This window comes from Streptomyces sp. NPDC006552, from assembly GCF_040611655.1.
GTDB lineage: Bacteria > Actinomycetota > Actinomycetes > Streptomycetales > Streptomycetaceae > Streptomyces.
In genome coordinates, this window is sequence record NZ_JBEXOS010000039.1 from 1 (window position 1) to 56,399 (window position 56,399).

Here is a 56,399-nt window from a genome sequence, read left to right on the forward strand (position 1 = left end):
GCCCCACCCATCGGGAGCAGTTCTTGCCGGTCAGCGCAGGAAGGGGTCCACCGCGACGGCGACGAAGAGCAGCGACACGTAGGTGATGGACCAGTGGAACAGCCGCATCTCCTTGAGCTTGCCGCCCGTGACCTCGGCCTTGGCGCGGTTTTGCAGTCCGTGCGCCTCCCACAGCCAGAAGCCGCCGGCGACCAGGGCGACCACCGTGTAGAACCAGCCGGTGTAGCCGAGCGGCGTCAGCAGCAGCGACACCAGGACCATCACCCAGCTGTAGATGACGATCTGCTTCGCCACCACCTTGTTCGAGGCGATGACCGGAAGCATCGGCACGCCCACGCGCGCGTAGTCGTCCTTCACCTTCATGGACAGCGGCCAGTAGTGCGGCGGCGTCCAGAAGAACATCACGAGGAAGAGGACGACCGGCGCCCACGACATCGAGTCGGTCACCGACGACCAGCCGATGAGGACCGGCAGGCAGCCCGCGATGCCGCCCCAGACGATGTTCTGCGACGTGCGGCGCTTGAGGATCATCGTGTAGACGATCACGTAGAACAGGAGGGCGCCGAGCGAGAGCCAGGCCGACAGCCAGTTGACCGCGAAGCCGAAGAGCAGGGTCGAGATCACCGCGAGCGCGATGCCGAAGACCAGGCACTCGGCCGGGCTGACCATGCCGGTGACCAGTGGCCGCTGCGACGTCCGGTCCATGAGGGCGTCGATGTCGCGGTCGTACCACATGTTCAGCGCGTTGGCGCCGCCCGCCGACAGGTAGCCGCCGAGGCAGGTGATCAGCACCAGCTTCAGGTCGGGCACGCCCTGCTCGGCGAGGAACATCACCGGAACCGTGGTGATGAGCAGCAGTTCGATGATCCGCGGCTTGGTCAGCGCCACGAACGCCTTGACACGGGCCCCGAACGGCCGCTGACCCTGGTTGCTGCTGCTCGTCAGCGCTCCCGCTGGACGGGATTCGACGGCCGTCACGCACACCCCTGACAAAGACTCCAGCGAGCCCCAGGCAGTTCACTTGATGTGTGAGGTCCCGGTAAAGACTCGCGCGTACCACGCCACTGTAGACGTTGCCTATACCTCGCTCTTCGCGGGGGTGGGGTCGTGTTGAGCGGGTACTCCGGATGAGCCCCGCACCCCCCTTTTGAGCCCCCGTTTGAGCAGCCCCGTATTCACGTGATGACCCGCGTCATTCCCTGTCAGGAGGCGGATTCCGAAGACTCCCGGCAGTCTGGAACGACCCGAAAGAATGGTTGTTCCAGCAGGGGTAGGCTCGACAACGGCCGGTGAGACCGACGTCACCGGTACTAGCCATGTGGAAAGGAGCCCTGACTCAGGGTGAGCACCAAGCCGACCACCACTGACCTCGAGTGGACCGATGTGGACCAGCGGGCCGTAGACACCGCGCGCGTCCTGGCCGCCGACGCCGTACAGAAGGTCGGCAACGGCCATCCCGGTACGGCGATGAGCCTGGCCCCCGCCGCGTACACCCTCTTCCAGAAGGTGATGCGACACGACCCGGCGGACGCCGACTGGGTCGGCCGCGACCGCTTCGTCCTGTCCGCGGGCCACTCGTCCCTGACCCTCTACATCCAGCTCTACCTGGCCGGGTTCGGCCTGGAGCTGGACGACCTGAAGGCGTTCCGGACCTGGGGTTCCAAGACCCCCGGCCACCCGGAGTACGGCCACACGACCGGCGTCGAGACGACCACGGGCCCGCTGGGCCAGGGTGTCGCCAACGCCGTGGGCATGGCGATGGCCGCCCGCTACGAGCGCGGCCTGTTCGACCCGGAGGCGGCCCCCGGCACCTCCCCGTTCGACCACTTCGTCTACGCCATCGCCGGTGACGGCTGCCTCCAGGAGGGCATCTCCTCCGAGGCGTCCTCGCTCGCGGGCCACCAGAAGCTCGGCAACCTGGTCCTGCTCTGGGACGACAACCACATCTCGATCGAGGGCGACACCGAGACCGCGGTCTCCGAGGACACCTGCAAGCGCTACGAGGCCTACGGCTGGCACGTCCAGCGCGTCGCCGCGAAGCCGGACGGCGACCTCGACCACGAGGCGATCTACAACGCCATCGAGGCGGCGAAGAAGGTCACGGACAAGCCGTCCTTCATCGCGATGCGCTCGATCATCGCCTGGCCCGCCCCGAACGCGCAGAACACCGAGGCCGCGCACGGCTCGGCGCTCGGCGACGACGAGGTGGCGGCCACCAAGCGCGTGCTGGGCTTCGACCCGGAGAAGAGCTTCGACGTCTCCGACGAGGTCATCGCGCACACCCGCAAGGCCCGCGACCGCGGCGCCGAGGCCAAGGCCGCGTGGGAGAAGTCGTTCCAGGAGTGGCGTTCGGCCAACCCGGAGCGCGCCGCCGAGTTCGACCGGATCAACGCGGGCGAGCTGCCCGAGGGCTGGGAGGAGAAGCTCCCGGCGTTCGAGACCGGCAAGGCCGTCGCCACCCGCGCCGCGTCCGGCAAGGTGCTCCAGGCGCTCGGCCCGGTCATCCCGGAGCTGTGGGGCGGCTCGGCCGACCTCGCGGGGTCGAACAACACGACGATCGACAAGACGTCGTCCTTCCTCCCCGAGGGCAACACGCTGCCCGAGGCGGACCCGTACGGGCGCACGATCCACTTCGGTATCCGCGAGCACTCCATGGCCGCGGAGATGAACGGGATCGCGCTGCACGGTCACACCCGGATCTACGGCGGCACGTTCCTGACGTTCTCCGACTACATGCGCAACGCCGTGCGCCTGTCGGCCCTGATGCACCTGCCGGTGACGTACGTGTGGACGCACGACTCCATCGGTCTCGGTGAGGACGGTCCGACGCACCAGCCGGTCGAGCACATCGCGTCGCTGCGTGCCATCCCGGGTCTCAACGTGGTCCGCCCGGCCGACGCGAACGAGACGGCCATCGCCTGGCGCGAGGTCCTCAGGCGCGGCAAGAAGGACTACGGCAAGAGCGCTCCGCACGGCCTCGTCCTGACCCGTCAGGGCGTGCCGACGTACGACGCGAACGAGTCCGCCGTCAAGGGTGGCTACGTGCTCGTCGAGGCGTCGAAGGAGACGCCGGAGCTGATCCTGATCGCCACCGGTTCCGAGGTGCAGCTCGCCGTCGAGGCGCGCGAGACCCTGGAGGCGGAGGGCGTCGCCACGCGTGTCGTGTCGATGCCTTGCGTGGAGTGGTTCGAGGAGCAGGACCAGGGGTACCGGGAGAGCGTCCTGCCGTCCGCGGTCAGGGCCCGTGTCGCCGTCGAGGCCGGGATCGGTCTGACGTGGCACAAGTACGTCGGCGACGCCGGCCGCATCGTCTCGCTGGAGCACTACGGTGCCTCGGCCGACGGCAAGGTGCTCTTCAAGGAGTTCGGTTTCACCGCCGAGAACGTGGCGGCCACGGCACGGGAATCCCTCGCCGCGGCCCAGCGCTGACGCTCGTACACGACACGTAGGAGATGCAATTTCCATGACAGACGCACTGAAGCGCCTCTCCGAGGAGGGCGTCGCGATCTGGCTGGACGACCTGTCGCGCAAGCGGATCACCTCCGGCAACCTCGCCGAGCTGATCGACCAGCAGCACGTCGTGGGCGTCACGACCAATCCGTCGATCTTCCAGAAGGCCATCTCGCAGGGCGACGGTTACGACCAGCAGCTCTCCGACCTCGCCGCCCGCCGGGTGACCGTCGAGGAAGCCATCCGCATGATCACGACGGCGGACGTCCGCGACGCCGCCGACATCCTGCGCCCCGTCTTCGACTCGACGGGCGGCCAGGACGGCCGCGTGTCGATCGAGGTCGACCCGCGCCTGGCGCACGACACGCACGCCACCGTCGCCGAGGCCAAGCAGCTGGCCTGGCTGGTGGACCGGCCGAACGCACTCATCAAGATCCCGGCCACCGAGGCGGGCATCCCGGCGATCACCGAGGTCATCGGCCTCGGCATCAGCGTCAACGTGACGCTGATCTTCTCGCTGGAGCGCTACCGCAAGGTCATGGACGCCTACCTCGCCGGCCTGGAGAAGGCCAAGGAGCGCGGCCTGGACCTGTCGCAGATCCACTCCGTGGCGTCCTTCTTCGTCTCCCGCGTGGACACGGAGATCGACAAGCGCCTGGACGGGATCGGCACGGACGAGGCCAAGTCCCTCAAGGGCAAGGCCGCTCTCGCCAACGCCCGGCTCGCCTACGAGGCGTACGAGGAGGTCTTCTCCTCCGACCGCTGGGCCGCGCTCGACAAGGCGCAGGCCAACAAGCAGCGTCCGCTGTGGGCCTCGACCGGCGTCAAGGACCCGGCCTACAAGGACACCCTGTACGTCGACGAGCTGGTGGCGCCGAACACGGTGAACACCATGCCGGAGGCGACCCTGGAGGCCACGGGCGACCACGGGCAGATCACCGGCAACACCATCAAGGGCACGTACGACCAGGCCCGCTCCGAGATCGCCGCGGTGGAGAAGCTCGGCATCTCGTACGACGAGGTCGTGCTGCTGCTCGAGAACGAGGGCGTCGAGAAGTTCGAGGCGTCCTGGACCGACCTGCTCAAGTCGACCGAGGCCGAGCTCAAGCGCCTCGCCCCCTCGGAGGGCTGAAACCTTGACCGCACACGGAGCCAACCCGCTCCGTGACACCGCGGACCGACGGCTCCCGCGTATCGCGGGGCCGTCGGGTCTGGTGATCTTCGGTGTCACGGGCGATCTGTCGCGTAAAAAGCTGATGCCCGCCGTGTACGACCTCGCCAACCGGGGTCTGCTCCCCCCGGGCTTCTCGCTGATCGGTTTCGCGCGCCGTGACTGGGAGGACGAGGACTTCGCCCAGGTCGTCCACGACGCGGTCAAGCAGCACTCCCGTACGCCCTTCCGCGAAGAGGTCTGGCAGCAGCTCATCCAGGGCATGCGCTTCGTCCAGGGCAACTTCGACGACGACGAGGCCTTCGAGACCCTGAAGGCGACGATCCAGGATCTCGACAAGTCCCAGGGCACGGGCGGGAACTTCGCGTTCTACCTCTCCGTGCCGCCCAAGTTCTTCCCCCTGGTCGTGCAGCAGCTCAAGGAGCACGGTCTCGCGGACGCCCCCGAGGGCTCCTGGCGGCGCGCCGTCATCGAGAAGCCCTTCGGCCACGACCTCGCCTCGGCCAAGGACCTGAACGCGATCGTGCACGAGGTCTTCGACCCGGACCAGGTGTTCCGGATCGACCACTACCTCGGCAAGGAGACCGTCCAGAACATCCTGGCGCTGCGCTTCGCCAACCAGATGTTCGAGCCGATCTGGAACCGGTCCTACGTCGACCACGTGCAGATCACCATGGCCGAGGACATCGGTATCGGCGGCCGGGCCGGCTACTACGACGGCATCGGCGCCGCCCGCGACGTCATCCAGAACCACCTGCTCCAGCTGATGGCGCTCACCGCGATGGAGGAGCCCGCCTCCTTCGACGCGGACGCGCTCGTCGCCGAGAAGGCCAAGGTGCTCGGCGCCATCCGGCTGCCGAAGGACCTCGGCAAGAACACGGTGCGGGGGCAGTACGCGGCCGGGTGGCAGGGCGGCGAGAAGGCCGTCGGCTACCTCCAGGAAGAGGGCATCGACCCCAAGTCGAAGACCGACACCTACGCAGCCGTCAAGCTGGAGGTCGACAACCGCCGCTGGGCGGGCGTCCCCTTCTACCTGCGCACCGGCAAGCGCCTGGGCCGCCGCGTCACCGAGATCGCGGTCGTCTTCCAGCGTGCCCCGCACTCCCCCTTCGACCACACGGCGACGGAGGAGCTGGGCCAGAACGCCATCGTGATCCGCGTCCAGCCCGACGAGGGCATCACGGTCCGCTTCGGCTCGAAGGTGCCCGGCACGTCGATGGAGATCAGGGACGTGTCGATGGACTTCGCCTACGGCGAGTCCTTCACCGAGTCCAGCCCGGAGGCGTACGAGCGACTCATCCTCGACGTCCTGCTCGGCGACTCCAACCTCTTCCCGCGCACGGAGGAGGTCGAGCTGTCCTGGAACATCCTCGACCCGATCGAGAAGTACTGGGACACGCACGGCAAGCCGGCGCAGTACCCGTCCGGCACGTGGGGGCCCGCGGAAGCGGACGAGATGCTCGCACGAGACGGACGGAGCTGGCGGCGGCCATGAAGATCGACCTGACGGACACCACCTCCAGCAAGATCAACAAGGCGCTCGTGAAGGGCCGCCGCGCCATCGGCACCCCCGCCGTCGGCATGGTCCTGACCCTCGTCATCGTCACCGACGAGGAGAACGCCTACGACGCGCTGCGGGCGGCCAACGAGGCGTCGCGCGAGCACCCCTCGCGCACCCTCGTCGTCATCAAGCGCGTCTCCCGCTCCCCGCGTGACCGCACGAAGTCGCGGCTCGACGCGGAGGTGCGGGTCGGCGTCGAGGCCGGTACCGGCGAGACGGTCGTGCTGCGCCTGTACGGCGAGGTCGTCAACCACGCCCAGTCGGTCGTCCTGCCGCTGCTGCTCCCCGACGCCCCCACGGTCGTGTGGTGGCCCGTGGACGCGCCGCTCGACCCCGCCCAGGACCCGCTGGGCGCCCTGGGGCAGCGCCGCGTCACGGACACGTACGCGGCCGAGCAGCCGATGCACGAGCTGGAGGCCCGCGCGGCGTCGTACGCGCCCGGTGACACGGACCTGTCCTGGACCCGGATCACCCCGTGGCGCTCGATGCTGGCCGCCGCCCTGGACCAGGTGGCCTGCGAGGTCACCTCCGTGGAGGTCGAGGGCGAGGAGTTCAACCCGAGCTGCGAGCTGCTGGCGATGTGGCTCGCGGACCGGCTCGACGTACCGGTGCGGCGCCTGCTCTCGCCGGGCCCCGGCCTGACCGGTGTCCGCATGGAGTCCACCTGCGGCCCGATCGTCCTGGACCGGGCCGACGGCATTCTGGCCACGCTCTCCATCGAAGGGCAGCCGGACCGCGCGGTCGCGCTCAAGCGCCGTGAGACCTCCGAGCTGATCGCGGAGGAGCTGCGGCGCCTGGACCCGGACGACACGTACGCGGCGGCGCTGCGTTACGGCGTGGACCGGCTCGGTGAGCCGGTCGATCAGACCCGGCCGCTGTCCGAGGCCTCCTCGGAGGCTGCCCCGGAGGCTGCCGAGGCGCCGGCTCCCGCGAAGCAGGCGTCCGCGTCCCAGCCGGCCGCCAAGAAGGCACCGGCGAAGAAGGCTCCGGCGAAGAAGGCCGCTGCCAAGAAGACCGCCGCGAAGAAGACGGCGGCGAAGAAGGCCCCGGCCAAGAAGGCGGCGGCGAAATGAGCGCGGCACCCCAGCTTGTCGTCCACCGCGACAAGGAGCTGATGGCGCAGGCCGCCGCGGCCCGGCTGATCACCAAGATCGTCGACGCCCAGGCGGCGCGGGGCCACGCCTCCGTCGTCCTGACGGGCGGCCGCAACGGGAACGGTCTGCTGGCCGCGCTCGCGGCGGCGCCCGCGCGGGACGCGGTCGACTGGCGCCGTCTCGACCTGTGGTGGGGCGACGAGCGGTTCCTGCCGGACGGCGATCCCGAGCGCAACTACACGCAGGCGCGCGAGGCACTGCTCGACTCGGTGCCGCTCGACCCCGACCGTGTGCACCCCATGCCCGCCTCGGACGGCGCGTACGAGCCGGACGCGGCGGCCGAGGTGTACGCGGCCGAACTCGCCACGGCCGCGGGGCCCGAGGACCACGGCCCGGTGCCGGCCTTCGACGTCCTGATGCTGGGCGTCGGTCCGGACACGCACGTCGCGTCGCTCTTCCCGGAGCTGCCGGCGGTCCATGAGACGGAGCGCACGGTGATCGCCGTGCGGGGCGCTCCCAAGCCGCCGCCCAACCGGATCACGCTCACGCTCCCGGCGATCCGGGCCGCGCGCGAGGTGTGGCTGCTCGCCGCGGGTGAGGACAAGGCGAAGGCCGCGGCGATCGCCCTGTCCGGCGCGGGCGAGGTCCAGGCCCCGGCCGCGGGCGCCTACGGCCGCTCCCGCACCCTGTGGCTGCTGGACGCGGCCGCGGCGTCGCAGCTCCCGCCGGAGCTGTACCCGCCGGCCGTCTCGTAGGCCCGCTGTGCGTAAGGCCCCGCTTCATGAAGAAGCGGGGCCTTACGCGTGCTGCGGGACCCGGTAGTCGCTGCCGTCCTTCTCCCGGACGAGCAGGCCGTCGATGACGCAGTACCGGCGCAGGGCCGCGGTGTCGTCGTGGACCGTGTGCAGCGCCGCGTTGACCTCGCGCTCGCTGTAGGTCCGGTCGGTGTCGAAGAGCGTGTCCGTGAGGTGGACGAGCAGTTCGTGCCGGACCGCGGGGCGGACCGGGATCGCGGTCAGCCGGCCGCGGGCGAAGAAGCCGGTGAGGTGGCGCGGGACCCCCGTGCCGGGCTCGGGGGTGCGGGCCCGGCGGAACACCTCGGGCCCGGCACGCAGCGACCCGTCGTCGAGCCGCTCGACGAGCCCGGCGGCGACCAGCTTGCCCAGGTGCTTGCGGGCCGCCGGGGAGTCGGCCTCGCGGGGCGGCAGTTCGCCGAGCACTATGCGCGCGTACAGCCTGAGTCGTTCGGGGTCGGCGAGGGCCGACATGAGCTGGTCCACAGGGGTGCCTCCCGGCTGGGTCAACGGGCAGTCTCACCCGCCGGGCGGCGTCCCCGCATCCGAATAACCCGAAAGGCGGCGGGGACCGGCGCTCAGTTCGAACGGCCGCGCAGCGCACGGTAGGTGGCGACGAGCGCCTTGGTCGACTCGTCGAGACCGGGTACGTCCGCGCCCTCGGTCAGGGCGGGTTCGACGCGCTTGGCGAGGACCTTGCCGAGTTCGACGCCCCACTGGTCGAACGAGTCGATGTTCCACACGGCGCCCTGGACGAACACCTTGTGCTCGTAGAGCGCGACCAACTGGCCGAGCACGGACGGCGTGAGGGAGGTCGTGAGGATCGTCGTCGTGGGGTGGTCGCCCTTGAAGGTCTTGTGCGGCACCAGCTCCTCGGGCACGCCCTCCGCGCGCACCTCGTCCGGTGTCCTGCCGAACGCCAGGGCCTGGGTCTGCGCGAAGAAGTTGGCCATCAGCAGGTCGTGCTGGCCCGCCAGGTCGCCCAGCTCCGCGACCGGCTCGGCGAACCCGATGAAGTCCGCGGGGATCAGTTTCGTGCCCTGGTGGATGAGTTGGTAGTAGGCGTGCTGGCCGTTCGTGCCGGGGGTGCCCCAGACGACCGGGCCGGTCTGCCAGTCGGTCTGGGCGCCGTCACGCTGCACGGACTTGCCGTTCGACTCCATGTCGAGCTGCTGCAAGTAGGCCGTGAACTTCGACAAGTAGTGGCTGTAGGGCAGCACGGCATGCGACTGGGCGTCGTGGAAGTTGCCGTACCAGATGCCCAGCAGGCCCATGAGGAGCGGCACGTTCAGCTCGGCGGGCGCGGTGCGGAAGTGCTCGTCGACGAGGTGGAACCCGGCGAGCATCTCCCGGAAGGCGGCGGGCCCGATGGCGATCATCAGGGCGAGGCCGATGGCGGAGTCATACGAATAACGGCCCCCCACCCAGTCCCAGAACTCGAACATGTTGGCCGTGTCGATACCAAACTCCGCCACCTTCCCGGCGTTGGTCGACAGCGCCACGAAGTGCCGGGCCACCGCGTCCTGGCCCGCTCCCAGCCCGGCCAGGAGCCAGGTGCGCGCGGAGGTGGCGTTGGTGATCGTCTCGATGGTGGTGAAGGTCTTCGAGGCGATCACGAAGAGCGTCTCGGCCGCGTCCAGGTCCCGTACGGCCTCGTGGAGGTCGGCGCCGTCGACGTTCGAGACGAAGCGGACCGTGAGGTCGCGGTCGGTGAAGGAGCGCAGGGCTTCGTAGGCCATGGCGGGGCCGAGGTCGGAGCCGCCGATGCCGATGTTGACGACGTTCTTGATGCGCCTGCCGGTGTGGCCGGTCCACTCGCCGGAGCGGACCTTGTCGGCGAAGACGGCCATCTTGTCCAGGACGGCGTGCACCTGCGGCACGATGTTCTCGCCGGTCCCGCCGTCGACCTCGATCACCGCGTCGCGCGGGGCGCGCAGCGCGGTGTGGAGCACGGCGCGGTCCTCGGTCGTGTTGATCCTCTCGCCGCGGAACATGGCGTCGCGCAGGCCGAAGACGTCGGTGGCGGCGGCCAGTTCCCGCAGGAGCCGCAGGGTCTCCTCGGTGACCAGGTGCTTGGAGTAGTCGAGGTGCAGATCGCCGACCTTCAAGACCAGGTTCGTGCCGCGCGCCGGGTCGGCGGCGAACAGCTCGCGCAGCCGGACGTCGCCCAGTTGCTCCCGGTGCTCGGTCAGCGCCTGCCACTCGGCCGTCCGGGTGAGCCGTGCGCGGCCCTCACCGCCTGCTTCGAACGCGTTCATCTCGGACTTCAGCCGCCTCTCGTACGTGCGTACGTGCCGTGCCCCGCTGCTTCGACCAACCTAATCGATCAGTGGCCGGTATGGGCGGTCTGTCCGGAGCGCGCGGTCCGGGGACGGGGTCAGTGCCCGCCGCGGTGCAGGCGGCCCGCGTAGTGGTCCTCCAGGCGGCCGTTGCGCTCGAAGCCGCCGGGCAGGTTGGCGGAGACGTAGACGGGCGGCTCGTGGCCCTGGGCGAGGAGCAGGGCCACGGCGTCGGCGACGACCATCTGGACGAGCAGCGCCGAGGTGATGGTGGAGACGCCGCAGAGTCCGCCGCCGTCGGGGAGCGGCAGGATCGCGTCACCGGTGGGCGCGCAGTTGTCGAGGACGGCGTCGGCGTGGTCGGCGAGCCGGCTGCCGCTCGCGTGCAGGGCGGGGACCGAACGGGTGTGCTCCAGGGAGGTCAGGGCGACCAGCGCATGCCCCTTCTCCTTGACCAGCAGGGCCATGTCCACGATCGAGTTGTTGACCCCCGAGTTCGAGATGATCACGAACAGGTCCTGCGGGCGCGGGGTGCTCAGCTCGTAGAGGCGGGCGGCGAGGCCGGGGCGGCGCTCCAGGAGCGGGTCGTCGAGCACGGAGCGGTCCTCGCCGCCCCGCAGGACGAGGTCGTGCAGGGCGACGCGGGTGGTCGGGATGAGGCCGCCGGCCCGCCCGGAGATCTCCAGGGCGGTCGCCTGGGAGTGGCCGGTGCCGAAGGCGTGCACGACGCCGTCGGCGGCGACGCACTCCGCGACGAGCCGGGCCGCCGCGGCGACGCCGTCCTTGTTCGTGGCGACGGCGCGCTCCACGTGCGCGCGCACCTGGTCCGCCAACAGGTCCGCTCCGAGCCGCTGTTCCGTCATGTCCCCGCCCACCTTCGGTTCACTGATTCAGTTCGAGTCCTACGAAGCGAAACAATGAACCCGAACGGAAGGTGCCGTCAAGACGCTCCCGGCGACGCGGTGGGCAGAAGCCGGGCCAGTGCCACCGCGCCGCCGACGCCGTCCGGCACCGCGGAGCAGCGCAGCCCGAGCGGTGCCACGGCCGCGCGCAGCCGCTCCCCCAGCGGTCCGTCCGGCCCCAGCAGCCCGCCGGTGACGACCAGCGACTCCCCGGCCACGGGTCCCAACGCCCTTACACTGTCGGCGAGTTGTTCGGCGGCCTCATCGAGCAGGGCTCGGGCCCGGCTGTCCCCCTGCGCCGCGGCGGCCACGACGAGCGGGCTCAACTCGGCCAGAGTGACCGGGCGTTGCGCGTAGGCCCACTGCGCTATCGCCTGCTTGAGGTGGTGCCGGCCCGCCCAGTCGAGCGCCGGGTCCGCGCGCCCCGGCACCACCCGGTCGAGCACCAGCGTCACCAGCGGCCCCCATGGCACCCGGCCGTCCACGGCCCGCAGCGCGCCGCGCAGCGCCTGCTGCCCGAGCCAGAAGCCGCTGCCGGTGTCGCCGAGCAGCCAGCCGTCCCCGTCCACCACGCGCACCGTGCGCCGCCCGGCCACGCGCGCCGCGGCCGCGCCGGTGCCCGCGATCAGCACGAGGCCGTCGGCCGGGGCGCCGGGGCCCGAGGCGCAGGCCACCTCCACGTCGCCGTACACCCGCTGCGCCGCCCGCCCGATGCCGAGCCGGTCCAGCGCCTCGGCCAGGCACGCCCCGGCGACGCCGCGCCCGTGCGCGGGGCCGCCGCCCTCGCCCGCGCCCGCGAACCCGCCGACGACGGCGGTCACCGCACCGCGCAGCGCCGTGGGCACGGCCGCCGCGAGCGCCTGTTCCAAGTGGCGTACGAGAGCGTCCCTTTCGACGCTCAGCGCGTTGCCGGGGCCGCCGTGCCCGGCGCCCACCACCCGGCCGTCCGCGGCCACGCAGCGGGCCCGCACCCGGGTGCCTCCGGCATCGATCCCGACGGTGAGCGGAGTGGCGTACTGGTCGAAGGATTCGTTAAGCACACCGCATGATGATTGATAGATTCAGCACCGGACAACACCCCGGCGCCCGCGAACCGGGCACCACCGACCGGGAGACCCTCATGATCACAGCCCGGATCCGCTCCGAACTGCCCACGCTCAGTGGCTCGCTGCGCAAGGTCGGCGCGTATGTGCTGGCCGACCCCGGCGCGGTCGCCGGCACCTCGGCGGCCGACCTGGGGCGCCGCACCGGCACCTCGCAGGCCACCGTCACCCGGTTCTGCCAGGCCCTCGGCCTGGAGACCTACCAGCGGCTGCTGCTCGAACTCGCCAAGGAGCAGGGCGAGAAGGACCACGAGGACGACCACGGCGGCCACCCCCGCCCCCTCGGTCCCGACATCGGCCCCGACGACGACCTGGAGCAGCTGATCAGCGTGGTCGCGCACGCCGACCTCCAGGCGCTGCGCAGCACCCGCGACCAGCTGGACCGCGGCGCCCTGGAGGCGGCCGCGCAGGCACTCGCCCGGGCGCGCCGCGTCGACGTCTACGGTGTGGGCGGTTCGGGCATCCTGGCGCGCGAGACGGAGGCCCGCCTCTTCGGCATCGGGATGGCGGCCCGCGGCTGGACGGAGGTGCACGCCGCGGAGACCTCGGCGGCCCTGCTGACCCCCGCGGACACGGCGGTGGCGCTCTCCCACTCGGGGCGCACCCGTGAGGTCCTCGGTCCGCTGCGGCTCGCCGCCGAGCGCGGCGCGCGCACCGTCGCGGTCACCGGGGACCCGCGCTCGCCGGTCGCCCAGGCGGCCGCGGTCCATCTGACCTGGACGGCGGCGGAGACCGGCTTCCGGCGCGGCAGTTTCGGCGCCCGGCACTCGGCGCTGCTGATCCTCGACTGCCTCTACGCGCGCGTGGCGCAGCTGACCTACGACCGGGCGACCGCGTCGATCGCGCTCACGGCGCACATCTCCGCGGAGCATGCCGCGCGGGCGCGGCGCCGGCCCGCCCCGTGACGGCGGCGGCACAACAGCGTCGGCCGGGGCCTCCTGGGCGCCCGGCCTTCTCGAACGTCTAGATCTCGCCCCGCAGTTTCGCGAGCGCCTCGGCGAGGATCGCCTCGCCGTCCGCGTCGCTGCGCCGCTCCCGTACGTACGCGAGGTGCGTCTTGTACGGTTCCGTGCGCGGCGGGTCCGGCGGGTTGTCCCGGTCCTGCCCGGCGGGGAAGCCGCAGCGCGGACAGTCCCACGTCTCCGGCACCTGCGCGTCGGAGGCGAAGCTCGGCTGCGTCTCGTGCCCGTTCGAGCACCAGAAGGAGATGCGCAGGCGCGGCGCGGACTCGCCGCGCTCGGCCTCGCCCATCGGCCCCGCCCCGACCCGACTTCCTCGGATCGCGTTGCCACTTGCCACGGTCGTAACTCCCTGCGTCATGGTGCCGCGAAGCGCGTCGGCGTCTCGCTTCGCCGCGGAGCGCCTCAGTCTACGTAAGGCCCAACGCACGTCCAGTGATTGGCGTTACCCGCCCTCCCCCTAGACGCAAGCCCCATGATAGGTGGCGCTGTTGGGCGCGTACCGGACATGGGGCTTTACGTGAGCGCTGTGCAGTTGTGACGGGTCGAACGGGTGACTCGACGGCGAAGATCAGTTGTTGATCTTCATCAGGATGCCGAGCACGACGATGCACGCGAACCAGAGCAGACCGAGCACGATCGTGATCCGGTCCAGGTTCCGCTCGGCGACCGACGAGCCACCGACGGAGGACTGCATGCCGCCTCCGAACATGTCGGAGAGACCGCCGCCCTTTCCCTTGTGCATGAGCACCAGGAGCATCAGCAGCAGGCTGAAGACGATCAGGGCGATCGAGAACCCCATAACCACGGCTGGACCAACTTCCTCGGAACTGTTCGGACGACGGGGCCGAAGCCCATCACGGACAGGCTTCGGCCCCGCAAGGGTACGACGTATCGCCGCTAGCGCATACTCACTGGTCGCGCCACTCGCGAATCACTGCTCGTGGAAGCGGACGATCTTGACGAACTCGTCGGCGTCCAGGGAGGCGCCGCCGATCAGGGCTCCGTCGATGTCCGGCTTGCCCATGATCTCCGCGACGTTGCCCGACTTCACCGAACCGCCGTACTGGATGCGGACCTTGTCGGCCACCTCCTGCGTGTACAGCTCGGCGAGCTTGCCGCGGATCGCCGCGCAGACCTCCTGCGCGTCGTCGGCGCCGCACACCTTGCCGGTGCCGATGGCCCAGACCGGCTCGTAGGCGATGACGATCGTCTCGGCCTGCTCGGCGGGCAGGTCCTTGAGGCCGCCCTCGACCTGCGCGAGCGTGTGGGCGACGTGGTCGCCCGCCTCGCGCACGTCCAGCTCCTCGCCGACGCACAGGATGGGGGTCAGGCCGTGCTTGTAGGCGGCCTTCACCTTGGTGTTGACAAGGGCGTCGCTCTCGCCGTGGTACTGGCGCCGCTCGGAGTGGCCGATCGCGACGAACGTGCACTTGAGCTTGGCGAGCATGGCGCCCGAGATCTCACCGGTGTACGCGCCGGAGTCGTGCGCCGAGAGGTCCTGGGCACCGTACTTGATCTTGAGCTTGTCGCCGTCGACCAGCGTCTGGACGGACCGCAGGTCGGTGAAGGGCGGCAGGACGGCGACCTCGACTGCCTCGTAGTCCTTGTCCGCGAGGGCGAAGGCGAGCTTCTGGACGTGGGCGATGGCCTCCAGGTGGTTGAGGTTCATCTTCCAGTTGCCCGCCATCAGCGGCGTGCGGGTGCTCATTAAGGGTCAGTCCTCCAGTGCGGCGAGACCGGGCAGCGTCTTGCCCTCGAGGTATTCGAGGGAGGCGCCGCCACCGGTCGAGATGTGGCCGAATGCCTTCTCGTCGAAGCCCAGGGTACGGACGGCCGCGGCGGAGTCGCCGCCGCCCACCACGGTGAAGCCCGGGGAGTCGATGAGGGCCTGGGCGACCGCCTTGGTGCCCTCGGCGTAGTCGGGGTGCTCGAAGACGCCCATCGGCCCGTTCCAGAAGACGGTCTGCGCGTCGGCGAGCTTCGAGGCGTACAGCGTGCCGGACTCCGGGCCGATGTCCAGGCCCATCTGCCCGGCCGGCATGGCGTCCGCGGCCACGGTGGTGGCGTCGGAGGGGGCCTTCGTCTTGAGGTCGGGGAAGGCGGGTGCGACGACGACGTCCACCGGCAGCACGATCTCCACGCCGTTCTTCTCGGCGCGCTCCAGGTACTCGCTCACCGCCGGGATCTGGTCCTCCTGGACGAGCGAGGTACCGATCTCGTAGCCCTTGGCCTTGAGGAACGTGAAGACCATGCCGCCGCCGATGAGCAGCCGGTCGGCCTTGCCGAGCAGCTGGTCGATGACGGCGAGCTTGTCGGAGACCTTGGCGCCGCCGAGCGCGACCACGTAGGGGCGCTGGACGTCGTCGGTGAGCTTCTTCAGGACGCCGACCTCGGTGGCGATGAGGTAGCCGGCGTAGTGCGGCAGCTTCTTCGCGAGGTCGTACACGGAGGCGTGCTTGCGGTGCACGGCGCCGAAACCGTCGCCTACGTAGACGTCCGCCAGGGCGGCGAGCCGGTCGGCGAACTCGCCGCGCTCGGTGTCGTCCTTGCTGGTCTCCCCCGCGTTGAACCGCAGGTTCTCGATGACGGCGACCTGGCCGGGCTCCAGGCCGTCCACCGCGTCGTGCGCGGCGGGGCCCACGGTGTCCTGGGCGAACGCGACCGGCTTGCCGAGGAGTTCACCGAGCCGCTCGGCGGCGGGCAGCAGCGAGAACTGCGGGTCGGGAGCGCCCTTGGGGCGGCCCAGGTGGGAGGCGACGATCACCTTGGCACCCGCCTTCGCCAGTGCCTCGACGGTGGGCAGGACGGCGCGGATGCGGCCGTCGTCGCTGATGACGCCGTCGGCCAGCGGCACGTTCAGGTCGGCGCGGACGAACACCCGCTTGCCGTCGACCCCTTCGGCGAGAAGTTCCTCGATGGTCTTCATGACTGGGCTCCTAGTGAGGCTGTGAGGCTGACGCGCGAAAGGCCCGGACCGCAGCGCGGCGTCGCGCGGGTCCGGACCTTCGCTCACATCGTGATGCCTTGCTGCTCTTGAACTCTAGAGCTGACCACCGACGAAGACCGTCAGGTCCACGAGGCGGTTGGAGTAGCCCCACTCGTTGTCGTACCAGCCGAGGATCTTCACCGTCTTGCCCTCCTGGACCATGGTCAGGGAGGAGTCGAAGGTGCAGGAGGCCGGGTCGCTGACGATGTCGGACGACACGATCGGGTCCTCGGTGTAGAAGAGGATGCCCTTGAGGTCGCCGTCGTCGGCGGCCTTCTTGAACGCGGCGTTGACCTCGTCCTTGGTGACCTCGCGGTTCAGCTCCACGACCAGGTCGGTGGCCGAGCCGGTCGGGACCGGGACGCGCATCGCGATGCCGTCGAGCTTGCCCTTGAGCTGCGGCAGGACCAGGGCGGTGGCCTTGGCGGCGCCCGTCGTGGTCGGGATGATGTTCTCGGCGGCGGCGCGGGCGCGGCGCAGGTCCGAGTGCGGGAAGTCCAGGATGCGCTGGTCGTTCGTGTACGCGTGGACCGTCGTCATCAGGCCCTTGACGATGCCGAAGTTCTCGTCGAGAACCTTGGCCATCGGCGCCACGCAGTTGGTGGTGCAGGAGGCGTTCGAGATGACGTGGTGGTTGGCCGCGTCGTACTTGTCCTGGTTGACGCCCATCACGATCGTGATGTCCTCGTCCTTGGCCGGAGCCGAGATGAGGACCTTCTTGGCGCCACCGGCGATGTGCTTCTCGGCGTCGGCCTTCTTGGTGAAGATGCCGGTCGACTCGATCACGATGTCGACGCCCAGCTGACCCCACGGGATGTCGGCGGGGTTGCGCTCGGAGAGCACCTTGATGGTGTGGCCGTCGACGGTGATGGTGTCCTCGGTGTGCGACACCTCGGCCTTGAGACGGCCCAGGATGGTGTCGTACTTCAGAAGATGCGCGGTGGTCGCGGTGTCACCCAGGTCGTTGACAGCCACGATCTCGATGTCCGCACCCTGCTCGAGCAGCGCGCGGAAGTAGTTACGACCGATGCGGCCAAAGCCGTTGATGCCTACGCGGATCGTCACGAACCGATCTCCTCGTTGGTACGCCGGATTCGACGCCGGCGAGATGTATTGGGATGTCCCCGACCGCTCTTGACCCTACCTCCCATAAGGGCTGCGGGTGACATCGAGCGGCCCTATGCAGGACACAGCGGCCCGTACTCGCCAGTAACGTACGGGCCGCCGCGTATTTCCCGGGTATTTCGAGGCCGATCAGTCGCTAATTGAGCGCAGTGCCTTTCTGATGAGCGCATTTCGCTCGGCGGGTGCCGTGACGTGTTCCAGACCGAATCCCAGGAGAACGGTGTCCGGGGTGCTGATCGCCCCGTAGGTGGTGAACAGGTCGGCGGCCGGGGCCCAGTCCCGGTCCGCCGCGGGGCTGCCCGCGGGCGGCCCGGGGACCCGCCAGACGCCCAGGGACGTCTCGAAGCCCTCGTTCTCGGTGACCTGGCCCCCGATGACGACGGACGCGTTGTCGGCGCGCACGCCCTCGCCGCCGCTCCCGGGGTCGGAGACGTAGCTGAGCGAGACCTCGGCGGAGTGGCCCGCGTAGGCGCTCAGGTCGTAGCTGACCGTCTTCCAGTCGTCGGAGGAGCCCGTGAGGCTGTTCCAGGCACCGGAGGTGCCGGAGTTCGCGCAGGCGGCGCCGTCGGGCGTCAGGTAGCGGGTGAGGGCCGGGTGGTCCTCGATGAGGAATCCGGCCTCGCACTCGGTGGGCACGGCGTTCGTGGTCAGGCCGTCCTCGTCCGGCAGCGTCGTCCAGTCCTCGGCCCCGACCGTGTGCGCCTCCAGGATCACATGGTCGTAGCCCGCCTCGGTGTCCCAGAGCAGCTGGGTCCGCAGCGCCGGCCGGTCGGCGGCGGTGACACGGGTGAGGTCGATGGTGCGGGTCAGCCGCTTGTAGGCGTCGTCCGTGTGCACGGCCGCGGCCATGCCCGCGCCCTCGTACTGGCCGGCCCCGGCGCTCTCGAACCGCGGCAGGGTGTCGGAGGTCGCCTCGTACAGGCCGGCGCCGTTCAGCGGGTTGCCGGGGGCGTCGCCGAGGGCCGTGACGATGCCGTCCAGCGCGCCGGAACCGTCGAACCGGGTGGCGACCGGTGCCGCGGTCCGGGAGTAGGCGCCCAGGTAGTACTGGCTGAAGTCGTTCGTCGTGGTGTCGCCGATGGCGACCGAGCCGCCCGCTTTCTCGCCCGCCTCGACCAGCTTGCCGCCCTCGTTCAGGTAGTCGCGCAGGGCCAGCTGCGTGGCGAGACCGGGGCGGTCCGCGCCCGTGTAGTGGACGACCGCCTCGAAGTGGCCGAGGACCCCGAGCGGGTCGGGCACGCCCTGCGTCGCGACGTTCCAGACGGCGGCCCGGTGTCCGGCGGCCTTGAGCGCGTCCACGTAGGCGGCCGTTTGCTGCCCTGTGGTGTCGTTTTCCGCGACGACGAGCGTGTCCGCCTTCGGGCGTGTCGCGACGGTGTACGTGAACGGTTCACTCGAAGTGCGCTTTCCGGATTTCGTGCGCCCGGTGAACCACACCTCCACCTTGTCGCCCACATCGGCGTCCGCCACCTTCGCCCGATAGGCGTCGAAGTGGAGATTGTCCTCGCCTCCGTAGGTCTCGCCGCCCTTCCAGGCGCGCAATTTCCCGTCGTGCGCACGGCCGCCATTGACGCGGTAGTTCAGCTCCTTGCCGCGGACGGACTTCCGGGCGACGACCGAGACTTCCTGGTCGCCTCCGCGCGCGTACGAGGTGGGGAAGGCCGCCGGGGTGAAGTCGGGCGCTTCAAGGCCGACCGACGACGCCGGCCGGTCCGGGTGGGAGGCGGTCTCCGCGACGGAGAGGGCGAAGGGCACGTTCTTCGCGAACTCGCCCTGGATCAGCTTCTCGTCGTCCGGGAACGTGAAGACCGAGGCGCAGTCCTGGGGCCGCCAGGCGTCGTTCGGATCGACGTTCGAGGCGGTCTGGCAGGTGCTCATCTCGGGGGTGAACATCGAGACGCCGTTGACGTTGGCGGCGTGTCCGTCGGCCTCGCCGTTGGTCGTGTACAGCTCCGAGGAGACCTGGGGGTGGTAGCCGGGGATCGCGGAGTGCTCCGGGGTGCCGGCGAGCGCCTTGTAGAGCACGTCGTCCGGCGTGGGGGTGGCGACCTGCCAGCCCACTCCGTAGAGCAGCAGTTCGGCGGCGGAGTGGTAGTTGATGGCGTAGTCGAAGCCGACGCGCTTCTCGAAGGCGTCGACGGCCCGGGTCTCGGGTTCGGAGTTCGGCCGCGCGCCGCGGTAGGTCTCGTTGCTGGGGCGCGGGGACGAACCCTCGTCGTCGTAGCCCCACTTGTAGGCGAAGTTCCGGTTGAGGTCGACGCCGTCGCCCGAGGTGTAGGCGCCGTCGCCGTTCACGTCGCGCATGTTCTTGCGCCACTGCCGGTCGCCGTCAGGGTCGAACGTCCAGTCGTAGCCGTCGGGGTTGGCCGACAGGACGAACCACAGCTCCGTGGAGTCGACGATCTTCTTGACGCGCCGGTCCTTGGCGTAGTTGTCCACGTAGTAGTGCATCAGGCGGCGGGTCATCTCCGGGGTGATCCACTCGCGCGCGTGCTGGTTGGACATGTAGAGGACCGACGGCTTGGCGCCGTCCTTGGCCTTCTTGGCGTCCTTGCTGAGCTTCAGCGCGAGGATGTCCTTGCCCTGGAGCGTCTTGCCGATGGAGACGACCTTGGTGAGGCCGGGGTGCTCCTGGCCGGTGCGGAGGATCTCCTCCTGGAGGTTGCCCGCGCCGCTGTAGGGCCGGAAGACGCCGTCGCCCGCGGCCTTCACGCGCGCCTTCGCCGCCGCCGGAACCTTGTGCTCGGTGAGCCGCACACCCTTGCCCCGCAGGGTCCTGGCCTGCCGGCCGGTGAGGTAGACCTCGACCTGCGCGGTGCCCTTCCGGGGTACCTGCGCGCTGAGTTCGCGGCCGTCCTGGCCCGCCTGGAGGAGCAGGGGCACCTGCTCCTTCGACACCTCGGCGCGGTACACCGTGACGGCGTCCGCGCCGGGGTCCTTGCTCGCTGGACTTCCGCTCTCCGCCTGGGCGACGGGGGCGAGTGCCGCCCCGCCCACGCCCAGAACCAGTGCTCCGACAGCGAGGATCGATCTCGCTCTTCGTCTCATGAGCCCCCCTTGCAGTTGTCTGCCGCGGTCGTGGCGCGCGGCCACAGAAGCGAACAGCCGCCAGACTCATGACAGTTCAAGGTCAAGTCAAGGGGGCATCAGGGTCGTTCAAAAGGGACGGAAAGCCGGTGGCGGCGCCACCATGGGCGCCGCCACCGGCTCGTCCGCGACCCTGGGGGACGCGAGGTGCGCGGGGTCCGGGGGGGAGGAGCTGTCCCGGGCTCAGCCGGCCATGTTCTCGGCGAGGCTCTGCGCCATCTCGCCGGCCATCTCCTCCACCATCTCCTCGGCCAGCTCCTCCGTCAGGTTCGACTCCGTGCCGGGGATGCCGAGGTCCTGCGCCCGCTTGTCCGCCATGGCGAGCAGCCGGCGGATGCGGCCCGCGACGGCGTCCTTGGTCAGCGGCGGGTCGGCGAGGGCGCCCAGCTCCTCCAGGGAGGCCTGCTTGTGCTCCATGCGCAGCCGTCCTGCGGCGGCGAGGTGCTCGGGCACGTCGTCGGCGAGGATCTCCAGGGCGCGCTGCACCCGGGCGCCGGCGGCGACGGCCGCGCGGGCCGAGCGGCGCAGGTTCGCGTCGTCGAAGTTGGCGAGGCGGTTGGCGGTGGCGCGCACCTCGCGGCGCATCCGCCGCTCCTCCCAGGCAAGGACCGACTCGTGTGCGCCCATCCGGGTGAGCAGCGCGCCGATCGCGTCACCGTCGCGGACGACCACGCGGTCCACCCCGCGCACCTCGCGGGCCTTGGCCGCGATGGAGAGCCGGCGGGCCGCGCCGACCAGCGCGAGGGCCGCCTCCGGGCCGGGGCAGGTCACCTCCAGGGAGCTGGAACGCCCGGGCTCGGTGAGCGAGCCGTGCGCCAGGAACGCGCCGCGCCAGGCCGCCTCCGCGTCGCAGGTGGCCCCCGAGACCACCTGCGGCGGCAGGCCCCGGATGGGGCGGCCGCGGCCGTCCACGAGGCCCGTCTGGCGGGCCAGCTGGTCGCCGCCCGCCACCACCCGTACGACAAAACGCGAGCCGCGGCGCAGCCCGCCGGGCGCCATCACGATCAGCTCCGAGCTGTGCCCGAAGATCTCGAGGATGTCCCGCTTGAGCCGCCTCGCGGCCATCGCGGTGTCCAGCTCCGCCTCGATCACGATGCGGCCGCTCACCAGGTGAAGGCCGCCCGCGAACCGCAGAATCGCCGAGACCTCGGCCTTTCTGCAGCAGGTCCGGGTGACGGGGAGCCGGGAGATCTCGTCCTTCACCGCTGCCGTCATCGCCATGGGCCGATCCTTCCATGCATCCGAAAAATACGGTCGTACGCGGCGGCCAACAGCTCCGGATCGTGCCTCGGAGTCCCGTCGGGCCTGGCTACCGGCGCCAGCTCGACCGCGGCACCGAAGCGCTCCTTGGCGGCGTCGGTCAATGACTCGCGGTCGGGCACGGCGGCCTCGTCGGCCAGCACCACGTCCAGGGCGAGTTTAGGGGCGTGTCGTCCCAAAACCTCCAAATGACGCTGCGGTGAGAAGCCATCGGTTTCTCCGGGTTGCGGAGCGAGGTTGAGCGAGAGGACGCGGCGGGCCTTGGTCTCGACGAGCGCGTCCAGCAGTTCGGGGACGAGCAGGTGCGGGATCACGGACGAGAACCAGGAGCCGGGGCCGAGCACCACCCAGTCCGCGTCGCGCACCGCGGCGACCGCCTCGGGCACAGCCGGCGGGTCGTGCGGCACCAGGTGGACCGACTGCACCTCACCGGGGGTGAGGGCGACCGTGGCCTGCCCGCGGACCGTGTCCACCGCGTCGGGGCGGGCCGGGTCGTGGCCCCGGACCAACGCCTGGAGCTCCAGCGGCACCGCCGACATGGGCAGCACGCGCCCGTGCGCGCCGAGCAGCTCGGCGACCAGGTCGAGCGCCTGGACGTGGTCGCCCAGCTGCTCCCACAGGGCGACGATCAGCAGGTTGCCGACCGCGTGCCCGTTCATCTCGCCCGGTGAGTGGAAGCGGTGCTGGATGACGCGGGCCCAGGTCTGGCCCCAGTCGTCATCGTCGCACAGGGCCGCGAGGGCCTTGCGCAGGTCCCCGGGGGGCAGCACCCCCAGCTCGTCCCGGAGGCGGCCGCTGGAGCCGCCGTCGTCGGCGACCGTGACGACGGCCGTCAGGTCGCCGGTGATGCGGCGCAGCGCGGCCAGGGAGGCCGACAGGCCCATGCCACCGCCGAGGGCGACGACTTTGGGCGTGGCGCCCCTGCGGCGCGCCGTCGGGGCTTTCTTCCGGCTCAGCCTGCTGGTGAGCCGGAGCGTACGTCCTGTCATTCCCGGCCCATGTCGCGGTGGACGACGACGGTCTCCACGCCCTGGGCGGCGAGCCGGGCCGCGAGCTTCTCGGACGTGGCGACGGAGCGGTGCTTGCCGCCGGTGCAGCCGACGGCGATGGTCACGTACCGCTTGCCCTCGCGGCGGTAGCCGGCCGCGATCAGCTGGAGCAGCTCGGTGTAGCGGTCGAGGAACTCCTTGGCGCCGGGCTGCGCGAAGACGTAGTTAGACACCTCCTCGTTCAGGCCGGTGAAGGGGCGCAGCTCGGGGACCCAGTGCGGGTTGGGCAGGAAGCGCATGTCGACGACGAGGTCGGCGTCGACGGGCAGCCCGTACTTGAAGCCGAACGACATGACGGTGGCCCGCAGCTCGGGCTCCTCCTCGCCGGCGAACTGGGCGTCCATCTTGGCGCGCAGCTCGTGCACGTTCAGGCTGGAGGTGTCAATGACGAGGTCGGCGTCGCCGCGCAGCTCGCGCAGGAGTTCGCGCTCGGCGGCGATGCCGTCGACGATGCGGCCGTCGCCCTGGAGCGGGTGCGGGCGGCGCACCGACTCGAAGCGGCGTACCAGGGCGTCGTCGGAGGACTCCAGGAAGACGATGCGGCGCGTGACGTGCTTGGCCTCCAGGTCCGCGAGGGACTCCCGGAGGTTGTCGAAGAAGCGCCGTCCGCGGACGTCGACGACGACCGCGATCCGTGCCACGTTCCCCTGGGAGCGGGCGCCGAGCTCCACCATGGTGGGGATCAGGGCGGGCGGCAGGTTGTCGACGACGAACCAGCCGAGGTCCTCCAGGCACTTCGCCGCGGTGGAGCGGCCCGCGCCCGACATCCCGGAGATGATCACCAGCTCGGGGATGACCGGGTCGGGGGCGGCCTGGGTGTCCTTCGTGGCGGCTGTGCCGGTACTCACCTGTGCTCCGTGCTCCGCCGGCGCGGGGTCCTGTGCCGTGCCGCTGATGTCGCTGCTCTGGTCGTGCTCGCTCATTGCTCCTGCCCCCGTCGTTCCTCCGAGGGGCCCGTGGCGACGGGCTCCCCGGCGGAGGGCGCGTCCGTCGCGTCCTCCGGTGTGGTGTCCACTTCGTCTTCCATGATCTCTCCGGTGGCCATGTTCACGGCGGGCCGCGCGGGGGCCGCCGTGGCGAAGGCCGCCACGATCGTCTCGGCCGTCTTGCGGCCTATGCCGGGAACCTCACAGATCTGGTCGATTGTGGCGGACCGCAGCCGCTTCACCGAACCGAAGTGCTTGATGAGCGCCTGTTTGCGCGCGTCGCCGAGGCCCGGCACCTCGTCCAGCGGGCCGGCCCGGAAGCGCTTGGCCCGCTTGCTGCGCTGGTAGGTGATGGCGAAGCGGTGGGCCTCGTCGCGCACCCGCTGGAGGAGGTAGAGCCCCTCGCTGGTGCGGGGCAGGATGACCGGGTCGTCCTCGTCCGGCACCCAGACCTCTTCGAGGCGCTTGGCCAGACCGCAGACCGCGATGTCGTCGATCCCCAGCTCGTCCAGGGCCCGCTTGGCCGCCGCGACCTGCGGCTGGCCGCCGTCGACCACGACGAGCTGCGGCGGGTAGGCGAACTTCTTCGGGCGGCCGTCCTCCTCGGTGAGGGTGGACTCGCTCGGCCCCTCGTCGTCGGTCAGCTCGGTGTCGGACCACTCCCCCGACTTCTCCTGCACGGCGAGGTAGCGCTTGAAGCGGCGCGTGATCACCTCGTGCATGGAGCGGACGTCGTCCTGTCCTTCGAAGCCCTTGATCTGGAAGCGGCGGTATTCGCTCTTTCGGGCGAGGCCGTCCTCCAGGACGACCATGGAGGCGACGACGTCGTCCCCCTGGAGGTGCGAGATGTCGTAGCACTCGATGCGCAGCGGCGCGCTGTCCAGGCCGAGGGCCTCCGCGATCTCCTCCAGGGCGCGCGAGCGCGTGGTGAGGTCGGAGGCGCGCTTGGTCTTGTGCAGGGCGAGCGCGTGCAGCGCGTTCCGGTGGACCGTCTCCATGAGCGCCTTCTTGTCGCCGCGCTGCGGGATGCGCAGGGACACCCCCGAGCCGCGCCGCTCGGTGAGCCAGGCCTGGACGGGCTCCACGGGGTCGGGCAGCGCCGGGACGAGGACCTCCTTGGGGACGGAGTCCCCGCTCTCCTCGCCGTAGAGCTGCTGGAGCGCGTGTTCGACCAGGTCGCCGCTGGTGACCGCCTCGACCTTGTCGGTGACCCAGCCGCGCTGGCCGCGGACGCGTCCGCCCCGGACGTGGAAGATCTGGACGGCGGCCTCCAGCTCGTCCTCCGCGAGGGCGATGAGGTCGGCGTCGGTGGCGTCGGCGAGGACGACCGCGCTCTTCTCCATGGCCTTGCGCAGCGCCTCGATGTCGTCGCGCAGCCGGGCCGCGCGCTCGTACTCCATGTCCTCGGCCGCCACCACCATGTCCTTCTCCAGGCGGCGGATGTACGTGCCGGTGCGGCCGGCCATGAAGTCGCTGAACTCCTCGGCCAGCTCGCGGTGTTCCTCGGGGGTGACGCGGCCCACACAGGGGGCCGAGCACTTGCCGATGTAGCCGAGGAGGCAGGGGCGGCCGGTCCGGGTCGCGTTCTTGAAGACCCCCGCGGAGCAGGTGCGGACCGGGAAGACGCGCAGCAGGAGGTCGACGGTGTCGCGGATCGCCCAGGCGTGCCCGTAGGGCCCGAAGTAGCGCACGCCCTTCTTCTTCTGGCCGCGCATCACCTGGACCCGCGGGAACTGCTCGTTCATCGTCACCGCGAGGTACGGGTAGCTCTTGTCGTCGCGGTACTTGACGTTGAACCGGGGGTCGTACTCCTTGATCCAGGAGTACTCCAGCTGCAGCGCCTCGACCTCCGTGGCCACCACCGTCCACTCCACGGAGGCGGCCGTGGTGACCATGGTGCGCGTACGGGGGTGCAGGTTCGCCAGGTCCTGGAAGTAGCTCGCCAGGCGCTGGCGCAGGCTCTTCGCCTTTCCGACGTAGATCACCCGGCGGTGCTCGTCGCGGAACCTGTACACCCCTGGCGAGTCGGGAATCTGTCCCGGCTTGGGGCGGTAGCTGGAGGGGTCGGCCATGTCAGACACCCTACTGGCGGGGTGTGACAGCGCGGGGCCCCGGCGGAGGCGCCCCGGCCGCCGGGCGCCCGCGCGAGCAGCAAAGCTTGTCGAGTGCAGGTCAACACGCTTCAATGCCGGGTGACTTGGGACGGTGCAGCGGAGAAGCGGGAGGCCCGGATGCGGCCCGGCGAACGGCACACGGAAGCGGCGCAGCTCCCCGCCCTGGACGCGGCGCTGCGCACCGGCCCGTTCCACCTCGCCCTGCGGGCGGCGATCGCCGCGCGGCGGCTGCCGCTCCACCGGGTCCAGCACCATCTGTCGCGCCAGGGCATCAAGGTCGGCGTGACGAGTCTGAGCTACTGGCAGCAGGGCGCGCGGCGGCCGCAGCGGGCCGAGTCGATGCGGGCCGTCCGCGCCCTGGAGGAGATCCTCCAGCTGCCCGAGGAGTCCTTGATCCGGCTGCTCGGACCCGCCGGGAGCCCGGTCGCGCCGCCCCGCCCCGCGGTCCGTTCGTACCGCTCGCTCGTCCGGGCATCGGGGGTCCTCGAACGCCTGCTCGGGGAGTTGGAGTCGCCGCTCGACGGCGGGCTGCACACCGTGGGACAGCACGAACGGGTGCGGATCGGGGCGCACCGGGAGCTGCTCGGCCGGGACTCCCAGCTCGTCGTGCGGGCCCACCGCGACGGGGTGGACCGGTACGTGGCCGTTCACCACGGCGACCCCGGGTGCGCGCCCGCGGACGTGGCCGTGCGCGCCCTGGAGAACTGCCGCACGGGGCGGGTGCGCTGGGACGGCGGGACGGGCGTACTGGTGGCGGAGCTGCTCTTCGACGCGCGGCTGCGGGCCGGGGAGACCCATCTGTTCCGCTACGGCTTCGAGGACGGCACGGCCGGCCCCACCACCGAGTACGTGCGCGGGTTCAGCTTCGCGGGCGGGCAGTACGCGCTCCAGGTCCGGTTCACCGAGGACGCGCTGCCCCTGCGCTGCCACCGCTTCGCCCAGCGGTCGGCGGCGGCGCCGCGGGGCGGCCGCCAGGAGCTGGCGCTGAGCGGCCGGCACCGTTCGGTGCACCTGGTGGAGCCGCAGGTGCGGGCGGGGCTGCTGGGGATCGGCTGGGAGTGGGAGTGAGCCCGGCCCGGGCGGGGACGGGCTACTTCTTCGGGCGCACGACGAGTTTGCCGCCCCGGACCTCGACCGCCAGCTCCTCCAGCGGCTCGGTGGCCGGGGCGTGCAGCACCTTGCCGGTCGTGGCGTCGAACTTGCTGCCGTGGCAGTTGCAGGTCAGCTCCGTGCCTTCGAGCATCCGGATCGGGCAGCCGGCGTGGGTGCAGATGGTGCTGAACGCCTTGTAGGCGCCGTCGGTGTCGTCACGGGTGCGGCTGACGACGACGTGCTCGTCGTTGTAGAGCTTCGCCCCGCCCGCGGGAACCTCGGTGGCCTTGCCCAGGTCGACCGGGGCGGTGGGCGCCGCCGCGGCCCCGTCGCCGGACCCGGTCGAGCAGGCGGTCAGGCCGAGCCCGGCCGTCCCCGCGACGGCGGCGCCGCGCAGGGCGGTGCGGCGGGAGATGCGGGAGGGGACGGTGCGGGACATCTGGACTCCACGGGGCAGGGGTGCTGGGGGCGACAAGGGTGGCGGATCAGACGATACCGGCGCGGGTGCGGGGGCTTCCGCGGGTCTCGGGTCTGCCCGCGGCAGCACCGGGAGCGGCCTGGAGCTGGGCGCGGGCCGGGCTTGATCAGGCGCGGCGGGCTCGCCGTGCTGCCCGGCACGCCCCCGCGTTCGTGCCCGTACGGGCGGCGGACGTGCCCGTATCGGGGACGGCGGCTGCCGCCCGGCACGGGACGCTTTAGCCTGCCGTCGTCGGCACCCGTCGTCGGCACCCGTCGTCGGCACCCGTCGTCGGCACCCGTCGTCGGCACCCGTCGTCGGCACCCGTCGTCGGCACCCTGTGCACGCGCGCCCCGCCCGCTCCGCCCCCCGCCCCGCACACCCGTTCATCCCCGTCCGAGAGGAACCATCGTGATCGTCGTCGCCGGAGAGGCCCTGATCGACCTCGTGCCGCTGGGCGCGGGCGCCGAGGGCGGCCCGGACGCCGCTCTGCCCGCCCTCGCGCCGCGGCTCGGCGGCGGGCCCTACAACACGGCGGTGGCGCTCGGCCGGCTCGGCTCCGACGTGGCGTTCTGCTCGCGCGTGTCCCGGGACGCCTTCGGTGACGCCCTGCTCGACGGTCTGCGGACGGCCGGTGTCGACACCGCCCCGGTGCAGCGGGGAGACGAGCCGACGACCCTGGCGGTCGCCTCCATCGGGGCGGACGGCTCGGCCGGCTACTCCTTCTACGTCGAGGGGACCGCCGACCGCCTCTTCACGGTGCCGGACGCCCTCCCGGCGGGCACGCGCGCGGTGTCGTTCGGCACCTGCTCCCTGGTCCTGGAACCGGGGGCGAGCGCCTACGAGGAGCTGATGCGCGCGACCGCCGCGCAGGGCCTGTGCACCGCGCTCGACCCGAACATCCGGGCGGGCCTGATCCCCGACGCGGACGCCTACCGGGCCCGCTTCCGGAGCTGGCTGCCGTCCACCACGCTCCTCAAGCTCTCCGAGGAGGACGCCGAGTGGCTCGGGGGCACGCCCCGCGCGTGGCTGGCCGCCGGACCCGCGGCCGTGGTCGTGACCCGCGGCGGGGACGGGCTGACCGTCTTCACGCGGAACGGCGGCGAACTGTCCGTGCCCGGTGAGCGGGTCGACGTCGTGGACACCATCGGCGCCGGGGACACCGTCAACGCGGCGCTGCTGCACGGCCTCGCGCACCTGGACGCCCTCTCCCCCGCGGCCGTCGGCGCCCTGGACGGGGACGGCTGGGCGCGCCTGCTGCGGTTCGCGGGGCGCGCGGCGGCGCTCACCTGCTCCCGGGCGGGCGCCGAGCCGCCGTACGCGTCCGAGGTCGGGGCGCTGTAGCGACCGCGCCCCCGCACGCACCGCACGCGAGCGGCTCGGCGGGCCGGGACAGCGCACGGCGCCCCGCGGGAAGCTCCCGCGGGACGCCGTGCGTACGCGCTCTCAGGCCTTGCGGGCCCGGGTCGCCGTCTTCTTGGCCGCGGGCTTGGCCGCCGCCGCCTTCGCCGTGGCGGTCTTCTTGGCCGGGGCCTTGGTGGCCGCCACGGTCTTCTTCGCCGCGCTCTTGCGCTTGCGGGCGGCGGGCGCCGAGGCGTCGCTGACCCGGTCGGCGCCGAGCACGTCCCGCAGGAACTTGCCGGTGTGGCTGGCGGGTTCCGACGCGACCTGCTCGGGGGTGCCCTCGGCGACGACGATGCCGCCGCCGTTGCCCCCCTCGGGGCCCATGTCGATGACCCAGTCCGCGGTCTTGATGACGTCGAGGTTGTGCTCGATGACGATCACCGAGTTGCCCTTGTCGACGAGGCCGGACAGCACGGTGATGAGCTTGCTGATGTCCTCGAAGTGCAGACCGGTGGTCGGCTCGTCGAGCACGTAGACCGTCCGTCCCGTGGAGCGCTTCTGCAGCTCGCTCGCGAGCTTCACGCGCTGCGCCTCACCGCCCGAGAGGGTCGGCGCGGACTGCCCGAGGCGGACGTAGCCGAGGCCCACGTCGTTCAGCGTCCTGAGGTGGCGGGCGATCGCCGGGACGGCCTCGAAGAAGGCGAGGCCCTCCTCGATCGGCATGTCCAGGACCTCGGCGATGGACTTGCCCTTGTAGTGGACTTCCAGGGTCTCGCGGTTGTAGCGCGCGCCGTGGCAGACCTCGCACGGGACGTACACGTCCGGCAGGAAGTTCATCTCGATCTTGATGGTGCCGTCGCCCGAGCAGTTCTCGCAGCGGCCGCCCTTGACGTTGAAGGAGAAGCGGCCCGGCAGGTACCCCCGGACCTTCGCCTCGGTGGTCTCGGCGAAGAGCCTGCGGACGTGGTCGAAGACGCCGGTGTACGTCGCCGGGTTCGACCGGGGGGTGCGGCCGATGGGCGACTGGTCGACGTGCACGACCTTGTCGACGAGGTCGTCGCCCTCCACGCGCGTGTGACGGCCGGGGACGGAGCGCGCCCCGTTCAGCTCGCGCGCCAGGTGCGTGTACAGGATGTCGTTGACCAGCGTGGACTTGCCGGATCCGGAGACGCCGGTGACGGCCGAGAGGACACCGAGCGGGAAGGACACGTCGATGTCCCGCAGGTTGTTCTCCTTGGCGCCGTGCACGGTGAGGTGGCGCGCGGGGTCCACGGGGCGCCGGACGTCCGGCACGGGGATGGACCTCTTGCCCGACAGGTACTGGCCCGTCATCGACTCGGCGTTGCTCAGCAGCCCCTTCAACGGTCCGCTGTGCACGACCTTGCCGCCGTGCTCGCCCGCGCCGGGGCCGATGTCGACGACCCAGTCGGCGACCTTGATGGTGTCCTCGTCGTGCTCCACCACGATGAGCGTGTTGCCCATGTCCCGCAGGCGGACCAGGGTCTCGATCAGGCGGTGGTTGTCGCGCTGGTGGAGGCCGATGGACGGCTCGTCGAGCACGTACAGGACGCCGACGAGTCCGGAGCCGATCTGGGTGGCGAGGCGGATGCGCTGGGCCTCGCCGCCGGAGAGCGTGCCCGCCGCCCGGTTCAGCGAGAGGTAGTCGAGGCCGACGTCGACCAGGAAGCGCAGCCGCTCGTTGACCTCCTTCAGGACGCGCTCGGCGATCTTCTTGTCCCGCGCGTTCAGCCGGAGCTTGCCCAGGAAGTCGGCGCAGTCGCTGATCGACATCGCCGAGACCTCGGCGATGGACTTCTCCATGACCGTGACGGCGAGGACGATCGGCTTGAGGCGGGTGCCCGCGCAGGTGGGGCAGGGCACCTCGCGCATGTAGCCCTCGAAGCGCTCGCGGCTGGAGTCCGACTCGGCCTCGCTGTGGCGGCGCTTGACGAACGGCACGGCGCCTTCGAACGGCGTCGTGTACCGGCGCTCCCGCCCGTAGCGGTTGCGGTAGCGGACCTCGATCTGCGTCTTGTGGCCGTGCAGCAGCGCCTTCCTGGCGCGCTGCGGCAGCCCGCCGAACGGGATGTCCGTACGGAAGCCGAGGGCGTCCGCGAGCGCCCCGGTGAGCCGGGCGAAGTAGTCCTTGGTGTGCCCGTGCGACCAGGGGTGGATGGCTCCCTCGTCGAGCGACTTGTCGGGGTCGGGCACGATCAGGTCGGGGTCGACCTCCATGCGCGTACCGATGCCCGTGCAGTCGGGGCAGGCGCCGAACGGCGAGTTGAAGGAGAAGGAGCGGGGCTCCAGCTCTTCGAAGGACAGGTCGTCGTGCGGGCAGTACAGGTGCTCCGAGTACATGCGCTCGCGCTCCGGGTCGTCCTCGGGGAGGTCGACGAAGTCGAGCACGACCATGCCGCCGGAGAGACCGAGGGCGGTCTCCACGGAGTCGGTCAGCCGGCGCTTGGCGGAGTCCTTCACGGTGAGGCGGTCGATGACCACCTCGATGGTGTGCTTCTCCTGCTTCTTCAAGGCCGGCGGCTCGGAGAGCTGGATCGTCTCGCCGTCCACCCGCGCGCGGGAGTAGCCCTTGGTCTGCAGGTCGCCGAAGAGGTCGACGAACTCGCCCTTGCGCTCGCGCACCAGCGGGGAGAGCACCTGGAAGCGGCTGCCCTCGGGCAGCTCCAGGACCTTGTCCACGATGGCCTGCGGCGACTGGCGCGCGATGGGGCGCCCGCACTCGGGGCAGTGCGGCTTGCCGATGCGCGCGAAGAGCAGGCGCAGGTAGTCGTAGACCTCGGTGATGGTGCCGACCGTGGAGCGCGGGTTGCGCGAGGTCGACTTCTGGTCGATCGAGACGGCCGGGGAGAGTCCCTCGATGAAGTCGACGTCCGGCTTGTCCATCTGGCCGAGGAACTGGCGGGCGTACGAGGAGAGCGACTCCACGTAACGCCGCTGTCCCTCGGCGAAGATCGTGTCGAACGCGAGCGAGGACTTGCCGGAGCCGGACAGACCGGTGAAGACGATGAGGGAGTCGCGCGGGAGGTCGAGCGAGACATTCCGGAGATTGTGCTCGCGCGCGCCACGGACGATGAGACGGTCGGCCACGCCGGTCCGCACCTTTCTTGGAAGAAGTGTCAGGGGCAGGGCCCCCGCGGAGCAGCCCTGGGAAGACTGTCGTTTTGAAGACTAGGGGGAGCCACTGACAACGCGGTCGGCTTCCCGTTCTCGGTAACAAACCCGGACCTTCAAGAATGCCCGATGCCAGCGCCGAGCTTATAGCACGTACATTCGATTCCCGCATGATGTCGGCCACCTTCACCCGATCGTGTGGCCCGGCTACCGTCTGCGCCATGAACCATCACGAGCGCGACCTGGAGTGTGTACGCACGGCGACCGAGCGGCTGCTCGCCGCGGCCGGTGCCCTGGACAACGCAGCTGTGACGCAGCCGTCACGGCTTCCGGGCTGGAGCCGGGGCCACGTACTCGCCCACCTCGCCCGGAACGCCGACGCGCTGCGCAACGTCCTGGCGGGCCGCCCCATGTACGAGAGCGCCGCGGCGCGCGACGCCGACATCGAGCGGGACGCCCCGCGCGAGCTGCCCGCCCAGCTCGACGACGTCCGGCGGAGCGCGGAGCGCTTCCAGGAGGCCGCAGCCGTGGAGGCCGACTGGTCGCGCACCGTGGAACTGCGCAACGGCGTCAAGGACGTCGCCTCCCGGGTGCCCTTCCGGCGCTGGATCGAGGTCGAGCTGCACCATGTGGACCTCGGCATCGGCTACGAGCTGGAGGACCTGCCCGCGGAGTTCGTCCGGCGGGAGACCGAGTTCCTCGCCGACCGCTTCCGCGACCACCCGGGGCTGGCGCCGCTGCTGATCAAGCAGGACGACGGCCTGATGCTCTCCACCGGCGCCGTGCGGGGGCTGTCCGTGCGGGAGATCGAGGACGGCGCGGTCCCGCCTCTCGGGATCGTCGTGCGGGGCCGGCAGGCGGACCTGCTGGGGTGGCTTTCGGGCCGCCGGGACGGAGCGGCCCTCTCCGTGGACCGCGGCTCCCTGCCCGCGCTGCCCCCGCTATAGGCTGGCCGCATGACGTACAGCGGAGCGGTGAAGGTCGGCGGCCCGGCGGACGTGCACGAACTGCAGGACCTGATGATCTCCAAGGTCGCGGTCGGGCCGATGGACAACAACGCCTATCTGCTGCGGTGCCGCGCGACCGACCAGCAGCTGCTGATCGACGCGGCGGCCGAGGCGGCGACGCTGCTGCGGCTCATCGGTGACGACGGCATCGCGTCCGTCGTCACCACCCACCGCCACGGTGACCACTGGCAGGCGCTCGAAGAGGTCGTGGCCGCCACCGGCGCGCGCACGTACGCGGGGCGCGACGACGCCGAGGGCATCCCGGTCGAGACGCGGGTCCCCGTCGCGGACGGGGACACGATCAGCTTCGGGCACATCACGCTGACCGCCCGCCACCTGGTCGGCCACACCCCCGGCTCCATCGCCCTCGTCTACGACGACCCGCACGGCCACCCGCACGTCTTCACCGGCGACTGCCTCTTCCCGGGCGGCGTGGGCAACACGCACCAGGACCCGCAGGCGTTCGCGCGGCTCATCGACGACGTGGAGACGAAGATCTTCGCGCCGCTCCCGGACGAGACCTGGGTCTACCCGGGGCACGGGAACGACACGTCGCTGGGCGCCGAGCGGCCGCACCTCGCGGAGTGGCGCGCGCGGGGCTGGTAGTGCCGCCGGGGAGCCCGCCCTACGCGGGAGCGGCGCCCGCGGCCGCCAGACTCGCCACCCGCTCCACGCCGAACGCGTAGCCCTGTACGCCGCACCCCGCGATCACGCCGTCGGCGCGCAGGGACACGTAGGAGTGGTGCCGGAACGCCTCGCGCTGGTGGATGTTGGAGATGTGGACCTCCACCACGGGCAGGCCGTCACAGGTGTTGAGCGCGTCCAGGACCGCCACCGAGGTGTGCGAGTACGCGGCCGGGTTGATCACGATGCCGACGTGGTTCTCGCGTGCCTCGTGGATCCAGTCGACGAGCTCGCCCTCGTGGTTGGACTGGCGGAAGTCCACGGTGGCGCCGTGCGCGGCGGCCGTCCTGACGCACAGGGCCTCGACGTCGGCCAGGGTGTCGCGCCCGTAGATCTCCGGCTGGCGCTTGCCCAGCAGGTTCAGGTTCGGGCCGTTCAGGACCAGGATCGGCGCGGTGGCGAGGGTGTGCGGCACAAGGACCTCCATGCGGCGGGCGGATGCTCCTTGAGGGTGTATCACGCGGGGTGCGCACGGCCGGAGCCGCAGGGTCACGGGGTGACGGCCAGCTCCACGTAGGCGGCCAGGATCACCAGGTGTACGCCGCCCTGGAGCGGTGTGGCCCGCCCGGGGACCACGGTCAGCGTGGTGACGATCATGGTCAGCGCGAGCAGCACCATGTGCGTGGCGCCGAGCCCGAGGACGAGCGGTCCGGACAGCCAGAACGAGGCGACGGCGACGGCCGGCACCGTCAGGCCGATGCTCGCCATCGCGGAGCCGAGCGCGAGGTTGAGGCTGGTCTGCACGCGGTCGCGGCGGGCCGCGCGCAGGGCCGCGATGGTCTCCGGGAGCAGCACGAGCAGCGCGATGATCACGCCGACGACGGCGTGCGGCATGCCCGCCGCCGCCACGCCGTGCTCGATCGTCTTCGACACGCCCTTGGCGAGGCCGACGACGGCGATCAGCGCGAGGGCCAGCAGTCCGAGGCTGACCAGGGCGGTGCGGGTGCTCGGTACGTCCGCGTGGTCGTCGGCGTCGATGACCTCGCCGTGCCGGGTGATCGGCAGGAAGTAGTCGCGGTGGCGCACGGTCTGCGTGGCGACGAAGAGCCCGTACAGGACCAGCGCGGCGACGGCCGAGAAGAGCAGCTGGGAGGTGGAGAACTCCGGTCCCAGCCTGCTGGTGGTGAAGGTCGGCAGGACCAGGCAGAGGGTCGCGAGGGTGGCGACGGTGGCGAGGGCGCCGCCGGTGCCTTCGGACTGGAAGATCGCGACGCGGTGGCGGAGCGCGGCCGAGAGCAGGCTGATACCGACGATGCCGTTGCAGGTGATCATGACAGCGGCGAAGACCGTGTCCCGGGCGAGCGTGGAGCTCTTGGCGCCTCCGTCGGCCATCAGGGTGACGATGAGCGCGACCTCGATGATGGTGACGGCGACGGCGAGCACCAGCGAGCCGAAGGGTTCGCCGACGCGGTGGGCGATGACCTCCGCGTGGTGGACGGCCGCGAGGACCGAGCCGGCGAGGACGACGGAGACGACGGCGACCAGGGCGCCCGGCAGGTCGCGGCCCCAGGTGAGGGCGAGCAGGACGACGGCCAGCACCGGGACGAGGACGGTCCACCGCGTGGCCAGAGCCCGGAGTCTGGTGATCATGCCTTCGATGGTGCCCGGGGCGGGGCGGCGCCGCGACTTCGGCGGCCGCCCGCGCCCGTCGCCGTCAGACGTCGATGCGGTCCTTGCGGGCCGCTTCGGCCGCGTCCCGCTCGGCCTGCTTCTTGGAGGCGATGAGGCTGGTGATCGTGGTGATGACCAGGACACCGCAGATCACGGCGAGCGAGACCGGGATGGAGATCTCCGGTACGTGCACCCCGTTCTCGTGCAGGGCGTGCAGGACCAGCTTCACGCCGATGAAGCCGAGGATCACCGACAGGCCGTAGCTGAGGTGGACCAGCTTCTTGAGCAGGCCGCCGATGAGGAAGTACAGCTGGCGCAGTCCCATCAGGGCGAACGCGTTCGCCGTGAAGACGATGTACGGGTCCTGGGTGAGGCCGAAGATCGCGGGGATCGAGTCCATCGCGAAGAGCACGTCGGTCATGCCGATGGCGAGCATGACGACGAGCAGCGGCGTCATGACCTTCTTGCCGTGCTCCCGGATGAACAGCTTCGTGCCGTGGTACCGGTCGGCGACGCCGAACTTGTGCTCGATGGACTTCAGGAGGCGGTTCTCCTCGAACTCCTCCTCCTCCTCGTCGTCCGACATCGCCTCCTGGACCAGCTTCCAGGCGGTGTAGATGAGGAACGCGCCGAAGATGTAGAAGACCCAGGAGAAGTTGGCGATGACGGCGGCGCCCGCCGCGATGAAGATCGCCCGCAGCACGAGCGCGATCAGCACGCCGAACAGCAGCACGCGCTGTTGGAGATGGGTCGGGACCGAGAACTTCGCCATGATCAGGATGAAGACGAAGAGGTTGTCGACGCTGAGCGACTTCTCGGTGATGAAGCCCGCGAAGAACTCGCCGCCGGCCTGGCTGCTGCCCCAGATCGTCACGCCGATGCCGAAGAGCACGGCGAGCGCGATCCAGACGACCGTCCAGACCCCGGCTTCCTTGATGGATACGTCGTGGGGCTTGCGCCCGATGAAGAAGTCGACCGCGATCAGGGCACACAGACCAAGAATGGTCAGCACCCACAGGGTCATCGATACGTCCACTGCGCCTCCGGCGTCGTACGGCTACTGATCAGCGTCGTCGCTGCCGGAGGTCTCTTCCACCCGGGCGCCACCGCGCCGCGGGCCGGCGCCCCGGGATCGTCGGCCATCGGGCCGGGTCGTCCGTATTGACGGGAACGCCGCGTACGGGAGTACTCCCCTCCGCGTAAAGAAGAGTACTCGAAACACCCATGAAAGGTAAAGCGTTAAGTAAAGAACGTGCCAAGTTCCCAGGTCAGAGCCGTCGCTCCCGCCGGGCTGCGGACACCTTCGCGAGGACCTGGCGCAGCACGTCGCTGCCGGGCGGGACCGGCGGCGGCTCGTACGTCCACGCGTGCCCCACCCAGGGGTCGGCCAGGTGGTCGCCGGGCAGCGGTGACAGCCGCAGCAGCGTCCGCCACAGGGGGTCGAGCAGCGGCCCGTACTCCTCGGCGTCGGCCCGGTCGGCCACCAGGAGCAGATGCACGCCGACCTGCGGCCCCTCATCCGCGAGGTAGCGCAGCCGGGCCAGCGCGCGGTCGTCGAAGCCGTGCGGGAAGTCGTGCACGATCAGCAGCTGCTCGGCCGGGTCCAGGTCGGCCGGCAGGGCGTCGGCCGCGCCGTGGCGCACCGCGAGGTGGACCAGGTCGACCCGCTCGGTGAGCCGGGTCAGCGTCTCGGTGACACCGGACGCCCCCCGGGCCACGGGACCGGCGAGCACCCCGGCCTCGACGAGCGGGGCGAGGGCGGACGCCGCGGTACCCGCCGGGTCGAGGACGTGCACGCTGAACTCGCCCGCCGGATAGGCCGCAAGCAGCCGCGCCGCCAGCTCGGTCGCGGTGTGCGCGGCGCGGGCCCGCAGCGCGTCGGCGTCGGCGAGGGCGTCCGCATCGGCGGTGCCCGCGTCGATCCACAGGCCGCGCTCCAGGGGCAGCCGCACCAGCATCGGGATGCGCAGGCCCGCGCCCTCGCTCTCGGGCAGCCGCAGATCGCCCAGGCGGACGGCCATGGGCAGCTCCATGGGGCTGCGGTAGGCGTGCCAGCACGGGTTGTCCCAGTCCGCGTACGCCGCGGGCAGTGCCGGTTCGACGACCTCGGACTCGGCGACCAGCTGGGCCAGGTCCCGGTCGATGGCCGCCCGCGCCCGGTCGACGAGAGCCACGTGCTTGGCGGCGGCGGCCTCGCGCGCGGCGTCCGCCGCGCCGCCGAGGCGGCCACGCGGGTCGCTGAGCACGTGGTCCAGCTCCTGCTCCATGCGGGAGTCGGCGAAGTCGACGGCGCTGCGGTAGGCGGCCACCGTGCGGGCCAGGTCCTCGAACATGCCCCACACCTGGTTGTAGAGCCGCTCTTCCATGCTCCAGCCGGACGCGTCGCCCGCGACGGGGACGGCGGGGCGCTCCGGCTCGGCGGCCGTCCCAGGCGCCGGGGACGGCGGCGGGGACGCCTGGCGGCCCGGGTGGGTGTAGTCGACGGGGCCGGCCGGGACCGCGCCGTGGGCCGCGGGGGCGGCGGGCGGCGGGCCGCCCGCGGCGTGCCCGGCGGTGGCGGCCGCCGGGACCTGGGTCCCGCCTGCCGGCCGGGGCGGGGCGGCCACCGTGCGCGAAAGCCCCTGGGCGACGGCGTCGTGCACGGCGCCCGCCAGTGCCCGGGCGTCGGGCACGCCCTGGTCGGCGAAGAGGGCGGCCAGCCCGTCCGCGTACCCCTGGCCGACGGCGCGCACCTTCCAGGCGCCCCCTCTGCGGTACAGCTCCAGGGCGGTGACGGCCGACTCCGTGTCGAGGTCGGTGATGGTGTAGCTGGCCACTTCGGTGCCGTCGACGCCGGTGACCGCGACGAACGGGGCGGCGACGGCGCCGAACCGGGTGGGCCCGCCGGTGCCGGGCGCCAGGGCGAGCAGCACGGTGACGCGGTGCACGTCCGCGGGCATCGCGTCCAGGTCGACGGCGAGCCGGTGGTCGGCCGCCGCCTGGCGCGGTACTTCGAGGCCGGGCAGCGCGGGCGCGCCCGGGTGCGCGACGTGCTCGGGGCCGCGCACCGTGCCCCGGTCGTCGGCGAGCGTGGCGCCCGCGACGACCGGGTGGCCCGCCGACACCCGGATCTCCAGGCGGGTGCGGGCCAGCGGGTGGTTCTGGCCCCGCACCAGTTCGGCCGCCATCGCGCGCCCGCTACAGGCCGGGCAGGATCGCGGGCATCAGGTCCTGGAACGTGCGGCCGTTGGCCGCCGTGCCGAGGGCCGTCATCTTCCAGCCCGTGCCGTCGCGGTGCACCTTGGCCATGATCTGCGCCGTGTACTGGCCGCCGCCGTCGAGCGTGTACCGGGCCAGCTCCTGGCCGGTCGTCTCGTCGACCAGGCGGCAGAACGCGTTCTGCACTTCCTGGAAGGTCTGGCCCGTGAAGGAGTTGACCGTGAAGACGATCTGGTCGATGTGGACCGGGACGCGGGCCAGGTCGACGAGGATCGCCTCGTCGTCGCCGCCCTGTCCCGCGCCGCCCACCAGGTTGTCACCGGTGTGCCGCACGGAGCCGTCGTCGCTGACGAGGTGGCGGAAGAAGACCACGTCGACGGGTTGCTTGTCGGCGAAGAGGACCGCGGACGCGTCGAGGTCGATCTCGCGCGTGCGGGTGCCGAACAGGCCGCGCCGCGGGGCGGCCTGCCAGCCGAGGCCCATACGGACAGCGGTGAGCGTGCCACCGCCCCGCTTCTCCAGACTGATGGCCTGACCCTTGGTCAGGCTGATGCCGGGCCCCTGGGAATTACCTGCGGAATCGGCCGTCACGTGCTGCCCCTCTCGAGCGTCCCCTGTTGCCGCGCCTCGCGCGCGGTTGGGGCAAACCCTAGGGGGCGGCACGGACAACGCGACCACCGCGGGGCGGTTTTTGTGGCGGTCCTGCGACAGACCGGCCGCCGCGCCCCGTCCGGGCCGGGCAGGTCAGGCGATGCCCGCCTCCCGCATCTGCCGCAGCTCCTTCTTCATCTCGGACACCTCGTCGCGCAGCCGGGCGGCGATCTCGAACTGGAGGTCGGCGGCGGCGGCCCGCATCCGCTCGGTCAGCGCCTCGATCTCCTCGGACAGCTCGGCGGCGGGGCGGTCGGTGACGACGGTCTCCGCCGCCTTGCCGCGCTTCTTCTTGCCGGTGTCGGCCGTGCCGAGCGCGGGGACGGGGGCCTTGGCGCCCTTCCCGTCCTTGCCGCCCTTGCGGTAGCCGGTGCCGAGCAGCGCCTCGGTGTCGACGTCCTCGCGCGCGATGGACGCCACGATGTCGTTGATCTTCTTGCGGAGCGGCTGCGGGTCGATGCCGTGCGCCGTGTTGTACGCGACCTGCTTCTCGCGGCGCCGGTTGGTCTCGTCGATGGCCTTCTCCATCGCCGGGGTGATCCGGTCGGCGTACATGTGGACCTGGCCCGACACGTTGCGCGCCGCGCGGCCGATGGTCTGGATCAGCGACGTGCCCGAGCGCAGGAAGCCTTCCTTGTCCGCGTCGAGGATCGCCACCAGGGAGACCTCGGGCAGGTCGAGCCCCTCCCGCAGCAGGTTGATGCCGACCAGGACGTCGTACTCGCCCGCGCGCAGCTCGCGCAGGAGCTCGACGCGGCGCAGGGTGTCGACGTCGCTGTGCAGGTAGCGCACGTGGATGCCGAGCTCCAGGAAGTAGTCCGTGAGGTCCTCGGCCATCTTCTTGGTGAGCGTGGTGACCAGGACGCGCTCGTCCTTGTCGGTCCGGGTGCGGATCTCGTGCACCAGGTCGTCGATCTGCCCCTCGGTGGGCTTGATCACGACCTCGGGGTCGACCAGGCCGGTCGGGCGGATGATCTGCTCGACGTAGCCGTCCGAGCGGGCCAGCTCGTAGTTCCCGGGCGTCGCCGACAGGTAGACGGTCTGGCCGACGCGCTCCTGGAACTCCTCCCACTTCAGCGGGCGGTTGTCGAGCGCGGACGGCAGCCGGAAGCCGTGGTCGACGAGGGTGCGCTTGCGGGAGGCGTCACCCTCGTACATGGCGCCGATCTGCGGCACGGTGACGTGCGACTCGTCGATGACCAGCAGGAAGTCGTCCGGGAAGTAGTCCAGGAGGGTGTTCGGCGGGGAGCCGGGCTCGCGGCCGTCGAAGTGCATCGAGTAGTTCTCCACGCCGGAGCAGGAGCCGATCTGGCGGAGCATCTCGAGGTCGTACGTGGTGCGCATGCGCAGCCGCTGGGCCTCCAGCATCTTGCCCTGCTTCTCCATGGTGGAGAGGGTCTCGGTCAGCTCCTTCTCGATGTCGTTCACCGCGCGCTCCAGGCGCTCGGGGCCCGCCACGTAGTGCGAGGCGGGGAAGATGTAGAGCGAGTCGTCGTCGCTGATGACCTCGCCGGTGAGCGGGTGCAGCGTGGAGAGCCGCTCGATCTCGTCGCCGAACATCTCGATGCGGACCGCGAGCTCCTCGTAGACCGGGAAGATCTCGATGGTGTCGCCGCGCACCCGGAAGGTGCCGCGCTGGAACGCCAGGTCGTTGCGCGTGTACTGGATGTCGACGAAGCGGCGCAGCAGCTCGTCCCGGTCGAACTCGGCGCCGACCTTCAGGGGGACCATGCGGTCCACGTACTCCTGCGGCGTACCGAGGCCGTAGATGCACGAGACGGAGGCGACCACCACGACGTCGCGCCGGGTCAGCAGCGAGTTCGTCGCGGAGTGGCGCAGGCGCTCCACCTCCTCGTTGATCGAGGAGTCCTTCTCGATGTAGGTGTCCGACTGCGGGACGTACGCCTCGGGCTGGTAGTAGTCGTAGTACGAGACGAAGTACTCCACCGCGTTGTTCGGGAGCAGCTCGCGGAACTCGTTCGCCAGCTGGGCGGCCAGCGTCTTGTTCGGTGCCATCACCAGGGTGGGGCGCTGGAGCTTCTCGATCATCCACGCCGTGGTGGCGGACTTGCCGGTGCCGGTCGCGCCGAGCAGGACGACGTCCTTCTCGCCTGCGCGCACGCGCTTGTCCAGCTCGGCGATGGCCGCGGGCTGGTCACCGCTGGGCTGGTACGGACTGACAACCTCGAAGGGTGCCACCGTGCGTTCGATCTTGGATACGGGCCGCATGGATTCCACCGTACGACCCCCCACTGACAACCGGGTCCGATCCGCCTCGCGGGCGGCTGCGTCACCAGCCCTGCGGGGTGCGCGGCAGGGACCGGTCGGGGGCCCGGCGGGGCCGCGGAACACCGGCGCGCGAGCGGCCCTCGCGCTCCGCCTCCAGGGCGTCGCGCCAGTCGGGGCGGCCCATGACCAGCAGCGGGTCGAACATGACGACCACGCCGGCCAGGAGCAGGAAGCACAGCGGGCCGACCATCATGGGGGCGAGGATGCCGGCGGCCGATTCCCCTCCGGGGGAGCCGGTGGCGCCGCCGTGGGTGCGGACACTGACGGCCGCCATGCCCATGTAGTGCATGCCGGAGACGGCGAGCCCCATGACCAGGCTCGCGCCGAGGCTCCACAGGATGCCCCGGATCTGGACGGCGGCCCACAGGGCGGCGGTGGCGGCCGCCATGGCGATCACCACGGAGGCGCCCACCAGGAAGGTGTTGTACTCGATCGTCCCGTGCAGCCGCATTCCGGCCATCCCGAGGTAGTGCATCGTCGCGACCCCGAGGCCGGTGATGGTGCCTCCGGTGAACAGGGCGGGCCCGGTCGCTCCCTTGTAGCCGACGATGAAGACGCCGATGCCGACCATGACGATGGCCACTCCGAGGCTCGCGAACGTCAGCGCCTTGTCGTAGTGGACCGGCACCCCTTCGACGCTGAAGCCCATCATCGCGATGAAGTGCATCGTCCATATGCCCGAGCCGATCGCCGCGGAGCCGAGCGCGAGCCAGCCGGCCCGCCAGGTGTCGGCCACCAGCAGCGACCTGGTGGTGCACCGCAGACCGAGAGCGCCACCGAGGCAGGCCATGAAGTACGCCACCAATGGCGTAACCAGTCCGTAACTGAAGCCGTCGACCGTCCCTCGCATGCGCCGCAGCCCTTCCGCCGGTGTCCTGCCCGAGATGTCCTGCTCGTTCCCGTGTCAACGACCACTGGGGCGGCCGCGGTTGAAGCTGAGATTAAAGCGCACGGAACGACGCCCGACCGATTTTCCGGCAAAGAAAGTCCGGCGTCGAAGGCGGGGTCGGTCGCGAGCGGGTGACGGCGTTCAACCTATGACCATCCTTCGCCTGTGTTCTGTCGGCCGTTGCCTGTCAGTGTCGTGCCGTCCGTGATCTCACGACGCATGAGGAGCAGACGTGTACGTACGCGCAGCAGCCGCACTCGCCTCGGTGACGGGCTCCGTCGTCATCGGTGTCCTGGTCCTGCCCGCGGCCGCCGAGGCCGCGACCGGGCACGGCAGACCCGTGGTCATCGCCCACCGGGGCGCCTCCGCCTACGCCCCGGAGAACACCCTGGAGGCCATCGACGAGGCCGACGACCTGGACACCACCTGGGTCGAGAACGATGTGCAGCGCACGAAGGACGGCGTCCTGGTCGTCATCCACGACACGACCCTGAACCGGACCACCGACGTGGAGCAGGTCTTTCCCGATCGCGCCCCCTGGAATGTGCGGGACTTCACAGCCGCGGAGATCGAAAGGCTGGACGCCGGCAGCTGGAAGGGCGCGGAGTTCGCGGGCGAGCGGGTGCCGACCCTCCACGAGTACCTGCGGCGGGTCGACCACAACCGCCAGAAGCTGCTCATGGAGATCAAGTCGCCCGAGCTGTACCCGGGCATCGAGGCGCAGATCCTGCGCCAGCTCCGCGCGGACGGCTGGCTGCGGTACGACCACGTCCGGGACCGGCTGGTCGTGCAGAGCTTCAGCGCGGACAGCATGCGGACCATGCACGCGTTGCGCCCCGCCATCAAGACCGGCTTTCTGGGCACCCCCGCCGTGGCCGATCTGCCCGCATACGCGCAGTTCGTCGACCAGATCAACCCGAGCAACACCACGATCGACGCGGACTACGTGCGCGCCGTCCACGCCGTCAAGGGCGCGCACAAGAAGCGCCTGGAGGTCAACACCTGGACGGTCAACGACGCGGCGACCGCCCAGCGGGTGGCCGCCTTCGGTGTCGACGGGATCATCACCAACGCCCCGGACGTGGTGAGCGACGCCGTCGACGACTGACCGGGCGCGGCGGCGTTGTCAGTGCCCGGCCCTACCGTGGTCGGCATGGACGCCACCGGGCAGAACGAGAGCGCACCACCCGAGCCGCCGGCCGCGCCGGTCGTGCCCCGGCGGGTCGAGTGGACCGTCGTGGCCACCGGCATCGGGCCCCTGCTGCTCGCCGCGACGGACGAGGGCCTGGTGACCGTGGCCTTCCACGCCACCGACGCGGTGCGGGACGCGCTGCTGGGCCGGCTCGCCGCCCGGTTCGCCACCGAGCCGGCCGAGGCGCCGCACGCTCCCGTGCTCGCCGAGGCGGCCCGCCAGCTCGCGGAGTACTTCGCCGGGCGGCGGCGCGCCTTCGAGCTGCCGCTCGACTGGTCGCTGACCAGCGGGTTCAACCGGGAGGTGCTGCGCGAGCTGGCGGCCGGGGTGCCGTACGGGGCGGTGGTCGGGTACGGGGAGCTGGCCCGCCGCGTCGGACAGCCCCGCGCGGCGCAGGCCGTGGGCGCCGCGATGGGGGCCAATCCCCTCCCGGTGGTGGTGGCCTGCCACCGGGTGGTGGAGCGCGACGGCGGGATCGGCGGGTTCGGCGGCGGCCTGGAGACCAAGCGGCGGCTGCTCGCGCTGGAGGGGGTGCTGCCCGAGCCGCTCTTCTGAGAGGGCCCCGGGAGCGCACCCACCCTGCACCTGGCCCCCGGCACGGCCACGGACCCGCGGGCGGCTGCTCAGCTCAGCGTGAGGTGATAGGCCTTGCGGAGCGTCTCGTGGACCGTCCACGTCGTGCGGTCGCCCGCCCGGAGCACGGCGGCCGTGCCGGGGGCCAGGTGCAGGGTGGGGGCGCCCTCGACCTCCACGGTGGCGCGGCCGCTGACCACCACGAAGAGTTCGTCCTCCTCGGTGTCGGTGACGACGCCCGGGGTGATCTGCCAGACGCCGCGCAGCTGCCTGCCGTCGGCGGACTCCCAGAGCACGGCGCCGGTGACGACCGGGTCGCCGGAGACGATCTGGGCGGGGTCGAGCGGTTCCGGTTCCAGCGCGACGTCCGGGACGTGCAGGGCGAAGGAGGCGGCCGCGGCGGCGGGCGGTTCGTTCGTGGTCATGGTCGCCGACCCTAGACGGCCCGCGCCCCGGGGCTCACTGGACGGCTCGTAGCGTGTGCGCGGCCCCGACTGGACGGCCCGTCGAGAGCGCGGCGCCCGCCCTCCCCCGGCGCTCCGCTACTCCTTCGTCCCCCACGCCGAGATGAGCGGCGCCGTCGCCAGGTCCATCGAGCCCTCCGCCACGTTGGCCAGGTGCTGGTCGATCTCCTCGTCGGTGGCCAGGTCCGCCGCGACCAGGGTGGCGCGGATCTGTTCCACCGTCGCCCGCTCCAGCGCCGTACAGGCGGGTGAGGTCAGCGGGAAGAAGGCGTCCGCCTCGACCCGGGCGAGGCCCGCCTCGCGCAGCAGACGCGGGAGTCTGCGGCCGTAGGAGAGGTCGGCGCCGCGCTCCTTGAGCAGGGCGCGGAAGCCGTGGCGCAGCCGGTTGGCCAGCTGCTGCGCGGGGCTGTGCTCGTCGGGGCAGAGCAGCGGCTGCAGGCCCGGGTCGGCGTCCTCGATCAGCAGGTGGCCGCCGGGGCGCAGGGTCTGGACCATGGAGCGCAGCGCCCGCTCCCGGTCCGGGACATGGACCAGCACGAGCCGGGCGTGCACCAGGTCGAAGCGCTCGGCGGGCGGCGCGTCGGCGCCCACGTCGTGCCGGCGCACCTCCACGGGGGCCGGGGGCGCGGCGTCCTGCCAGGACGTGTCGATGTCGGTGGCGAGGACCCGGCCGGCCGGGCCGACCGTGCGCGCCAGCCAGGAGACGACCGAGGCGCCCCCGGCGCCGACCTCCCAGCAGCGCCACCCGGGACCGATGCCGAGCCGCTCCAGGTGCCGGAAGGTCGGTGGGTCGAAAAGGGTGGAGAAGGCGTCGAACCGCCGCCCCGCCTCGGGCTGTCGGTTGTCGAGGAGATAGCCGTCTCTGCCGGGGCGCGTCATGGGCCGATCATCTCAGCCGGTCTGCGGATACCCGCGCTCCGCCCCGGACGGCCGGGCGGCGGTTGCCCGGCTGTCCGGGGCGGCTGGCAGACTGGCCGGTCACGCCGGCCCGGCGCCGGGGCGGCGGGCCGGGTACGAGCACGTACCGGCACGGGAACGGGCGCGAGGAGCCGAGCATGTCGATGGCGGGCAACCTGCGGAAGGTCGGTGGCCTGCGCGGGGTGGGCGGGCTGCGGAAGGTCGCGCGGCTGGCGCGACGGCGGTCCCGGGTCGATCTGAGCCACCCGGCGCGCTCCCCGCTGGGCACGGCGGTGGTGAACTGCGTGACGTACCGCGCGGGGGTGCGCGAGCGCGGTGGCCGCGATCTGGTGGAGGCGGTGCGCGCGGTGCGGGCGGCGGACGACGGGTTCGTCTGGCTGGGGCTGCACGAGCCATCGGAGCTGGAGTTCGCGGACGTCGCGGAGCTGTTCGACCTGCACCCGCTGGCGGTGGAGGACGCGGTCCACGCGCACCAGCGGCCGAAGGTCGAGCGGTACGGGCAGACGCTCTTCGCCGTGTTCAAGACGGTCTGTTACGTCGAGCACGCGGAGCTGACCGCGACCAGCGAGGTGGTCGACACCGGCGAGATCATGGTCTTCGTCGGCCGGGACTTCGTGATCACCGTGCGCCACGGGCGGCACGGTTCGCTCGGGCCCGTGCGGGAGGGCCTGGAGGCGGCGCCCGAGCAGCTGGCCAAGGGGCCGGCGGCGGTGCTGCACGCGATCGCGGACAGCGTGGTCGACGACTATCTGACGGTGACCGATCAGGTGCAGTCGGACATCGACGCGGTCGAGGCCGACGTGTTCGCCCCGGGCGGGGCCCGCACCGACCCGGGCCGCATCTACCAGCTCAAGCGGGAGTTGCTGGAGCTGAAGCGGGCGGTGGCGCCGCTGGCCCGGCCCGTGATGGAGCTGGCCGGCCGCCCGTTCCCGGTGGTGCCGCCCGAGATCCAGGCGTACTTCCGTGACGTGTCGGACCACCTGCTGCGGGCCTCCGAGCAGATAGCGGCCTTCGACGACCTGCTGAACTCGATCCTCCAGGCGCATCTCGCGCAGGTGACGGTCGCGCAGAACGAGGACATGCGCAAGATCACGGCGTGGGCCGCGATCGTCGCCGTGCCGACGATGGGCTGCGGGATCTACGGCATGAACTTCGACCACATGCCGGAGCTGCACTGGCGGTTCGGGTATCCGCTCATGGTCGGCGTCATCGCGGTGATCTGTGTCGGCGTCTACCGGGGGTTCAAGCGCAACGGCTGGCTGTGAGCCGGCCGCCGCTCCGTCACCGCCGCGCCCAGGCCGGGTGCCGGGGATCGTCCGCGCGCACGACGACGTCGGCGTGGCCGGCCGGCCCCGTCTCGCGCTCGTAGCGGGCGAAGACGGGCAGCGTCCACCGGTCCGCCTCGGGCGTGCGGCGGCGCAGCGCCCCCGGGGTCAGGCTCACGTGGACCGTCAGGTCGAACGGGAACCAGTGGTTGAACAGGAACGGCCCGTGCAGCAACAAGGCGCCGCCGCGCGGGAGTTCGACGTAGGGGCTGCGTGTGGCGCGGTCCGTGGCCGGGTTCCACAGGTCGGGCAGGACGCGGCCCGTGCCGTCCGGTTCGAGGGGGCCGAACACCTCGCGCCAGAGCGCTTTCGTGTCGAACCAGCCGCTGTAGTACGACTCCTCGTCCTCGCGCCCGAACTCGTAGCGCAGCGAGGCCGGGCGCAGGAACCCCGCCGTGCCGACCGTCAGCGAGGGCAGGCCGCGCTCGCGCAGGGCGTCGGCGACCCGGGAGGCGAGTTCGCCGGGGCGGGCGGCCGGGGCGCCGTCGAAGGCGACCCGCGGCCAGGGGCCGCCGTCGGCGGGCGTGAGGTCGAGCAGCCGCTCGGCGAGAGCGTCGCCGAGCCGTTCCCAGGTGATCGCTTGGAGTCGCACCCCTCCATGATGCCGGGAGGCCGGCTCCGGGAAAGCGCTGCCATCGCCGCCGTTGTGCGGGATGATCGCGGCAAGGACCCGGGGGGTGGAATGATCGAGGGACCCTATTTCGCGCTCGTCGTGCTGGGCGCGCTGTGGTGCGGGCTGTCCGCGGGGGTGTTCGTCGCGTTCTCCACGTTCGTGCTGCGCGGACTGGGCGCGCTGCCCGCCGCGCAGGGGATCGCGGCGATGAACGCCGTCAACGCCGCGGCGCTCAACCCGGCCTTCATGGCCGTCTTTCTCGGCGCGGCCCTGCTCTGCGCGGTGATCGCCGTCGTCACGTTCGTGCTCTGGCCCGACGAGGGCACCGTGGAGCTGCTCCTCGGCTGCGCCCTGTACCTCGTCGGCTCGTTCGGCGTGACGGTCCTGGCGAACATCCCGCGCAACGAAGCTCTGGCGGCGCTTGCCGGAAGCGAGGCGGCCGAGAGCAGCGGCGCGTACTGGCGTACGTATCTGCGCGCGTGGGGGCGGTGGAACCACCTCCGGGGCGCCGCCGCCCTCGCCGCGTCGGCCCTCTTCGTGCTGGCCCTGACCTGAGGGCCCGGCGGCCGGAGTCCTGGACGCGCACGCCGCCGCCCACCGGACGTATCGTGACAGAAAGGTCCGCGGCGTAGGGAGACGGCCATGGCCGACCCCAAGGGCTTTCTCACCACGCCCCGGCGGGAGGCGCCCCGGCGCCCCGTCGAGGAGCGGGTCGCCGACTGGGACGAGGTGTACGTCCCCGGCGGGCTGCTGCCGATCGTCACCGCACAGGCCGACCGGTGCATGGACTGCGGCGTCCCGTTCTGCCATGCGGCGTGCCCGCTGGGCAATCTCGTCCCGGAGTGGAACGAGCTGGTGTCACGGGACGACTGGCGGGCGGCGAGCGAGCGGCTGCACGCCACGAACAACTTCCCGGAGTTCACCGGCCGGCTCTGTCCCGCCCCGTGCGAGGCGGGCTGCGTCCTCGCGATCGACCAGCCCGCGGTCACCATCAAGAACGTCGAGGTGGCGATCGCCGACCGGGCCTGGCAGGACGGGCTGGTGGCGGCGCGGCCGCCGGAGCGGTTGAGCGGCCGGCGGGTCGCGGTCGTCGGCTCCGGGCCCGCGGGGCTCGCGGCGGCGCAGCAGCTGGTGCGGGCCGGGCACACGGTGGCCGTCTACGAACGGGACGACCGGCCAGGTGGGTTGCTGCGGTACGGCATCCCTGAGTTCAAGATGGAGAAGCGTCATCTGGAGCGCAGGATCGGCCAGTTGACGGACGAGGGGGTGCTTTTCCATACGTCGGCGGAGATCGGGCGCGACCGCACGGCGGCGGAGCTGCGGGCGCGGTACGACGCCGTGGTGCTGGCGGTGGGGGCGACCGCGTGGCGTGATCTCGACGTACCCGGGCGGGAGCTGACCGGCGTCCATCAGGCGATGGAGTACCTGCCGCCGGCCAACCGGGTCCGCGCGGGCGACCTCGACGTCTCCCCGCTGAGCGCGGCCGGCCGGCACGTCGTCATCGTCGGCGGCGGGGACACCGGGGCCGACTGCCTGGGCACGGCCGTCCGCGAGGGGGCGCGGTCCGTGACCCAGCTGGACATCTACGGCCGCCCCGGTGACCTGCGCGACGAGGACGCCGAGCCCTGGCCGACGTATCCGCGGCTCTACCGGCTCTCCCCCGCGCACGAGGAGGCGGCCGCGCTGCGCTCGGCGCCGGCCGCCGACGCGGACGCCCGGCTCTTCGCGGCGTCGACCCTGCGGCTCACCGGCGACGCGCACGGGCACGTACGGGAGCTGCACCTGGTGGAGGTGGACGCGGCGCGGCGGCCGCGGGCGGGGACCGAGCGGGCGCTGCCCGCGGATCTGGTACTGCTCGCGCTGGGCTTCACCGGGCCCGAGCGCCCGGCCGGCGGCCTCGTCGATCAGCTGGGGCTCGATGTCACGGAGCGGGGCGCGCTGGCGCGGGACGCGGAGTTCGGCACGGCGCTGCCGGGCGTGTTCGTGGCCGGGGACGCGGGGCGGGGGCAGTCGCTGGTGGTGTGGGCGATCGCGGAGGGACGGGCCGCCGCGGCGGCCGTGGACCGCTGGCTGACGGGGAGCACCCAGCTGCCGGCGCCGATCGCGGCGCACGACCGGCCGATGACGCCCTGAGCGCCCGGCGCGGGCAGAGAACGCTCGAACGGAGAAAGGGGAGCGCTCCCCCGCCCCGTCCGGGAGTCGCTCCCTTCATCTGGTTCCCGGCCGGCTCCGCCCTCAGGACAGCAGGAAGTCCGCCGCCCCCGACTTCGCTCCCTCGATGAACGCGTTGATCTCGCCGGGCGTGTAGATCAGGGCGGGCCCGTCCGGGTCCGAGGACTGGCGGACCGCGACCCGGCCGTCGGCCAGCTTCATGGCTTCGAGGCAGTTGCCCCCGTTGCCGCCGCTCCACGGCTTGTGCCAGCCGTCGGTGCCGAGGTCGCGCGCGGGCATGCCGTTGTAGACCGGCTTCCCGTCGACGCCTCGTATCCGGTCCTTGATCCGGTCCATTCACAGCTCCTTGCGGAGATCGCGGAGGATCTCCTTTGTGCGTTGTGCCGTCGCGGCCTGCGCCGCCATGCGGTCCATGACCTCCAGGTGGGTGGCCACCTCGGGGCGCGCGTCCAGGTAGACGGCGCCGGTCAGGTACTCGCTGTAGACCATGTCCGGCAGTTCTGACATGGCAAATCGGAACAGGACGAAGGGGCCGAACGTGCCCGGGTGCGGGCCGCTGGCGAACTCGGCGACCTGGAGCGTCACGTTCGGCTGCTCCATCACGTCGAGCAGCCGGTCGACCTGGCCGCGCATCACGTCCGCGGTGCCGACGGGGCGGCGCAGCGCGGTCTCGTCCATGACGACCCAGAGCCGGGGCGCGTCCTCCCGGGTGAGCAGGGCCTGGCGCCGCATGCGCAGCGCGACGTGCCGCTCGACCAGCTCCGGGTCCTCGGCGAGCGCGCGCCCTATGGCGCCGGAGGCGAGGACGCCGCGCGCGTACTCCTCGGTCTGCAGCAGGCCGGGCACGAAGTGCGGTTCGTAGGACCTGATGAGGGCCGCGGCGCCCTCCAGGCTCACGTACATGGAGAACCAGCCGGGCAGGATGTCGTGGAACCGCTGCCACCACCCCGGCTTGTTGGCGTCCTCCGCCAGCCGCACGAAGGCGTCGGCCTCGTCGCCCGCGACGCCGTACGACTTCAGCAGGAGCTGAAGGTAGGGGATCTTGAGACCGACCTCCGCGGTCTCCATGCGGCGCACGGTCGCCGCGGTCACTCTGAGTACTTTCGCGGCGTCCTCGCGCTTGAGCCCGGCGCTCTCGCGCAGGTCCTGGAGGCGTCGGCCGAGCACGACCTGGCCGACCGTCGGCGCGGACCGCGGTTCGCTCACGCCCCTTACCTCCCAGTAGTCGAGTCTCGAAAGTGCAGCCGCGGACGACGGCCCGGAGGGGTCGTCCTCCGGGCCGTTTCCCGCGGTTCACCCGCAAAGGGCGCCGCGCGACGTGCTGTCGCGAGCAGTGTGCCATGTCCGCTCAGCACGGCACACTGCACTCTGCACTTTTCAGAGTGGCTCTTGCCAAGTGTTCACGACGGGGAGATAGTGGCAAGCGTGACTCCGTCCGCGCGTTTAGGAACAGAAGCCGGCGAAGCTACGCTCAGTGACCTTTCGGCCACCCCGGCGGTGGACGCGGCACGGCGCAGCAGCTTCGAGCTGGCTCCCCACCCGGGCTCCGCCGCCCAGGCCCGGCACCTCACCCGTGCCCGTCTCACCGGCTGGGGTGCGTGCGAGGACACCTGCGACGCGGCGGCCCTGGTCGTCTCCGAGCTGGTCACGAACGCGATCGTGCACACGGCCAGCAGACGGATCCACTGCGAACTGCACGAGCTGCGCGACGACGCCGGCGAGCGGGTGCGGATAGCCGTCCGCGACGAGGGCTGCATCCCCGGCGACCCCCGGACGGCGGCCCGGATCACGCCGGAGGAGGAGCACGGCAGGGGGCTTCTCCTCGTGGCGGCCGTCTCCACCGCGTGGGGCGCCCAGGAGACCGGTCCCGGTCTCCTCGTCTGGGCGGAACTGCCGCGCGACGCGGGGACGGCGGCGGGCCCCGGCCCCGTACCGGACGCCGCCACGGGCACCGGCTGGGCCTGGTGAGCGCGGCCCGCCCCGGCCGGGCGGGCGAGGAACGACGACGAGCGTGCTGAGCGGGGAACGGATGGGCGTGGTGACGACGCGGACGATGCAGCTGGACTCGCTGGTCGGGCTCGCCCGGAGACGGCGCGCCCCCGCCCCGGCGGCCCCCGTGCGGCTGAGCGTGCCGGACGGCATGACGGCCCCGCTGGGCTGCGACGCGGTGGCGGTCCCGGAGGCCTTCGCCCGCGCGATGACCCGGCGCCTGCCGCACATGGGGTGCGTGTACGCGGACGGGGCGCACTGGTGGTGGCTGGTCCCCTCGGACTCCGATGTCGCGCTGGAGTGGCCCGCGCCCGCGCGCTACACGGCCGGCGCCCTGGTGCCGGCCGCCGGGCGCGCCCCCGATCTGATCCACTGCCCGGACAGCGCGGTGCCCTACACCCCGCCGATCCCCCTGTACCTGGCGCTGTGCCGGGTGACCGGGACGACCCCGGCCTGGTCGAGGACGATCGGCGCGTCCTGACCCGGGCCGGCCGGAGGTCCGCGCGCAGCCCCGGTGGTTCACCCGGCGGGCCGCGCCACCGCCTCCCGCACGATCACCAGGAACGCGTCCGTCGCCAGGTCCATGACCACCTCGGCGGACTGGCCCTCCTCGCGGCGCAGCCGCGCGAACTCCTCGGCGGGCCAGGAGCCGCGGGGTCCACCGGCCGGGAAACGCCGCAGTACCACTCGTCCGTTGATCATCGTCCGTCCCTGCCCCCGTGCTCGCGCCGGTTGCTCCGGCGCCGGTGTGTTCCGGCGCTGTATGACAGAGAACGCTGACAGAGCGGGTTAGGACGCGCGCCGTGACGGGATCGACACCTGGTCGAGACAGGCTCGGGCCACCGCACTCAGGTCCGGCGCAGGTTTCAGTCCGGGTACTCGTCGTGGTAGCGCAGGCGCGCGCTGCCCGCGGGCGCGCCCAGCGCGGAGGCACGTCCGGCCGGCTTCTCCCACTCCTCCTGGCGGCCGAGGGCGGTGAGGTCCAGGAGGTTCGTGGTGAAGCCGATGTTGTCGAGGCCGCGGTCGAACGTCGAGTAGGTGTGGAAGACGCGCTCGCCCTCCCGCACGAAACAGCTGAGGGCGGGCCGCTCCTCGGGGTGGCCCTCGCCGTCGGGGACCGTGGCGCCGAAGTCCTGGTTGAAGTCGCTGAGGTGCGAGGAGTACCAGGGCACCGTCCACCCCATCCGGGCCTTGAACGGCAGGATCTTGGTGAAGGGCGCGCGCGAGACCGCCGCGAACGCGGTGCCCCGGGCCCGCAGATGGGCGAGGTGGCCGATCTGGTCGAGGAACGCCGAGCAGCTGCGGCAGCCCGCGTCCCAGTCGGGCGCGAACATGAAGTGATAGACGACGAGCTGGGCGCGGCCCTCGAACAGGTCCAGCAGCTCGGCCTTGCCGTCGGGGCCTTCGAAGACGTACGCCGTGTCGACCTCGACCATGGGCAGCTCGCGCCGCTTGCTGTTCAGCGCGTCGCGCGCCCGGGTCGCCGCCTTCTCCAGGGCGAGCAGCTCCGCGCGGGCGGCGCGCCACTCCTCGCGCGTGACCGCAGTGGGCAGGCCCATGGTTCCTCCTCGGGTTCGGATCTCTCGCAGGGGTGACCGGGCGGCGCGGCGCAACTCATCGCTCCGCGCGCGGGAATCCGGAGAAATCTTCGGAAGGTTGCCGGGGGGCCGGCTGGCGGGCGGGTGCGGGCCACGGCGGGCGTGCCTGCGCCGGGACGGATCCGGCCGATCCCCGTTCGCTGAGAAGGCACTGTTGTCCGGTGAGCCGTACGCCATCACAATGCTCATGCCAAACATGGCGCATGCCCCACCCGGTGCACCACTCTCAGCACGGGAGAGGAACCCCCCACATGACCACCCCCCGCATGAAATCGGCCGTCGGCGCGCTCTTCACCGTCGTCCTTTGCGGCGCGAGCGCCCTGCCCGCCGCAGCCCTCGACGAGTCGGCGGCGCCGCGCGCGGCGGCGGTGAACTTCGCCGGCACGGTCTCGCTCAGCAACTGCTCCGGCTCTGTCGTCCGCGTCCCGGACTCCCAGCCGACCGACCCCGCGCTGGTCCTCTCCAACGGCCACTGCCTGGAGTCCGGCTTCCCCGGCCCCGGCGAGGTCGTCGTCGACCAGCCCTCGTCGCGCACCTTCGGCCTGCTCAACTCGGCGGGCAGCAAGGTCGCGACGCTACGGGCGAGCAAGGTCGTGTACGGCACCATGACCGACACGGACGTCTCGCTCTACCAGCTCACCAGCACCTACCAGAAGATCGAGAGCTCGTACGGCATCAAGGCCCTGGAGCTGTCGGCGGCCCGCCCGGCGCAGGGGACCGCGATCAGCGTGGTCTCCGGCTACTGGAAGCGGATCTACAACTGCTCCGTCGACGGGTTCGCGTACCGCCTGAAGGAGGGCGAGTGGACCTGGAAGGACTCGGTCCGCTACACCTCGGCCTGCCAGACCATCGGCGGCACCTCGGGCTCCCCGGTGGTCGACCAGGCGACCAAGAAGGTCGTCGCGGTGAACAACACCGGTAACGAGGACGGCGAGCGGTGCACGGACAACAATCCGTGCGAGGTGGCCGAGAACGGGACGGTGACGGTGCGCAAGGGCATCAACTACGCGCAGCAGACGTACGGGATCGTGCCCTGCCTCGGCATCGGCAACAAGCTCGACCTCTCGGCGACGGGCTGCACCCTGCCCAAACCGTAGCCCCGTAAGGGGCGCGGGGAACTGCGCGACCAGCCACGACGGCGCGACGGTCGGCACACTTTCCGCGCCCCCGACGGTGCTAGGGCCTGTCTGACAATTCCCGTCTGCCCCGCGACGCCTGGCACGCACTCTCGCCGCACCGGGCACAAGGCCAAGTACGTCCAGTACGAAGCCTTGCACCCAGCACGCCGAGAGCACGCACCAGACGCCGCGCGGCCGCCCTCCGGGCGACGACGGGAATTGTCAGACAGACCCTAGGCCGCAAGCTCGGCCAGCAACCCCCCGATCCGCTCGGCGTCCCGCACCGGGACTCGCCCGGTGTCGTCGACCTGCACGGCGCACGCGGTGGCCGCGTCGACCAGGTGCTCCAGTACGACCGTGACCCGCCGCGCCCCGTCGGAGTGGCGCGCGAGGACGGGCAGTTCGACCGCGGCCAGCTCCACCGCCGCCCGCGCCTCGGCCAGCGTCCGGTACGCCTCGCGCCGCAGCTCCCACCGCCCGGCCCGGTCCGTGTCCCCGCTCAGCACATGCCCCGCGTACACGTGGGCGGCCTCGCGGGCGAGGGCGAGCCGCACCCGTACGCCGCCGCCCCGGTGCCCGCCGGGCCACGGCAGGTGCCCGGCCACGAGCACGAGGGCGCAGGCGAGCAGCGTCTCGGTGACGCGGCTCCAGGAGGCGCCGGGTTCGCCGCCGACCCTCACCAGGCAGAGCACGAGCACGGTGACGACGGCGGTCTGCGCGGCGAAGTGCCGCGCGGCGACCGGGATCAGCGCCCCGCACACGGCCACCAGGGCGACCAGGCCGAGGGGACGGGGCAGCAGCGCGGCGAGCCCGGCGAAGAGCAGTGCCCCGGCGACCGTCCCGGCGGCCCGGCACAGCACGCGCGAGACGAGCGGCCCGAGATCGGGCTTGACGAGGAAGACGGCGGTGGCGGGCAGCCAGTACCAGTGCACGGGCTGGAGCGCCTGGGCGACGGCGGCGCTCGCCCCGAAGGAGAGCCCCACGCGCACCCCGTACTCGCGCCCGGCCGGTCCGGTGATCCGGCGCAGCGCGGCGGCGGGCGAGCCGCGGCGCCGGGCCGCGCGCTCGGTGCCGCTCCCCCGGTCGAACACCTCCGCGGCCCGCAACAGCGCCTCGTCCAGCGCCCGCAGCCCCGCGCCGAGCCGGGCCGGCGCGGGCAGCGCCCCGGCCGGGGCCGCGGACCGTACGGCGGCCGCGAGGCGGCGCGGACCCTCGGCGGCCCGCCCCGGCACCGGTTCCCCGGCCCAGGCCAGCGCGGTGGCGGCCTCGGCGAGCGGCAGCGCGGCGGCGTACCGCGCGCGCAGCTCCCGGGTTCCCGGCGCGCGGCCGCGCAGGGCGTCCTGCGCCTGGTCGAGAGCGGCGGTGAGGGCGGCGCGGCGGGCCCGGGCGTCCGGTCCGCCGACGGCGTCCAGCAGCGCGGCGACCGCGTCGTAGACGGCGGCGACGGCGGCGCGTTCCCCGTCGTACAGATAGCCGCGCAGCCGTCCGGTCCGCGGGCCGCGGGCCGGTGAGGGCAGGGCGATCCGCAGGGCGATCAGCCAGGCGGCGCCGCCCGCGAAGAGCAGGGCCCGCTGCCACCCCGGCTCCGGCAGCGGCATCCCGGCGCCGACGGCCACCGTCACGAGCAGTTGTGTCCCGGCCGCCGAGGCGACGGGCCCGGCGGCGCTGAGCGCCCCGCCGGCCAGCCCGAGCCCGGCGAAGACGGCGACGAGCACGAACCCGCGGCCCGCGAGGGAGCTGCCGAGGACCATCCCGAGACCACCGGCCAGAGCGGGGCCGCCGAGCCGGGTCAGGGCGGCGCGCCGGGTGCCCGGCCGGTCGTTGACCCCGGCGAGCATGGCACCGAGGGCGAGCAGCACGCCGCTGGAGGGCCGCCCGGCCGCGACGGCGAGCAGGAGCAGCGGTCCGGCGGCGAGGGCGCCCCGCACGACGGCGGGCCAGGGCACGGGGGCGCGCTGGGCGCGCAGGGCGTGGCCGAGCCAGGGCGGAAGACGGTGCGGGCGGATCATGGGGATGCGCAGGCTCCTGTCGTACGGGGACGCGGTGGCGCCGGACGACATCGGCCAGCTGGTGACTGGTTCCCCCAGCGTAAGGGAGGGTGCGGGAGCGGAGGGAACGCATGTGTTTCCGCAATGTGACACTTGGGCGTGCGAACGACGTCTGACACCGACGGCTGGCCGGATGCTCCGGGCGACACTGCCCTGACGATCCCCGTTCCCGAGG

Annotated in this window: 51 protein-coding genes (1 of these 51 running past the window's edge); 19 read left to right on the forward strand and 32 right to left on the reverse strand. The window is 71.9% G+C overall.

What is annotated here, in order from left to right:
• Positions 1-30: 30 nt before the first annotated feature.
• A complete protein-coding gene (locus ABZY33_RS22185) occupies positions 31-945 on the reverse strand; it encodes a heme o synthase (protein ID WP_356493408.1) in 915 nt (304 codons plus the stop codon).
• Positions 946-1,341: 396 nt separating this feature from the next.
• Between ABZY33_RS22185 and tkt the strand changes: the two genes are divergently transcribed.
• Genes tkt through pgl form a run of 5 tightly spaced genes read left to right on the forward strand, consistent with a single transcriptional unit; the run spans position 1,342 to position 8,031 of the window.
• On the forward strand, positions 1,342-3,429 hold the full coding sequence (gene tkt / locus ABZY33_RS22190; protein ID WP_356493350.1) for a transketolase: 2,088 nt from the start codon (positions 1,342-1,344) through the stop codon (positions 3,427-3,429).
• 34 nt (positions 3,430-3,463) lie between these two features.
• Positions 3,464-4,582 (forward strand): transaldolase, encoded by a 1,119-nt coding sequence (tal, locus tag ABZY33_RS22195; protein WP_356493351.1) that lies wholly within the window; start codon positions 3,464-3,466, stop codon positions 4,580-4,582.
• Positions 4,583-4,586: 4 nt separating this feature from the next.
• The gene (gene zwf, locus ABZY33_RS22200; RefSeq protein WP_356493352.1) at positions 4,587-6,116 is read left to right on the forward strand and encodes a glucose-6-phosphate dehydrogenase; all 1,530 of its coding nucleotides are present in this window, start codon (positions 4,587-4,589) and stop codon (positions 6,114-6,116) included.
• Positions 6,113-7,255, forward strand: a complete 1,143-nt coding sequence (gene opcA / locus ABZY33_RS22205; RefSeq protein WP_356493353.1) for a glucose-6-phosphate dehydrogenase assembly protein OpcA — start codon at positions 6,113-6,115, stop codon at positions 7,253-7,255. The genes zwf and opcA overlap by 4 nt, the downstream gene beginning before the upstream one ends.
• Complete coding sequence (gene pgl / locus ABZY33_RS22210) at positions 7,252-8,031, forward strand: 6-phosphogluconolactonase (RefSeq protein WP_356493354.1); 780 nt, start codon at positions 7,252-7,254, stop codon at positions 8,029-8,031. Before opcA ends, pgl begins: the two co-directional genes overlap by 4 nt.
• 42 nt (positions 8,032-8,073) lie before the next feature.
• Here pgl and ABZY33_RS22215 read toward each other — a convergent pair whose 3' ends face one another.
• The 4 genes from ABZY33_RS22215 to ABZY33_RS22230 form a co-directional block, all read right to left on the reverse strand.
• Positions 8,074-8,295 (reverse strand): DUF2087 domain-containing protein, encoded by a 222-nt coding sequence (locus ABZY33_RS22215; RefSeq protein ID WP_356493409.1) that lies wholly within the window; start codon positions 8,293-8,295, stop codon positions 8,074-8,076.
• Positions 8,296-8,648: 353 nt separating this feature from the next.
• The gene (gene pgi, locus ABZY33_RS22220) at positions 8,649-10,328 is read right to left on the reverse strand and encodes a glucose-6-phosphate isomerase (RefSeq protein ID WP_356493355.1); all 1,680 of its coding nucleotides are present in this window, start codon (positions 10,326-10,328) and stop codon (positions 8,649-8,651) included.
• 119 nt (positions 10,329-10,447) lie between these two features.
• Complete coding sequence (locus tag ABZY33_RS22225; RefSeq protein ID WP_356493356.1) at positions 10,448-11,212, reverse strand: SIS domain-containing protein; 765 nt, start codon at positions 11,210-11,212, stop codon at positions 10,448-10,450.
• A gap of 77 nt (positions 11,213-11,289) precedes the next feature.
• Positions 11,290-12,291, reverse strand: coding sequence for a BadF/BadG/BcrA/BcrD ATPase family protein (locus ABZY33_RS22230; RefSeq protein ID WP_356493357.1), 1,002 nt, complete (start codon positions 12,289-12,291; stop codon positions 11,290-11,292).
• 80 nt (positions 12,292-12,371) lie between these two features.
• On the opposite strand from ABZY33_RS22230, the gene ABZY33_RS22235 reads away from it, so the two are divergent.
• Positions 12,372-13,259, forward strand: a complete 888-nt coding sequence (locus ABZY33_RS22235; protein ID WP_356493410.1) for a MurR/RpiR family transcriptional regulator — start codon at positions 12,372-12,374, stop codon at positions 13,257-13,259.
• 58 nt (positions 13,260-13,317) lie between these two features.
• On the opposite strand, the gene ABZY33_RS22240 is transcribed toward ABZY33_RS22235, so the two are convergent.
• The 10 genes from ABZY33_RS22240 to uvrC form a co-directional block, all read right to left on the reverse strand.
• Positions 13,318-13,653: an RNA polymerase-binding protein RbpA gene (locus ABZY33_RS22240; protein ID WP_003976875.1), complete on the reverse strand. Its 336-nt coding sequence runs from the start codon at positions 13,651-13,653 to the stop codon at positions 13,318-13,320.
• A gap of 231 nt (positions 13,654-13,884) precedes the next feature.
• Positions 13,885-14,115, reverse strand: coding sequence for a preprotein translocase subunit SecG (gene secG, locus ABZY33_RS22245; protein WP_324766249.1), 231 nt, complete (start codon positions 14,113-14,115; stop codon positions 13,885-13,887).
• A 132-nt stretch (positions 14,116-14,247) separates the two neighbouring features.
• The gene (tpiA, locus tag ABZY33_RS22250) at positions 14,248-15,024 is read right to left on the reverse strand and encodes a triose-phosphate isomerase (RefSeq protein ID WP_356493358.1); all 777 of its coding nucleotides are present in this window, start codon (positions 15,022-15,024) and stop codon (positions 14,248-14,250) included.
• A 6-nt stretch (positions 15,025-15,030) separates the two neighbouring features.
• Complete coding sequence (locus ABZY33_RS22255) at positions 15,031-16,242, reverse strand: phosphoglycerate kinase (RefSeq protein WP_356493359.1); 1,212 nt, start codon at positions 16,240-16,242, stop codon at positions 15,031-15,033.
• Positions 16,243-16,356: 114 nt separating this feature from the next.
• Positions 16,357-17,367: a type I glyceraldehyde-3-phosphate dehydrogenase gene (gap, locus tag ABZY33_RS22260; RefSeq protein WP_338695382.1), complete on the reverse strand. Its 1,011-nt coding sequence runs from the start codon at positions 17,365-17,367 to the stop codon at positions 16,357-16,359.
• A 189-nt stretch (positions 17,368-17,556) separates the two neighbouring features.
• Complete coding sequence (locus ABZY33_RS22265) at positions 17,557-20,475, reverse strand: M14 family zinc carboxypeptidase (RefSeq protein ID WP_356493360.1); 2,919 nt, start codon at positions 20,473-20,475, stop codon at positions 17,557-17,559.
• A 222-nt stretch (positions 20,476-20,697) separates the two neighbouring features.
• Positions 20,698-21,735, reverse strand: coding sequence for a DNA-binding protein WhiA (gene whiA, locus ABZY33_RS22270; protein WP_356493361.1), 1,038 nt, complete (start codon positions 21,733-21,735; stop codon positions 20,698-20,700).
• The gene (yvcK, locus tag ABZY33_RS22275) at positions 21,726-22,763 is read right to left on the reverse strand and encodes a uridine diphosphate-N-acetylglucosamine-binding protein YvcK (protein WP_356493362.1); all 1,038 of its coding nucleotides are present in this window, start codon (positions 22,761-22,763) and stop codon (positions 21,726-21,728) included. Before yvcK ends, whiA begins: the two co-directional genes overlap by 10 nt.
• Positions 22,760-23,746, reverse strand: a complete 987-nt coding sequence (rapZ, locus tag ABZY33_RS22280) for an RNase adapter RapZ (protein WP_356493363.1) — start codon at positions 23,744-23,746, stop codon at positions 22,760-22,762. Before rapZ ends, yvcK begins: the two co-directional genes overlap by 4 nt.
• Complete coding sequence (uvrC, locus tag ABZY33_RS22285) at positions 23,743-25,821, reverse strand: excinuclease ABC subunit UvrC (protein ID WP_356493364.1); 2,079 nt, start codon at positions 25,819-25,821, stop codon at positions 23,743-23,745. The genes rapZ and uvrC overlap by 4 nt, the downstream gene beginning before the upstream one ends.
• A 159-nt stretch (positions 25,822-25,980) precedes the next feature.
• On the opposite strand from uvrC, the gene ABZY33_RS22290 reads away from it, so the two are divergent.
• A complete protein-coding gene (locus ABZY33_RS22290) occupies positions 25,981-26,931 on the forward strand; it encodes a hypothetical protein (RefSeq protein ID WP_356493411.1) in 951 nt (316 codons plus the stop codon).
• Positions 26,932-26,953: 22 nt separating this feature from the next.
• On the opposite strand, the gene ABZY33_RS22295 is transcribed toward ABZY33_RS22290, so the two are convergent.
• The gene (locus tag ABZY33_RS22295; RefSeq protein WP_356493365.1) at positions 26,954-27,394 is read right to left on the reverse strand and encodes a Rieske 2Fe-2S domain-containing protein; all 441 of its coding nucleotides are present in this window, start codon (positions 27,392-27,394) and stop codon (positions 26,954-26,956) included.
• Positions 27,395-27,823: 429 nt separating this feature from the next.
• Here ABZY33_RS22295 and ABZY33_RS22300 point away from each other — a divergent pair, with 429 nt between their 5' ends.
• The gene (locus ABZY33_RS22300) at positions 27,824-28,756 is read left to right on the forward strand and encodes a carbohydrate kinase (protein WP_356493366.1); all 933 of its coding nucleotides are present in this window, start codon (positions 27,824-27,826) and stop codon (positions 28,754-28,756) included.
• Positions 28,757-28,858: 102 nt separating this feature from the next.
• Here the strand turns inward: ABZY33_RS22300 and uvrA are convergent, their stop codons facing one another.
• Positions 28,859-31,861: an excinuclease ABC subunit UvrA gene (gene uvrA, locus ABZY33_RS22305; protein WP_356493367.1), complete on the reverse strand. Its 3,003-nt coding sequence runs from the start codon at positions 31,859-31,861 to the stop codon at positions 28,859-28,861.
• 245 nt (positions 31,862-32,106) lie between these two features.
• Between uvrA and ABZY33_RS22310 the strand changes: the two genes are divergently transcribed.
• Positions 32,107-32,832, forward strand: coding sequence for a maleylpyruvate isomerase family mycothiol-dependent enzyme (locus tag ABZY33_RS22310; RefSeq protein ID WP_356493368.1), 726 nt, complete (start codon positions 32,107-32,109; stop codon positions 32,830-32,832).
• 9 nt (positions 32,833-32,841) lie between these two features.
• Positions 32,842-33,498, forward strand: coding sequence for an MBL fold metallo-hydrolase (locus tag ABZY33_RS22315; RefSeq protein ID WP_356493369.1), 657 nt, complete (start codon positions 32,842-32,844; stop codon positions 33,496-33,498).
• Positions 33,499-33,517: 19 nt separating this feature from the next.
• Here ABZY33_RS22315 and aroQ read toward each other — a convergent pair whose 3' ends face one another.
• The 7 genes from aroQ to ABZY33_RS22350 form a co-directional block, all read right to left on the reverse strand.
• Positions 33,518-33,991 (reverse strand): type II 3-dehydroquinate dehydratase, encoded by a 474-nt coding sequence (gene aroQ, locus ABZY33_RS22320; protein ID WP_356493412.1) that lies wholly within the window; start codon positions 33,989-33,991, stop codon positions 33,518-33,520.
• A gap of 74 nt (positions 33,992-34,065) precedes the next feature.
• Entirely contained in the window at positions 34,066-35,166 is a 1,101-nt protein-coding gene (locus ABZY33_RS22325) for an ionic transporter y4hA (RefSeq protein ID WP_356493370.1), read from the reverse strand.
• Between the two features lie 64 nt (positions 35,167-35,230).
• The gene (locus ABZY33_RS22330; RefSeq protein WP_356493371.1) at positions 35,231-36,223 is read right to left on the reverse strand and encodes a TerC family protein; all 993 of its coding nucleotides are present in this window, start codon (positions 36,221-36,223) and stop codon (positions 35,231-35,233) included.
• Positions 36,224-36,455: 232 nt separating this feature from the next.
• Complete coding sequence (locus ABZY33_RS22335) at positions 36,456-38,354, reverse strand: TerD family protein (RefSeq protein ID WP_356493372.1); 1,899 nt, start codon at positions 38,352-38,354, stop codon at positions 36,456-36,458.
• 10 nt (positions 38,355-38,364) lie between these two features.
• A complete protein-coding gene (locus ABZY33_RS22340; RefSeq protein ID WP_356493413.1) occupies positions 38,365-38,931 on the reverse strand; it encodes a TerD family protein in 567 nt (188 codons plus the stop codon).
• Between the two features lie 198 nt (positions 38,932-39,129).
• Positions 39,130-41,265, reverse strand: coding sequence for an excinuclease ABC subunit UvrB (gene uvrB / locus ABZY33_RS22345; protein WP_356493373.1), 2,136 nt, complete (start codon positions 41,263-41,265; stop codon positions 39,130-39,132).
• A 61-nt stretch (positions 41,266-41,326) separates the two neighbouring features.
• Complete coding sequence (locus ABZY33_RS22350) at positions 41,327-42,175, reverse strand: MHYT domain-containing protein (RefSeq protein ID WP_356493374.1); 849 nt, start codon at positions 42,173-42,175, stop codon at positions 41,327-41,329.
• Between the two features lie 271 nt (positions 42,176-42,446).
• Here ABZY33_RS22350 and ABZY33_RS22355 point away from each other — a divergent pair, with 271 nt between their 5' ends.
• Together ABZY33_RS22355 and ABZY33_RS22360 are read left to right on the forward strand one after the other, a co-directional pair.
• Entirely contained in the window at positions 42,447-43,322 is an 876-nt protein-coding gene (locus ABZY33_RS22355; RefSeq protein ID WP_356493375.1) for a glycerophosphodiester phosphodiesterase family protein, read from the forward strand.
• Positions 43,323-43,367: 45 nt separating this feature from the next.
• Complete coding sequence (locus ABZY33_RS22360; protein ID WP_356493376.1) at positions 43,368-43,961, forward strand: methylated-DNA--[protein]-cysteine S-methyltransferase; 594 nt, start codon at positions 43,368-43,370, stop codon at positions 43,959-43,961.
• A gap of 68 nt (positions 43,962-44,029) precedes the next feature.
• Here the strand turns inward: ABZY33_RS22360 and ABZY33_RS22365 are convergent, their stop codons facing one another.
• Together ABZY33_RS22365 and ABZY33_RS22370 are read right to left on the reverse strand one after the other, a co-directional pair.
• Positions 44,030-44,404 carry a cupin domain-containing protein gene (locus tag ABZY33_RS22365; protein ID WP_356493377.1) on the reverse strand — a complete coding sequence of 125 codons (375 nt, stop codon included), beginning with the start codon at positions 44,402-44,404 and terminating at the stop codon, positions 44,030-44,032.
• A gap of 117 nt (positions 44,405-44,521) precedes the next feature.
• Entirely contained in the window at positions 44,522-45,322 is an 801-nt protein-coding gene (locus tag ABZY33_RS22370; RefSeq protein ID WP_356493378.1) for a methyltransferase domain-containing protein, read from the reverse strand.
• A 176-nt stretch (positions 45,323-45,498) separates the two neighbouring features.
• Here ABZY33_RS22370 and ABZY33_RS22375 point away from each other — a divergent pair, with 176 nt between their 5' ends.
• Positions 45,499-46,626 (forward strand): magnesium and cobalt transport protein CorA, encoded by a 1,128-nt coding sequence (locus tag ABZY33_RS22375; RefSeq protein ID WP_356493379.1) that lies wholly within the window; start codon positions 45,499-45,501, stop codon positions 46,624-46,626.
• Between the two features lie 16 nt (positions 46,627-46,642).
• Here the strand turns inward: ABZY33_RS22375 and ABZY33_RS22380 are convergent, their stop codons facing one another.
• Positions 46,643-47,278, reverse strand: coding sequence for a uridine kinase (locus ABZY33_RS22380; protein WP_356493380.1), 636 nt, complete (start codon positions 47,276-47,278; stop codon positions 46,643-46,645).
• A 90-nt stretch (positions 47,279-47,368) separates the two neighbouring features.
• On the opposite strand from ABZY33_RS22380, the gene ABZY33_RS22385 reads away from it, so the two are divergent.
• Both ABZY33_RS22385 and ABZY33_RS22390 read left to right on the forward strand, forming a co-directional pair.
• Entirely contained in the window at positions 47,369-47,854 is a 486-nt protein-coding gene (locus ABZY33_RS22385; protein WP_356493381.1) for an anthrone oxygenase family protein, read from the forward strand.
• Between the two features lie 87 nt (positions 47,855-47,941).
• Positions 47,942-49,432, forward strand: coding sequence for a glutamate synthase subunit beta (locus ABZY33_RS22390; protein ID WP_356493382.1), 1,491 nt, complete (start codon positions 47,942-47,944; stop codon positions 49,430-49,432).
• Between the two features lie 102 nt (positions 49,433-49,534).
• Here ABZY33_RS22390 and ABZY33_RS22395 read toward each other — a convergent pair whose 3' ends face one another.
• Positions 49,535-49,807, reverse strand: coding sequence for a DUF397 domain-containing protein (locus ABZY33_RS22395; protein WP_356493383.1), 273 nt, complete (start codon positions 49,805-49,807; stop codon positions 49,535-49,537).
• Positions 49,808-50,677 (reverse strand): helix-turn-helix transcriptional regulator, encoded by an 870-nt coding sequence (locus ABZY33_RS22400; RefSeq protein ID WP_356493384.1) that lies wholly within the window; start codon positions 50,675-50,677, stop codon positions 49,808-49,810. It lies immediately after the preceding gene.
• Positions 50,678-50,968: 291 nt separating this feature from the next.
• On the opposite strand from ABZY33_RS22400, the gene ABZY33_RS22405 reads away from it, so the two are divergent.
• Both ABZY33_RS22405 and ABZY33_RS22410 read left to right on the forward strand, forming a co-directional pair.
• Positions 50,969-51,439: an ATP-binding protein gene (locus ABZY33_RS22405; RefSeq protein ID WP_356493385.1), complete on the forward strand. Its 471-nt coding sequence runs from the start codon at positions 50,969-50,971 to the stop codon at positions 51,437-51,439.
• A 61-nt stretch (positions 51,440-51,500) separates the two neighbouring features.
• On the forward strand, positions 51,501-51,941 hold the full coding sequence (locus tag ABZY33_RS22410; protein ID WP_356493414.1) for a hypothetical protein: 441 nt from the start codon (positions 51,501-51,503) through the stop codon (positions 51,939-51,941).
• Positions 51,942-51,979: 38 nt separating this feature from the next.
• On the opposite strand, the gene ABZY33_RS22415 is transcribed toward ABZY33_RS22410, so the two are convergent.
• Both ABZY33_RS22415 and ABZY33_RS22420 read right to left on the reverse strand, forming a co-directional pair.
• On the reverse strand, positions 51,980-52,162 hold the full coding sequence (locus ABZY33_RS22415; RefSeq protein WP_356493386.1) for a hypothetical protein: 183 nt from the start codon (positions 52,160-52,162) through the stop codon (positions 51,980-51,982).
• A gap of 164 nt (positions 52,163-52,326) precedes the next feature.
• Positions 52,327-53,019 carry a DUF899 domain-containing protein gene (locus tag ABZY33_RS22420; protein ID WP_356493387.1) on the reverse strand — a complete coding sequence of 231 codons (693 nt, stop codon included), beginning with the start codon at positions 53,017-53,019 and terminating at the stop codon, positions 52,327-52,329.
• 290 nt (positions 53,020-53,309) lie between these two features.
• Here ABZY33_RS22420 and ABZY33_RS22425 point away from each other — a divergent pair, with 290 nt between their 5' ends.
• On the forward strand, positions 53,310-54,155 hold the full coding sequence (locus tag ABZY33_RS22425) for a serine protease (protein ID WP_356493388.1): 846 nt from the start codon (positions 53,310-53,312) through the stop codon (positions 54,153-54,155).
• A 254-nt stretch (positions 54,156-54,409) separates the two neighbouring features.
• Here ABZY33_RS22425 and ABZY33_RS22430 read toward each other — a convergent pair whose 3' ends face one another.
• A complete protein-coding gene (locus ABZY33_RS22430) occupies positions 54,410-56,185 on the reverse strand; it encodes an FUSC family protein (protein ID WP_356493415.1) in 1,776 nt (591 codons plus the stop codon).
• A 138-nt stretch (positions 56,186-56,323) separates the two neighbouring features.
• On the opposite strand from ABZY33_RS22430, the gene ABZY33_RS22435 reads away from it, so the two are divergent.
• Positions 56,324-56,399: the start of a 2'-5' RNA ligase family protein gene (locus ABZY33_RS22435; RefSeq protein WP_356493389.1), read on the forward strand. Its footprint extends 464 nt past the window's final position; only the first 76 of its 540 coding nucleotides appear in the window; it begins with the start codon at positions 56,324-56,326; its stop codon lies beyond the right edge, outside the window.

What these genes read in the sequence shown, in the direction of transcription:
- tal (WP_356493351.1), top strand. Translation starts at nt 3,464, where the DNA reads ATGACAGACGCACTGAAGCGCCTCTCCGAGGAGGGCGTCGCGATCTGG.
- opcA (WP_356493353.1), top strand. Translation starts at nt 6,113, where the DNA reads ATGAAGATCGACCTGACGGACACCACCTCCAGCAAGATCAACAAGGCG.
- pgl (WP_356493354.1), top strand. Translation starts at nt 7,252, where the DNA reads ATGAGCGCGGCACCCCAGCTTGTCGTCCACCGCGACAAGGAGCTGATG.
- pgi (WP_356493355.1), bottom strand. Translation starts at nt 10,328, where the DNA reads ATGAACGCGTTCGAAGCAGGCGGTGAGGGCCGCGCACGGCTCACCCGG.
- ABZY33_RS22225 (WP_356493356.1), bottom strand. Translation starts at nt 11,212, where the DNA reads ATGACGGAACAGCGGCTCGGAGCGGACCTGTTGGCGGACCAGGTGCGC.
- ABZY33_RS22235 (WP_356493410.1), top strand. Translation starts at nt 12,372, where the DNA reads ATGATCACAGCCCGGATCCGCTCCGAACTGCCCACGCTCAGTGGCTCG.
- secG (WP_324766249.1), bottom strand. Translation starts at nt 14,115, where the DNA reads ATGGGGTTCTCGATCGCCCTGATCGTCTTCAGCCTGCTGCTGATGCTC.
- tpiA (WP_356493358.1), bottom strand. Translation starts at nt 15,024, where the DNA reads ATGAGCACCCGCACGCCGCTGATGGCGGGCAACTGGAAGATGAACCTC.
- ABZY33_RS22255 (WP_356493359.1), bottom strand. Translation starts at nt 16,242, where the DNA reads ATGAAGACCATCGAGGAACTTCTCGCCGAAGGGGTCGACGGCAAGCGG.
- ABZY33_RS22265 (WP_356493360.1), bottom strand. Translation starts at nt 20,475, where the DNA reads ATGAGACGAAGAGCGAGATCGATCCTCGCTGTCGGAGCACTGGTTCTG.
- whiA (WP_356493361.1), bottom strand. Translation starts at nt 21,735, where the DNA reads ATGGCGATGACGGCAGCGGTGAAGGACGAGATCTCCCGGCTCCCCGTC.
- yvcK (WP_356493362.1), bottom strand. Translation starts at nt 22,763, where the DNA reads ATGACAGGACGTACGCTCCGGCTCACCAGCAGGCTGAGCCGGAAGAAA.
- rapZ (WP_356493363.1), bottom strand. Translation starts at nt 23,746, where the DNA reads ATGAGCGAGCACGACCAGAGCAGCGACATCAGCGGCACGGCACAGGAC.
- uvrC (WP_356493364.1), bottom strand. Translation starts at nt 25,821, where the DNA reads ATGGCCGACCCCTCCAGCTACCGCCCCAAGCCGGGACAGATTCCCGAC.
- ABZY33_RS22290 (WP_356493411.1), top strand. Translation starts at nt 25,981, where the DNA reads ATGCGGCCCGGCGAACGGCACACGGAAGCGGCGCAGCTCCCCGCCCTG.
- ABZY33_RS22295 (WP_356493365.1), bottom strand. Translation starts at nt 27,394, where the DNA reads ATGTCCCGCACCGTCCCCTCCCGCATCTCCCGCCGCACCGCCCTGCGC.
- ABZY33_RS22310 (WP_356493368.1), top strand. Translation starts at nt 32,107, where the DNA reads ATGAACCATCACGAGCGCGACCTGGAGTGTGTACGCACGGCGACCGAG.
- ABZY33_RS22315 (WP_356493369.1), top strand. Translation starts at nt 32,842, where the DNA reads ATGACGTACAGCGGAGCGGTGAAGGTCGGCGGCCCGGCGGACGTGCAC.
- ABZY33_RS22325 (WP_356493370.1), bottom strand. Translation starts at nt 35,166, where the DNA reads ATGATCACCAGACTCCGGGCTCTGGCCACGCGGTGGACCGTCCTCGTC.
- ABZY33_RS22335 (WP_356493372.1), bottom strand. Translation starts at nt 38,354, where the DNA reads ATGGCGGCCGAACTGGTGCGGGGCCAGAACCACCCGCTGGCCCGCACC.
- uvrB (WP_356493373.1), bottom strand. Translation starts at nt 41,265, where the DNA reads ATGCGGCCCGTATCCAAGATCGAACGCACGGTGGCACCCTTCGAGGTT.
- ABZY33_RS22350 (WP_356493374.1), bottom strand. Translation starts at nt 42,175, where the DNA reads ATGCGAGGGACGGTCGACGGCTTCAGTTACGGACTGGTTACGCCATTG.
- ABZY33_RS22360 (WP_356493376.1), top strand. Translation starts at nt 43,368, where the DNA reads ATGGACGCCACCGGGCAGAACGAGAGCGCACCACCCGAGCCGCCGGCC.
- ABZY33_RS22365 (WP_356493377.1), bottom strand. Translation starts at nt 44,404, where the DNA reads ATGACCACGAACGAACCGCCCGCCGCCGCGGCCGCCTCCTTCGCCCTG.
- ABZY33_RS22370 (WP_356493378.1), bottom strand. Translation starts at nt 45,322, where the DNA reads ATGACGCGCCCCGGCAGAGACGGCTATCTCCTCGACAACCGACAGCCC.
- ABZY33_RS22375 (WP_356493379.1), top strand. Translation starts at nt 45,499, where the DNA reads ATGTCGATGGCGGGCAACCTGCGGAAGGTCGGTGGCCTGCGCGGGGTG.
- ABZY33_RS22385 (WP_356493381.1), top strand. Translation starts at nt 47,369, where the DNA reads ATGATCGAGGGACCCTATTTCGCGCTCGTCGTGCTGGGCGCGCTGTGG.
- ABZY33_RS22390 (WP_356493382.1), top strand. Translation starts at nt 47,942, where the DNA reads ATGGCCGACCCCAAGGGCTTTCTCACCACGCCCCGGCGGGAGGCGCCC.
- ABZY33_RS22395 (WP_356493383.1), bottom strand. Translation starts at nt 49,807, where the DNA reads ATGGACCGGATCAAGGACCGGATACGAGGCGTCGACGGGAAGCCGGTC.
- ABZY33_RS22410 (WP_356493414.1), top strand. Translation starts at nt 51,501, where the DNA reads ATGGGCGTGGTGACGACGCGGACGATGCAGCTGGACTCGCTGGTCGGG.
- ABZY33_RS22415 (WP_356493386.1), bottom strand. Translation starts at nt 52,162, where the DNA reads ATGATCAACGGACGAGTGGTACTGCGGCGTTTCCCGGCCGGTGGACCC.
- ABZY33_RS22420 (WP_356493387.1), bottom strand. Translation starts at nt 53,019, where the DNA reads ATGGGCCTGCCCACTGCGGTCACGCGCGAGGAGTGGCGCGCCGCCCGC.
- ABZY33_RS22425 (WP_356493388.1), top strand. Translation starts at nt 53,310, where the DNA reads ATGACCACCCCCCGCATGAAATCGGCCGTCGGCGCGCTCTTCACCGTC.
- ABZY33_RS22430 (WP_356493415.1), bottom strand. Translation starts at nt 56,185, where the DNA reads ATGATCCGCCCGCACCGTCTTCCGCCCTGGCTCGGCCACGCCCTGCGC.